This window comes from Pseudonocardia sp. DxW, from assembly GCF_058448985.1.
This window is the reverse complement of the sequence record NZ_JBZFLK010000003.1, coordinates 336,118-392,358: the sequence shown is the minus strand read 5'-3', so window position 1 is coordinate 392,358 and position 56,241 is coordinate 336,118. Positions and strand designations below refer to the sequence as shown.

Genomic DNA, 56,241 nt, shown 5'->3' with positions numbered 1-56,241 from the left:
ATCTCGCCGCGGTCGAGCCCGGTGGCGGCCAGCCCGAGCCCGCCGACGACGGCGGTGTGCACGAGCAGATCGGTGCCGGTGGGCACAGCGGGCGGCACCGTGGGGCTCACCCGGCGCTCCCGGCGGCGGCCCGCCTGCGGCCGGGGACGGCGGTGAGCAGTGCGCGGGTGTGCTCGGCGACCGGGTCGGCGAACACCTCGGCGACCGGGCCGGTCTCGACCAGCCGGCCGTGGTGCAGCACGGCGACGTCGTCGCACACCTGCTCGATCACGGCCAGGTCGTGCGAGATGAACAGCACGGTGAGGCCGCGCTCGGCGCGCAGCCGGTCCAGCAGGTCGAGCACCCCGGCCTGCACCGAGACGTCCAGCGCGGAGGTGATCTCGTCGGCCACCACCAGGTCGGGCCGGGTGACCAGGGCGCGCGCGATCGCGATCCGCTGCCGCTGGCCGCCGGAGAACTGGTGCGGGTAGCGGTCGGCGGCGTCGGCCGGCAGGGCCACCTCGGCCAGCGCCTCGACGATCGCCGCGCGATGGGCGCGGACCCGGGCGCGGGCCGGGTCGAGGGCCTCGGCGAGGGTCTGCGCGACGGTGCGCCGCGGGTTCAGCGAGGAGTAGGGGTCCTGCGGGACGAGCTGCATCCGCCGCCGTTCCCGGCGGCCCAGGCCCGCGGTGTCCCGGCCGTCGAGCAGTACCCGGCCCGCGGCCGGGCGGATCGCGCCGAGGATCGTGCGGGCCAGCGTCGACTTGCCGGAGCCGGACTCGCCGACCAGGCCGACCGTGCGTCCGGTCCGCACCCGCAGGTCGATCCCGTGCAGCACCGGCACCGCCCGGGCGCCGCGGCCGAACCGGACGGACAGGTCCTCGACACGGAGCAGGTCCGGGCCGCTCACCGCTGCACCTGCCCGGCCGAGAGCCGGGGCACCGCGTCGAGCAGCATCCGGGTGTAGGGGTGCCGTGCCTCGCCGGCGCGCAGGGTGTCCCGGTCGAGCTCCTCCACGATCCTTCCCTCCTTCATCACCAGCACCCGGTCGCACAGCTCCTCGACGACGCCGAGATCGTGCGAGATGAACAGCACGGCGGCGCCGGTCTCGTCGCGGACCCGTTCGATCTCGCGCAGGATCCCGGCGGCGACGGTGGTGTCCAGCGCGGTGGTCGGTTCGTCGGCGATCAGCAGCGCCGGCCGGGCGGACAGCGCCGCGGCGATCATCGAGCGCTGCCGCATCCCGCCGGACAGCTCGTAGGGCCGGGCCCGCAGCAGCCGCTGCGGATCGACGATGTGCACCCGTTCCAGCAGCTCCGACATCTCCGCGGTGGCCCGGTCGCGGTCGTGGCCGCGGTGCACCCGCAGCACCGAGGTCAGCTGACCCGCCATCCGGCGGGTGGGCGAGAAGGTGGTGCCCGGATCCTGGTAGACGACGGCCGCGGCGTCGACCAGCTCGCGGGCGGACGGGGCGCCGAGCAGGTCGGTCCGGTCGATCCGCAGCTCCGCGGCCTCGGCGGTGAGCCCGTCGGGCAGCAGCCGGGCCAGCGACAGCGCGATGAGCGACTTCCCGCTGCCGGACTCGCCGACCAGCCCGAGCACCTCGCCGCGGCCGATGCCGAACGACACGCCGTCGACCAGCGCGGTGCCGTCCGGCCGCCGGACCCGCAGGTCCCGCACCGAGACCACGTGCGGATCGGCCGGATCGGCCGGGGCCGGGTCGGTCGGGGTGGCCGGGGTGCTCGCCGCCTGGTCGGCCGGGGCGGGGTCGGCCGGGGTGCCGGCACCGGCCGCCGCGGGGGGACCGGCGACCGCCCGCTGCGCACCCCCGCGCGGGGCCGCGGCACGCGGGTCGGCGGCGGCGGCCAGCCCGTCGCCGACGAGCATCGCGCCGACCGAGATCAGCACGATCATCAGGGTGGGCCCGACGACCTCGATCGGCCGGGTGTAGATCGCCGGCAGCCCGTCGGCGAGCAGCCGGCCCAGGTCGTAGTCGGGGGTCTGCACGCCGAGCCCCACGAACGACAGCGCGGACATCGCGACCAGCGCGGTGGAGAAGGTCGCGGCCAGCTGGATGAGCAGCGGCTCGGCGGTGTTCGGCAGCAGGTGCCGGGTGATCAGCGCCCGCCGGCCGACCCCGGCCATCCGGGCGGTGGTCACGTAGTCGCGCTGGTACACCGAGGCGGCGAGGTTGGCGGCGAGCCGGGCGATGGCCGGGATGTTCGCCAGCGCCACTGCGGTGACCAGCTGCCAGCGCCCGGCGCCGAGGATCGCCGCGATGACGATGGCGATGAGCAGCTCCGGATAGGACACGGTGATCTCGATGCCGCGCCGGACGAGCTCGCGGGCCCGCCGCGGCAGCGTCCACACGCCGATGCCGATCAGCACGCCCGCGGTGGTCGACACCGCGGTGGCGACCAGCGCCATGAGCAGGCTGGCCTCCGCCCCGATCAGCGCGCGGGCCAGCAGGTCGTGGCCGAAGTCGTCGGTGCCGAGCCAGTGCGCGGCCGAGGACGGCGCGGCGACGTCGGACCCGAGCCGTTCGGCGGCCGGGCGCAGGGTCAGCGACGCGACGGCGACGACCGCGACCGTCACCCCGAGGATCGCGGTGCCCGCGACCAGGGTGGGGGTCCAGCGCAGCCGCCGCGGCGCGACCGGCGCCGCAGGTGCGGCCGGGGTGGTCGTCGGGTCAGCCATGGTCGTCTCCTCGCACCCGCGGGTCGACGGTGCCCAGCACGACGTCGACCGCGGTCGTCATCAGGGCGGACAGCACGGCGAGCACCAGCACGATGCCCTGGATGAGCGGGTAGTCCTTGGTGGCGACGGCGTTGACCACGCCGAGGCCGAGCCCCGGCCAGCCGAACACGGTCTCCACGCTGATCGCGCCGCCGAGCATGCCGACCAGCACGATCCCGCTGAGCGTCAGCGTGCTGGTGAGCAGGTTCGGCAGCACGTAGCCGAGTGCGGTGCGGCCGGTGCCCAGCCGCCAGCCGCGTGCGGTCCGGACGAAGTCCCGTTCCAGCACCACCGCGGTCTCCCGGCGCACCACCCGGGAGATCAGGCAGATCGAGGGCAGGCTCAGCGCGAGTGCGGGCAGCAGGATCGACGCACCTGGGTTCGACCGGGTGTAGGCGGGTGGCAGCAGTTGCAGTGACACCGCGAAGACCAGCACCAGCAGGGTGGCCATCACGTACGGCGGGATCGCGGCGACGAACGCGGTGCCGTGCGAGAACGCGGTGTCCAGCCGGCGGCGCCGTCCGCCGCGGGTGAGTGCCCCGACGGCCATCCCGAGCGGGACGGCGACCAGGAGCACCACGATGAGCGCGAGCACCGACAGCGCCGCGGTGAAGGGCAGCCGCCGCAGCACCACCTCGGCGACCGGCGCGTTCAGCGAGAACGAGTGCCCGAGATCGCCGCGCAGCAGCCCGCCGAGGTAGGCGAGGAACTGCTCGGTCAGCGGGCGGTCCAGCCCGAGCTGGGCCCGGATCCGTTCGATCTGCTCGGTGGTGGCGTCCGGGCCCGCCGCGCTGACCGCCGGATCGCCGGGGATCAGCGGCACGATCACGAAGGTCAGCACGACCGCGATCACGACGGTCCCGGCGAGCCCGCCGAGCCTGCGCAGCGCGAACGGGCCCCAGGAGGCGCCGTCCCGGCGGCGGGTGGGCGTCGCGGCGGTCACGGCGCACCCACCCGCAGCGTGGCCAGGTCGACGTAGTCGTCGAACACCGACACGGTGACGTCCGGGCCGGTCACGAAGGTGTTCGGGTTGCCGGCCAGCGGCACCACGTCGGTGCGCTCGAACAGGGTCTCCTGGGCCCGCTGGAACGCGGCGCAGCGACCGGCGTCGTCGGCGGCGGCGAGGCCGGCGGCCAGCGCCGCCTCGCCCTCAGGATTGACCGAGGCGCTGTAGTTGCGCCCGCCGTCCTCGACGCCGGTGCCGATCACCCGGTCCAGCGAGGCGCTGATCGCGCCGACCGCGTTGAGGTCGCCGAGGAACACCATGTCCCAGTCGGCGCCCCCCTCGGCGATCGTGGACCAGAACGTGGCGTTGTCGACCTTGTCCATCCGTACCTCCGCACCGGCGTCCCGGACCGCCTGGAACAGGTAGTCGGCGCCGCCGCTGAACTGTCGGTTCGCCGTGTTTCCGATGATCGTGATCGGGCCCGCACCGGTGAGCGCGGCGGCCGCGGCCGCCGGGTCGTGCGGTTGCAGCAGCGACCGGTCGGTGCTGGTGCAGGCGAAGCTGGCCGGGGTGACCGAGGTCAGCAGCTCCGCGGTGCCCTTGCTGAACACCTGGTTGAACGCCCGCTGGTCGATCGCCGCGGCGACCCCGCGGCGCAGGTCCGGCCGGTCGGCGAACACCCGCCCGGGGCGCTGGTTGAACACCACGTACGCGGTCGACGAGGTCACCCGGTACTGGTGCAGGTCGGGCTGCGCGGCGAACCGAGCGACGGCGGCCGGATCGGCGAACTGGCCGAGATCGAGGTCGCCGGCCAGGATCTGGTTGGCGACCGTGGACTGGTCGGTGGTGATGCCGGCCTCGATCCGGCGCGGCGGGGTGCCGCGCAGCGGTTCGGCGAACTCCGGCCAGGCGTCGTAGCCGGGCCGCAGGTCGAAGGCGTAGGAGAGCCCCTGCTGGGCCTGCGCGAGCACGTACGGCCCGGAGTAGGCGCCGGGCACGGTGCCGGCGTCGAGCCCCTCGGGATCGGCGATCCCGGCCGGGCAGACGATCCCGGCCTGGGCGATCGCCAGGCCCTGCGGGAGCGTGGTGAACGGCTCGGAGAGGGTGACCTGCACCCGTCCGGCGGCGTCGTCGGCGGTGACCTGCACGTCGCCCGGCCCGAACACCAGGTTCTTCCAGGTGGATCCCAGCTGCGGATCGGCCAGCCGGGCGAGCGACCCGGCGACCACCGACGCGGTGATCGGGGTGCCGTCCGCGCAGTCGGCGCCGGACCGGATGTCGAAGGTGTACGACGCGGCCGACTCGCTGCTCCAGCCGGTGGCGAGCCCGCCGACCAGCTGCCCGCCGTCGTCGCGGCGGAGCAGGGTGTCGTAGAGCAGTCCGGCGACCTGGAAGGTCTGCTGGCCCTGCGCCTGGGCGGGATCGAAGCCGGACGGGTCGCTGTTGAGGACGGTGCGGACGGTGCCGGTCTCGGCGGGTCCCGCGGCCGGGCCGGCGCAGCCGGCGAGCAGCGTGGCGCCGAGCGCGAGCGCCCCGGCGAGCCGGGCCGGGCGCCTCACGGCAGGACCTTCCCGTCCGGCCCGAGCCGCAGCCAGGCCCGTTTCAGGGTGTGCGCCTGCAGCGTCATGTCCGCGGAGTGCACGCCGGGCAGCGCGCCGACCACCCGGGTCAGGTACTCGTAGAGGTCGCCGTAGCCGGGCAGCGAGCCGTGCAGGCAGAGATTGAACCGGCCGGTCGTCGCGCTGACGTAGCGGGTGGACGGCTCCTTCGCGAGCCGCCTGCCGACCTCCTCCAGCTCGGCCGGCTCGACGGCCAGCCACTGCAGGAAGTTCACGTCGAAGCCGAGCACCGGCGGCTCGAACATGGTGCGGAAGCGCAGGCAGCCGCGGGCGACCAGGGACTCGACCCGGCGGGCGGCGGTGGACTCGCCGATCCCGGTGTGCGCGGCGATCCGGGAGTAGGTGGCGCGGCCGTCCCTGGCGAGCAGCCGGGCGATCGCGAACTCCTGCTCGGTGAGCTGCTCGGTCTGCTGCCAGCGGGTGTGCTCGGGGATCGCGGCGGCCGGGCGCAGCGCGGCGACCGCGGCCGCGTCGAGCAGCCCGGTGTCCCACTCCTCGAAGGCGAGGAACTTCCGGACGACGACCATCGACTCGGTCTCGGCGATGTCGTCCGGCCGGGGCAGCTCGTCGACCAGCACGGTCGCGACGTCCTCGTGCCGGCGGACGACGATCTCGGCCGCGACGTCCGCGCTGCCGGACAGCACGGTGGCGAACCGGGTGACCGGCAGGTCGGCGAGCGCGGCGGCGACCGCGTTCGCCCGGCCCGGCCGGCAGCGCACCCGCAGCAGCAGCGAGATGCCGAGCCCGCAGCGCAGGTCGTCGAGCAGGCCGGTCACCTTGACGGTGCGGGACTCCAGCAGCTGCTGGCCGCGCCGGGCCACGGTCGTCTCGGGCGCGCCGATGGCCTCGGCGACCGCGGTCCACGACGCGCGGCCGTTGGCCTGCAAGGCGGCGACGATCCGGCGGTCCAGCTCGTCGAGCTTGGCGAAATCACCCACGAGCTTACTCTGTGGTGGGGGATATCTCCAAGTCAACCGTCAGCGATGGTGGAAACCACCGCTTAACCCGGGGTCATCTGCACGCTACGCCGGGACGGACACGCCGATCCCGCCCGGGGTGTCCGCGCCGTAGCGGGCGATCTCGGCGGGCAGGTCGAGCCGGTCGGTGCGCATGTCGGTGTCGTCGCCGAGCAGTGCGGCGGGCACCAGCCAGCACACCTCGAACTCCAGCCCGTCCGGGTCGTGCGCGTAGAGCGCCTTGGTGGAGCCGTGATCGGAGGTGCCGACCAGGGCGCCGGCCCCGCGCAGCCGCTGCTCGACGGCGGCCAGTTCGCCGAGGGTGTCGACCTCCCAGGCCAGGTGGTACAGCCCGACGGTGGACCGGCCGGCCTGCGAGGCCCCGGCCCGGTCGCCGATCGCGAACACGGCGAGATCGTGGTCGTTGGTCGAGCCGGCCGCCTGCAGGAAGGCGCCGCGCCCGCCGGGGAGCTCGACGACCGTGCGGAAGCCGAGCACGTCGCGGTAGAAGGCGACGCTGCGGGCGGCGTCGCGGACGTAGAGCACGGCGTGGTTGAGACGCTGGACGGGCATGGTCGCTCCCAAGAAGTTGAACTCTCAACTTGAACGGTACGCCCGGGGGTCCGGAAGTTCAACGGGTGTGGCTCAGCGTGACACCAGCCAGGTGAGCACCACCGCCGACCGGGTGTGGTCGACGTTCGGCGCCATCCGCAGCCGCTCCAGCGCGTCCTCCAGCGAGCGGACGTCGCGGGAGCGGAGCAGCACCAGCGCGTCCGCCTCGCCGGTGATCGTCCCGGCGGTGACCACCTCGGGCACCGCCGACAGCATCCGCTGCAGCTCGCCGGGGGCGACCGTGCCCCGGCAGAACAGCTCGACGTAGGCGGCGACGCCGGGGTCGCCGTCGGCGTCCGGTGCCACCTCGACGGTGAAGCCGCGGATGATCCCGCGCTCGGTGAGCCGGTCCACCCGGCGGCGCACCGCCGACGCCGACAGCCCGATCCGCGCGCCGAGCTCGGCCCAGCCGGCCCGGCCGTCCACCCGCAACAGGTCCAGCAGCCGCCGGTCGGTCTCGTCCACGGCGTCAGACGCTAGCCCCGTGCGCGAGATCGGTACAGAACGCTCCGATCGTGCGCGGTATGGTGGGAAACGCACGGTGTCGGCGCGACACGATGTGCGCATGACCGTCTCGGTGCTGATGTGCCCGCCCACCCACTTCACGGTGAGCTACCGGATCAACCCGTGGATGCGCCCGGACCAGCCGACCGACGCCGCCCTGGCGCTGGCGCAGTGGCGCAACCTGCGCGCCGCCTACTGCGATCTCGGGTTCGACGTGGCGCTGATCGATCCGCTGCCCGGCCTGCCGGACATGGTCTACGCCGCCAACGGCGGCACGGTGATCGACGGGATCGCGCTCACCGCCCGGTTCCGGCACGCCGAGCGGGCCGCCGAGGGCCCCGCCTACGGCGCCTGGTTCGGCTCGGCCGGCCTCGACGTCCGCGAGGCCGTGCACGTCAACGAGGGCGAGGGCGACCTGCTGGCGGTCGGCGACACGATCTACGCCGGCACCGGGTTCCGGACCGATCCGCGGGCGCACGACGAGGCCGCCCGCGTGTTCGGCCGCGAGGTCGTCGGGCTGCGGCTGATCGACCCGCGCTACTACCACCTGGACACCGCGTTCGCCGTGCTCGACCCGACGGGCGGGCCCGGCTCGGTGGCCTACCTGCCGTCCGCGTTCGACGACGCCGCCCAGGAGGTCCTGCGGTTCCGCTTCCCGGACGCGGTGATCGTCTCCGAGCCGGACGCCGCGGTGCTCGGGCTCAACTGCTTCTCCGACGGCCGCACCGTGGTGCACGCCCCGCAGGCCGAGAAGTTCGCCGCCGAGCTCGCCGAGCGCGGCTTCGGCACGGTCGGCATCGACACCTCCGAGCTGCGCCGCGGCGGCGGCGGGATCAAGTGCGCCACCCTGGAGATCCGGCGATGACCGCCCTCGCGGGCCGGACCGACGAGCAGATCGCGCTGGCCGACCGGTACGGCGTCGCCACCTACGCGCCGCTGCCCGTCGTGCTGTCCGAGGGGCACGGCGCCTGGGTCACCGACGTCGACGGCAACCGCTACCTCGACGCGCTCGCCGGCTACTCGGCGCTGAACTTCGGGCACCGGCACCCGGCGCTGCTCGCCGCCGCGCACCGCCAGCTCGACACCCTCACCCTCACCGCGCGGGCGTTCCACAACGACCGGCTGCCGGCCTTCCAGCGCGATCTCGCCGAGCTCACCGGCACCGGCGCCGTGCTCCCGATGAACACCGGCGCCGAGGCCGTCGAGTCCGCGATCAAGGTCGCCAGGGCCTGGGGGTACCGGGTCCGCGGGGTGCCCGACGGGCGGGCCCGGATCGTCGTCGCCGGCGGCAACTTCCACGGCCGGACGACGACCATCGTCGGCTTCTCCGACGACGCCGCCGCCCGCGACGGCTTCGGCCCGTTCGCACCCGGGTTCGATCGCGTCCCCTACGGCGACGCCACCGCGCTGGCCGCCGCGCTCACCGACGACACGGTCGCCGTGCTGGTCGAGCCGGTGCAGGGCGAGGCCGGGGTGGTCCTGCCGCCGACCGGCTACCTGGCCGAGGTGCGCAGGCTCACCGAGCAGCGCGACGTGCTGCTGATCTGCGACGAGATCCAGTCCGGGCTCGGCCGGGCCGGCGCCACCCTGTGCACCGGCCTGTTCGGCGTCGAGGCCGACCTCTACACCCTCGGCAAGGCGCTCGGCGGCGGGATCCTGCCGGTCAGTGCCGTCGTCGGGCGGCGCGACGTGCTCGGCGTGCTGCGCCCCGGTGAGCACGGCTCCACCTTCGGCGGGAACCCGCTCGCCGCCGCGGTCGGCTCCGCGGTGTGCGGGCTGCTCGCCGACGGCTCGTTCCAGGGCGTCGCCCGCGCGCACGGCGCCCGCCTGGGGGAGCGGTTGCGCGCCCTGCCCGGGCTCACCGCGGTGCGCGGGATCGGGCTCTGGTTCGGCTGCGACGTCGATCCCGCGATCGGCACCGGCCGCGAGGTGTGCGTGGAGCTGGCCCGCCGTGGGGTGCTGGCGAAGGAGACCCACGGCGCCACCGTCCGGCTGTCGCCGCCGCTGGTGGTGACCCACGAGGAGATCGACCTGCTCGCCGACACCCTGGGCGCCGTGCTCCGGGACCTGGCCGGCTGACCGCCCGGCCGGACGGTGGCGGGGCGGTGGCTCAGACCGGCCAGGCCCAGGTCACCAGCACCGCCTGGGGCGCGGCGCCCACCACGAGCGCGAGCAGGGCCGTCCACCAGCACCCCGGCCACCAGGACCGGGCCGACGACGGCCCGGTCGGACCACCAGGGGGCCGGCACCAGCGTCTGCTCCAGCATCGCGCGGTCACCGCGCAGCAGGTGCACCTCGCCACCGTCGGCGCGGACCCCGGCGATGCAGCCGGCCGGATCGCACCACCGGTTCCCCGGGGCCGGGGCGTAGCGCCGGTCCCCGATGACCAGATCGTCGCCGTCGCGGCCGACCACGACCCGCGACGACAGCGTCCGCAGCGCCCGTTCCGGGCCCCGGTCGGCGAACAGCCGCTCCTGGAACACCCCCAACCGGGTCCACCACCCGGGGCTGCTCCGGCCAGGGCCCCGGCAGCGCCTCGTACCCGTGCGGCGGGCGGACCGCGGTGGCCAGCGCCTCGGACACGACCGGAACCGGGATCCGGCCGTCGTCGGCGACCAGGGCGTGCAGCAGCGCCGCGGCGTCGGCGGCCGACCAGGTCAGCCCGGCCGCCGGCCGTTCGTGCACGGCGGGCCACGGCGCGGCGGACCAGCCGTCGCCGTCCGCGACCACCGGCACGACCGCCGCCGACGCGGGATCGGCCGGGAAGTCCGCGGTCGTCGCACCGGCCGGACCGAGGACCAGGGCCCGGGCCGCCTCGGCGAACGGCAGCCCGGTCGCCCGTTCGATCGCCGCGCCGAGCAGCGCGTGGCCCGCGAGCGGCGAGTAGTGCAGGCCGGCCCCGGCCGGGCGGTCGAGCACGGGTGGCTGCTCCCGGAGCCACGGCCCGAGCAGCGGGGCCACGCCGCCGGGGCCGCCCGGTGGATCGGGATGCATCAGGAGGGGCTCGGTCAACCCGGAGTGGTGGGTCAGCAGGTGACGCCGTCGTGGGGCAGCCGCAACGCCGTCAGCGCGGTCACGACCTCGGACAGCGATGCGACCGGCAGCGGCGAACCGGTGGTCAGCGGAGCAGGGCCGCCGGTGTCCCCCCACGCCCGGAGGAGCAGCGGACCGTCGGCGTCGACGACGGCCACCACCGCACCCGGTGTGCTGCGCCCGACGTGGGCCGCGGCGAGCCGCTCGACGCGCCCGGCCAGATCGCCGGCGTCCACGGCTGCCGACGGCCCGCCGGGCGCGCCTGCCGGTCGGGGAACGCGACGGTCACGACAGCGCGGTCCGGGCGAAACGGTCGGAACGGTCGGTGGCGTCCGGGACGGTACCGGGGGAACGTGCGGGTGGACACGTTCGGTGCGCGGCGGGAGGACCTCACCGCGCGCGGGTGGCAGGCTGGGCCCATGCCGACCCTCGTACTGTTGCGCCACGGCCAGAGCGACTGGAACGCGAAGAACCTGTTCACCGGGTGGGTGGACGTGCCGCTCTCCCCGCAGGGCGAGGCGGAGGCCCGCCGCGGCGGCGAGCTCCTGAAGGAGGCCGGCGTCGCCCCCGACGTCGTGCACACCTCGCTGCTGCGCCGCGCGATCTCCACCGCCAATCTCGCGCTGGACGCCGCCGACCGGCACTGGATCCCGGTCCGCCGCGACTGGCGGCTCAACGAGCGCCACTACGGCGCCCTGCAGGGCAAGGACAAGAAGCAGACCCTGGAGGAGTACGGCGAGGAGCAGTTCATGCTCTGGCGCCGCTCGTACGACACCCCGCCGCCGCCGATCGAGAAGGGCTCCGAGTTCTCCCAGGACGCCGACCCGCGCTACGCCGGCGTCGACGCGCCGCTCACCGAGTGCCTCGCCGACGTCGTCGACCGGTTCCTGCCGTACTGGACCGAGGCCGTAGTGCCCGACCTTCGGGACGGCAAGGTCGTGCTGCTCGCCGCGCACGGCAACTCGCTGCGGGCGCTCGTCAAGTACCTGGACGGCATCTCCGACGCCGACATCGCCGGCCTCAACATCCCCACCGGCATCCCGCTGGTCTACGACCTCGACGACGACCTGTCGCCGACCGTCCCGGGCGGGCGTTACCTCGATCCGGCGGCGGCGCAGGAGGCGATCGCCGGGGTGGCGAACCAGGGCCGCTGAGGCCGCGGGCGGGGGCGCCCGTGAACCCGCGGTGAACGCGGGCCGAACACTGTCGCCCGGCCGGGTCGCGGGCGTCACCTTCGCGGGTCGGCGCTGGCCAGAGGGCACCCCCGCTTGCCTACCATGCAGCCGTGACCACGCTCGCGTGGCTGATCGCGGCCGCCGCGCTCGGCCTGGGCCTGCTGGCCGGGTTCGCGCTCGCGCGACGGTCCTCGCACGGCCGCCCCGACCACGATCCCGATCCGGAGCTCCGCCCGCGGGGCGCGGAGCCGGGCGGCCCGACGCTCGGCGAGCTGCTGCACCGCACCTTCCGCGCGTCATCGTCGGGGCTGGCCGTGGTCGGCGCCGGCGGCGAGGTGCTGCTGCACAATCCGCGGGCCGGCACGCTCGGCGCGGTCACCGGCGACCGGCTCGACCCGCGGGCCTGGGCGGCCTGCCAGCGGGTGCTGGCCGGTGACCGGCTGGTCGAGGTCGACCTCTCGCCGCTGGACCGCACGCCGCGCGGGCCGGTCGAGGTGCAGGCCCGGATCCGCCCGCTGGGCGACGGCTTCGCGCTGGTCGAGTCGGTCGACACCTCCGAGATCGCCCGGCTGGAGGCGACCCGCCGGGACTTCGTCGCGAACGTCAGCCACGAGCTCAAGACCCCGGTCGGCGCCGTCGCGCTGCTGGCCGAGGCACTGCTCGACTCGCTGGACGGCCTGGAGCCCGCGGCCGGCTCCGGTGAGGACGCCGCCGAGGTCCGCCGGTTCGGCGAGAAGCTGCTCCTCGAGGCGACCCGGATGGGCAACCTGGTGTCCGAGCTGATCGCACTGTCCCGGCTGACCGGCGCCGAGCGGCTGCCCGAGCTGGCCGCGGTCGAGGTCGACGACGTCGTCGGCGAGGCGCTCGCCCGCAGCCGCAACTCGGCCGAGGCGCACGGCGTCGAGATCATCGCCGACGCGCCGTCCGGGCTGGTCGTCGACGGCGACCGGACGCTGCTCGTCACCGCACTGACCAATCTGGTCGAGAACGCGATCGCCTACTCGCCCGCCGACTCGTCGGTGTCGGTGAGCCGGCGCGCGGTCGACGGCTCGGTCGAGATCGCCGTCACCGATCGCGGGATCGGCATCGCCCCCGAGCACCAGCAGCGGGTGTTCGAACGGTTCTTCCGGGTCGACCCGGCCCGCTCCCGGGCCACCGGCGGGACCGGTCTCGGCCTGGCGATCGTCAAGCACGTCTGCGCCAACCACGGCGGCGAGGTGCGGCTGTGGAGCCGCCCGGGCACCGGATCGACCTTCACCGTGCGGCTGCCCGCGCGGCTCGGGATCCCCGGCGCCGAGCTCGCCCCCCAGACCGCGACAACCGGAGGATGAGATGACCAGGGTGCTGATCGTGGAGGACGAGGAGTCCTTCGCCGACCCGCTCGCGTTCATGCTGCGCAAGGAGGGCTTCACCACGGCGGTCGCGGTGAACGGCAACGACGCGCTGTCCGAGTTCGACCGCAACGGCGCCGACATCGTGCTGCTCGACCTCATGCTCCCCGGCATGAGCGGCACCGACGTGTGCAAGGCGCTGCGCTCCCGCTCCGCCGTCCCGGTGATCATGGTGACCGCCCGGGACAGCGAGATCGACAAGGTGGTCGGGCTGGAGCTGGGCGCCGACGACTACGTCACCAAGCCCTACTCGGCGCGCGAGCTGATCGCCCGGGTGCGCGCCGTGCTGCGGCGCGGCGGCGAGGGCGCCGGCGAGGCCGAGGGCGGCAGCGGCGTGCTCGAGTCCGGTCCGGTCCGGATGGACGTCGAGCGGCACGTCGTGTCGGTGAACGGCGACGAGGTGGCGCTCCCGCTCAAGGAGTTCGACCTGCTCGAGTACCTGCTCCGCAACGTCGGCCGGGTGCTCACCAGGGCCCAGCTGATCGACCGGGTGTGGGGCGCCGACTACGTCGGCGACACCAAGACCCTCGACGTCCACGTGAAGCGGTTGCGCTCCAAGGTGGAGGACGACCCGTCCAACCCGAAGCACCTGGTGACGGTGCGCGGGCTCGGTTACAAGTTCGACGTGTAACGATAGCGAGCCATGGGGTTGCCCGGCCGTCGATAACGGCTCGGTAACCTGTGCGCGTGCGACTGGCCGTCCTCGACGTGGGTTCCAACACCGTTCACCTGCTGGTGGTGGACGCCCACCGTGGTGCCCATCCCAAGCCGATGTCCTCCGACAAGGACCAGCTCCGGCTGGCCGAGCACCTCGACCGCCGGGGCGCGTTGAGCAAGGAGGGGGTCAAGGCGCTGCTGGAGAGCGTGCACCGGGCCCGGGACACCGCGCGCGAGGCGGGCTGCGACGACCTGATGGCCTTCGCCACCTCCGCGCTGCGCGACGCCACCAACTCGGCCGAGGTGCTGGCGAAGGTGCAGCGGGAGACCGGCGTGGTGCTGGAGGTGCTGCCCGGCGAGGACGAGGCCCGCTGGACCTTCCTCGCCGTCCGCCGCTGGTGCGGCTGGTCCGCCGGGCGGCTGCTGGTGCTCGACATCGGCGGCGGCTCGCTGGAGCTGGCCGTCGGCCGCGACGAGACCCCGGACGTCGCCGCCTCGGTGCCGCTCGGAGCCGGCCGGCTGACCCGGGAGGCGTTCACCTCCGATCCGCCGTCGCGGGCCGAGGTGGCCGCGCTGACCGAGCGGGTCCGCGACGAGATCGCCCCGGTCGCCGGGCGGCTGCGCGAGGCGGGCCGGCCGGACCGGGCCGTCGGGACGTCGAAGACCTTCCGGACGCTCGCCCGGCTCGCCGGCGCGGCGCCGTCCAGCGCCGGGCCGCGCGCGCACCGCACCCTCACCGCGCTCGGGCTGCGCCAGCTCTCCGCGTTCATCACCCGGATGTCCGGGCCGGACCTCGCCGAGCTGGACGGCGTGAGCGCCAGCCGGGCGCACCAGCTGGTCGCCGGCGCGATCGTCGCCCAGGCCGCGATGGACGCGCTGGGTGTCACCGAGCTCGACATCTGCCCCTGGGCGTTGCGCGAGGGCGTGATCCTGCGCCGCTTCGACATGCTCGACGGAACGAACGGGGACGACCGCTCGGCGCAGACTTCCGCGGACGGACTTGGACCCTTGACAACACACAGGGCACGGTGGTCGTGATGAGTGTGGACAGCGCGGGATTCGGAGAGCCTCGCCAGCGGACGGTCGCCGAGCTGCTGGCGGCGAACGGCGGCTCCCAGACCGGGCGCCGCCGCCGTCGCCGTGCCTCGGAGGACGACGAGCCGGGCGGCGCCCCGGCGCCGGGGCCGGCAGTCGGCGCGCCGCCGGCACCCCCCGAGCAGGGGCCGCCGCGCGGGGCCGCGGGCGGGGACCGGATGCGTCCGCCCGCACCGCTCGCCGAGCACCCGTCGTTCCCGCCGGCCCGCCGGCCGGACCCGGTGGAGGGCGGCCGGCCCGGCGCCCCCGGCGGACGGCGGCCCGATCCGTTCGTGCCGAACGGGAACGCACCCAACGGCAGCGGCGGACCGAACGGGCACCCGCCGCAGGGCTTCGTCCCGGGCGGTCCCGGCCACCGGCCGAACGGGCACACCCCCGAGCCGCACCCCGGGAACCGGCCGAACGGCCATGTTCCGAACGGGCACGCCCCGAACGGGCACGCCCCCGATCTGCACCGTGGCGGCCCGCCGCCCGGGTACGCCGGCCCGAACGGCGCAGGCCGCCCGGAGGAGGTGTACGGCAGGCCCGGCCGCACCGACGACGGCCCGCCGCCGCACGGCCGCCCGCAGGGCTTCGCCGGGCGCCCCGACGAGGACCGGGGCGGCCCGCCGCCGAACGGCTACCCGGACACCCAGGGCCACCCGGACACCGACTCCTTCGGCGGCTACCCGGACGAGATCCCGACCAGCAGGCTGGGCGCCCGCCGCCCGGTCGTCGACCCGGACGACGACGGCGGCCCGCCCACCCAGTTCGGCGCACCGCCGCTGGACGACGACGAGTCGCCGACCGGTCGCGCCCGGGCCCGCCAGGCCCCGGTCGGCGGCCCGGTGGATGACGGCCCGCCGACCGGTGCCTACGACCCGTTCGCCGACGACCGGGAGGCCGGCTTCGACGGCGGCCGCACCGGCGTGCTCGCCCCGGAACGCCCGGACGACCCGCAACCGTGGGACGACTGCCCCGAGGAGCACGACCGGTTCGCCCCCGGACACGAGGACCGGACCGGCGCCGACGCCCCGGGCGGCCGGCGCGGCAGGCGTCGCGGCCCGGCCGACGACGACGATGCCGGCGATCCCGACGGCGCCGAGCCGCCGGCCGGTCTGGACGACGCGGCCGCCGCCGGCGCCGCGGGCACCGGCCAGGCGTGGGCGGTGGTGATCGCGCAGTGGATCGGCGGCGCCGTCGCCGGTGCCGCGATCTGGGTGCTGTTCCGGTTCCTCTGGTTCTCGTTCCCGATCGTCGCGCTGGCCTCGGCGGTGGTGCTCACCGTCGGCCTGGTGCTCGGCGTGCGGGCCCTGCTGCGCAACGACGACCTGAAGACCACCCTGTTCGCGGTCCTCGTCGGCCTGCTGCTGACGGTGTCCCCGGCGCTCCTGGTGCTCCTGGACCGGTAACGATGAGCGACGGAGATGCGACTCCACGAATTGTGGCACCCTATTTCCGTCCGCGCGCACACACTTATCCCGGAACCCCTCCGATCCTGTTGTCCACCGCGTCGGTCTACCCGGAGGGCGTCGCCGCGGCCTTCGAGATCGCCGCCGATCTCAGCTACGACGGGGTCGAGCTGATGATCTGGACCGATCCGGTCAGCCAGGACCCGCGGGCGGTCGAACGCCTCGCGGAGCGGCACGGCGTCCCGGTCACCGCGGTGCACGCGCCGTGCCTGGCCGTCACCCAGCGAGTCTGGGGCGCGGACCCGGTGCAGCGGCTGCGGCGCACCGTCGAGGTCGCCGCCCGGTTCGGCGCCGGCACCGTCGTGGTGCACCCGCCGTTCCGCTGGCAGCGCCGCTACGCGTCGGTGTTCGCCGACGAGGTCGCCAGGGCGAAGGAGTACCGCGGGATCACGCTGCCGGTGGAGAACATGTTCCCGGTGACCCGCGGATCGATCAGCACGGTCCCGTACGCGCTCGGCCACGACCCGACCGAGGTCGGCTTCGGCGCCTACACCCTCGACCTGTCGCACACCGCCGCCGCCCGGGTCGACACGCTCGGCCTGATGGACCGGATGGGCGAGCGCCTCACCCACCTGCACCTGACCGACGGCTCGGGCGCCGCGAAGGACGAGCACCTGGTCCCGGGCCGGGGCGAGCAGCCCTGCGCCGAGGTCTGCCAGCGGCTCGCCGACGACGGGTTCGCCGGGCGCGGCGGCACGGTCGCGCTCGAGGTGTCGACCCGGCGCTGCCGGACCCGCCAGGAGCGGGTCGGCCTGCTCGCCGAGTCGCTGCTGTTCGCCCGGCTGCACCTGGCGCCGACCCGGCATCCCGCGCCGATCCCGTCCGCCCGTCGCTGAGATCTCCTTACCCGTCGGTAACCGGCGGGTTAGCCTGATCGGCATGAGCAGTTCCGCGCTCCGCACCGGACGCCCGTTCGCCGACGCCAGGGGGCTCGAGGATCTCGGCGACGGCCGGTTCCGGGCCCGTCTCGACGACGTCTGGGCGGTCGGCCCGAAGGCCTTCGGCGGCCTGCTGATGGTGCTGATGGCGCAGGCGGCGCTCGCCCGGCTCCGGGCCGATCTGCCGGCCGGCGCCCCGGCCCCCGATCCGCTCGCCGTGTCGGTGGACTTCCTGCGGGCGCCGGACCTGCGGCCGGTCGAGCTGACGGCGACCCCGCTGAAGATCGGGCGCACCATCTCCTCGGTCCTGGTCCGGCTGGAGCAGGACGACCGGCTGATGCTGCACGCCACGGTCACCGCGGGCGCCCTGCCCGACGGCGAGCCGCGCTGGGAGACCGTCGCCGAGCTCGCGCCCGAGCCGGACGCCGACGCGCTGGACCCGGCACGGGCCGAGGGCGGTGCGCGCGGCCTGGCCGCCGCCTGCGACCTGCGGTACCCGGCGACCGCGCTGCCGTTCCTGCGGGGCGAGACCGGCCCGCCGGAGATGACCGGCTGGGTGCGGCCGCGCGGCGAGGAACCGGACGTGCTGTTCGCGCTGCTGGCCGGCGACATCCTGCCGCCGACCGTGTTCAACCTGGGCGGGCGGCCCGGCTGGGCCCCGACCGTGCAGCTCACCGCGCTGCTGCGGGCCCGCCCCGCGCCGGGCTGGCTGCGGGTCGTCTCGCGGTCCCGGACCGTCTCGGGCACCCAGTTCGACGAGGACGTCACCGTCGTCGACGCCGCCGGGCGGACCGTCTGCCAGGCCCGTCAGCTCGCACTGGCACCGCTGGAGCGCTGAGCACGCCGCCTAGGGTTGCGCCCATGGGTTCGAGGATCGCGGTACTGGGTGGCGGGCGGATCGGCGAGGCGCTGCTCGGCGGGTTGCTGGCGGCCGGGCGGGAACCGGGCGAGCTGGTGGTCGCGGAGAAGTCGGCGGCCCGCGCGCAGGAGCTGTCCGCCGCGCTCGGGATCACCGCCGCCCCGGTGGCCGACGCCGTCCGTGGGGCCGGGACGGTCGTCGTCGCCGTCAAGCCGCAGGACGTCGTCGGGCTGCTCGGCGAGGTCGCGCCCGCCCTCGAGCCGGGCGCGCTGGTGGTCTCCCTGTGCGCCGGGCTGCCGACCTCGCTGTTCGAGGGGGCGCTGCCCGGCGGCACCCCGGTGGTGCGGGTCATGCCGAACACCCCGATGCTGCTCGGCGCGGCGATGTGCGCGATCTCCGCCGGCAGCCACGCCGGCGACGAGCATCTCGCCGAGACCGAGAGCCTGCTCGGCACGGTCGGCGCGGTGCTGCGGATCGACGAGTCGAAACAGGACGCCGCCACCGCCGTCTCCGGCTCCGGCCCGGCCTACTTCTTCCTGGTCGCCGAGGCGATGATCGAGGCCGGGGTGGCGCTCGGCCTGACCCGGCCCGCGGCGACCGAGCTCACCGTGCAGACCGCGCTCGGCGCGGCCCGGATGCTGCGCGAGACCGGCGAGCACCCGGCGGTGCTGCGGGAGAACGTCACCTCCCCGGCCGGTACGACGGCCGCCGCGCTGCGCGAGCTGGAGCGGCACGGCGTGCGGTCCGCCCTCGCGGACGCGGTCACCGCCGCGCACGACAGGTCGGTGGAGCTCGGCCGCTGACCGGCACGGCCCGTCGCACCGGCCCCGATGGGCCGATCGCCCTCCGTATTCTCCCGATCAGCGCATCGGATGACGCAATGACACCCTGACGCGCCGAGATGTGCCACGATCGGGGCACCCTCTGGCGGACCGATCGTCACAGCCGTCCCGGTAGACTGCACGCGCATCCCCCACCACCGGGCGTCCGGGGGCCCGTACCGGGGGAGGAAGGCGGTGCCCGATGGTGGCGGAACGATCCGAGCCTCTGCGTCCGGCCCAGGTCCAGTTCCTGACCGTGGCCGAGGTCGCCTCGATGATGCGGGTCTCGAAGATGACCGTGTACCGGCTGGTGCACTCGGGTGAGCTGCCCGCCGCCCGGGTCGGCCGGTCGTTCCGGGTACCGCAGCGGGCCGTGGAGGACTACCTCCGCAACGCCTACTTCGACGCGGGCTGAGTCCCCCGTCCGGGCGCCCGCACCGGCCCCGGTAGACTGACGAACCGGCTGCCGACTCCCACCGGTCGCCCGTCCCGCGTATCCGTACGCGGGCGGCCCGCCTCGAGGCCACCCGGTGGTGCGGTTGCGGGCGATCTGCGTCGATACAGGAGGAGCACCCATGGGCTCGGTCATCAAGAAGCGCCGCAAGCGGATGTCGAAGAAGAAGCACCGCAAGCTGCTGCGCAAGACCCGGGTGCAGCGCCGCAAGCTTGGCAAGTGACTCGCGCGCCGGCCGCGCATCCGCCACGGCGGGTGCGCGGCCGGTGTCGTTCGGCGGCGTAATTCACCCACACGTCACGCGTTTCACGTGCGCGGGCGAGTGCCGCGGGTGACGAGTCGGACTACCATCGGCCACCGGCCCGGCGATCGGCCGGAGCAGCGACGACGCTCTCCCGGCCGCGGGGTCCGTGCCCGCGCCGCCCGGCCCAGCCCGGCCCGCCCGCCTGCCCGCGTCGTCCGTCCGCCGCCGCCGTCGTCCCGTGCAGCAGGCACCGATCGTGTCTGCACGCCCACCGCCCAGCCGGCCCCGCCGGTCAGGTCCAGGGAGGTCGCCCATGTCCCAGCCGACACCGAACGTCGTGCTGGTCACGGGCGTGAGCGGGTTCCTCGGCGGTCATCTCGCGGCCCGGCTGGCCGCGAACCCGGACATCGACCGGGTGCTCGGCGTCGACACCGTCCCGCCGCCGCGCGACCTGCTGCGCCGGATGGGCCGGGCCGAGTTCGTCCGCGCGGACATCCGCAACCCGCTCATCGCGAAGGTCATCTCCACCGCAGGCGTCGACACCGTCGTGCACGCCTCGCTGTCGGCCAGCCCGGCGTCGTCCGGCGGCCGGGCGACGATGAAGGAGATGAACGTCATCGGCACGATGCAGCTGCTCGCCGCCTGCCAGAAGGCGTCGACGGTGCGCCGCGTCGTGCTGAAGTCGACCACCGCGGTGTACGGGTCCAGCCCGCGCGATCCGGCCGTCTTCGACGAGGCGACCGGGCCGAAGGACCTGCCGTCCGGCGGCTACGCGAAGGACGCCGCCGAGATCGAGGGCTACCTGCGCGGGTTCAGCAGGCGTCGGCCGGACGTGACGACCACGGTGCTGCGGTTCGCGAACTTCATCGGGCCCCGGATCGACACCGTCCTGAGCCGCTACTTCGCGCTCCCCGTGGTGCCGACCGTGCTCGGCTACGACGCCCGGATGCAGCTGCTGCACGAGGAGGACGGCCTGGCCGTGCTGGAGCGGGCGGCGACCCACGAGCTGCCCGGCGTCTACAACGTCGCCGCGCACGGCGTGCTCATGCTGTCGCAGGCGATCCGGCGGGCCGGCAAGATCGCCGTCCCGGTGCCGAGCAGCGCGGTCAGCCCGGTCAGCCGGGTGTTGCGCGGCGCCCGGGTGGTCGACTTCTCGCCCGAGCAGATGCGCTTCCTCAACTTCGGCCGGGTCGTCGACCTGCACCGGCTGATCGACGACTTCGGGTTCGAACCGCGCTGGACCACCACCCAGGCGTTCGACGACTTCGTCCGCGGCAAGGCCCTGCGGCCGGTGCTCGGGCAGGAACGGATCGCCTCGGTCGAGCGCGGGCTGCTCGGCCTGGCCAGGGCGCTGCGCTGATCGTGTGGGCGGAGCGGACGACGCGCCCGGGCGGCGTGACACGACAGGGGGGAACGGCATGACCGAGGCACGGGTGATCCCGATCCGGGGCGAGCGCGGTCCCGCCCGGCCGGTCCGCGGCGAGGAGCAGGTGCGGCCGGCCGCGGTCCCCCCGGCCCCGGAGACCGACGACGCCGAGGAGCAGCCGGCCTGGGAGGCGGCCCTGGAGCAGGCGCTGGACTTCCTGCGTCGCCGCCTCGCCGGGGACTACCAGGTCGACGAGTTCGGGTTCGACGCCGAGCTGACCGACGCGATGGTGCTGCCCGCGCTGCGGCCGCTCTACCAGCGCTGGTTCCGGGTGGAGACGATCGGCACCCACCACATCCCGGACACCGGCGGCGCGCTGCTGGTCGCCAACCACTCCGGCACCCTGCCGCTGGACGCGGTGATGACCACCGTGGCGGTGCACGACGACCACCCCGCGCACCGGCACCTGCGCCTGCTGGGCGCCGACCTGATGTTCCGGCTGCCGGTCTCCGGCTCACTGGCCCGCAAGTCCGGGGCCACCCTGGCCTGCAACCCGGACGCCGAACGCCTGATGCGCTCCGGCGAGGTCGTCGCCGTGTTCCCGGAGGGCTTCAAGGGCATCGGCAAGCCGTTCCGGGACCGCTACAAGCTGCAGCGGTTCGGGCGCGGCGGCTTCGTCTCGGCCGCGCTGCGCACCGGGGTGCCGATCATCCCGTGCTCGATCGTCGGCGCCGAGGAGATCTACCCCAAGATCGGCGACCTGGCCCCGATCGCCCGGCTGTTCGGCGCCCCGTACTTCCCGATCACGCCGACCTTCCCGCTGCTCGGCCCGGCCGGGCTGATCCCGCTGCCGTCCAAGTGGTACATCGAGTTCGGCGAGCCGATCCCGACCGACCGGCACTCCCCGTCCGACGCCGACGACCCGATGCTGGTCTTCAACCTGACCGACCAGGTCCGGGAGACCATCCAGCACACCCTGTACCGGCTGCTGTCCCAGCGCCGGAACGTCTTCCTGGGCTGACCGGGTGACCGAGCGGCTCCGCCCCGGCCCGCTGCGCTGGCTGCGCTACGCCGCGGGCGGGTCGCTCCCGGCCCGCTACCGGACCTGGGTGCTGCACGACACCACCTGCCGCACCTGGCACCTGCGCCACTTCGCGCGCACCGCGGTGATGCTGACGCTGCTGTCGGTGCCGCTGATGCTGCTGGTCCCCGGGCCGCTGTGGCTGCGGCTGACCGCCGTCCTGCTCGGCTGGCTGGTGTCACTGCAGTACGCGCTGTTCGTGATGGAGGAGTCGGTGGAGAACCGGGTGGTGAAGGCCGGCTACCCGGCCGGGACGGCGCGGGCCACCCGGGCACGGGCGACCGCCGGGGAGCGCGCCGAGGCGGCCCGGCGCTACGCACAGCGCTACCGCGGCGGCAGCTGAGCGCGCGCCCGGCCTCAGCGCCTGCGGTAGGCCATCCCGGCGGCGACCGCACCGGCCAGCGCACCGGCACCCAGCACCGACGGCACCCCGATCCGGGCGGCCTTGCGCCCGGTGCGGAAGTCGCGGATCTGCCAGCTCCGGGCCTTCGCGACGTCGCGCAGCTCCGAGTCCGGGTTCACCGCGACCGCAGTGCCGACGGCCGAGAGCATCGGGACGTCGTTCACCGAGTCCGAGTACGCGGTGCACCGGCGCAGGTCCAGTCCCTCGGACGCGGCCAGCGCGCGGACCGCATGCGCCTTCGCCGGGCCGTGCAGGATCTCGCCGACCAGGCGTCCGGTGTAGAGCCCGTCCACGGACTCCGCGACGGTGCCCAGCGCGCCGGTCAGGCCGAGCCTGCGGGCGATGATCCGGGCCAGCTCGACCGGGGTGGCGGTGACCAGCCAGACCCGCTGGCCGGCGTCGAGGTGCATCTGGGCCAGCGCCCGGGTGCCCGCCCAGATCCGGTCGGCCATCAGCTCGTCGTAGATCTCCTCGCCGAGCGCGACCACCTCGGCGACCGGCCGGCCCGCGACGAACGACAGCGCGGTGTCCCGGTGCCCGGCGATGCCGCCCTTGTCCTCCCGGCCGCCGACCCGGAACTTGAGCTGCTGCCAGGCGAACCCGGCCAGGTCGGAGGTGGTGAAGAACTTCCGCGCGGCCAGCCCGCGGGCGAAGTGGAAGATCGACGCGCCGACCATCATCGTGTTGTCGACGTCGAAGAACGCGGCCGCGGTCAGGTCCGGCGGCGGCGCGTCGGCGTCCGGCGGCTGCTGGTCGGCGCTCTCCGCGGCGACCGCCGCCGCGGCGGACGCCTGGCCGGCCCGCTGGGCCGGATCGAGCGCGGTGGCGCGTTCCAGGACGCCGGGCTCCTCGGCCAGGCCGGTCTCGCCACCGGCACCGGTGTGCTCGACCCGAACCTCGTCGGGAACGGACCCGGGATCACTCACCACGGCGGCCTTCCTGGTACGACGGCGTCACGCGCCCCGCGGTACCCGGGCGCGGCCCCAGCCTACTGGTGCCGGGGAACTCAGCCGATCGTCACCGGGCCGAGGCCGGGCAGCAGCGGCGGGATCGTGATCGGCGGCAGCAGCCGGTCGTCGGACGGGGTCGACGACGAGCTCTCCGACGGCGAGGAGCTCGGCGAGCTGCTCGTCGACGGGCCGGACCCGCCGAGCAGCGGGAGCCCGCTGTCCGGCGCGCCGGTGCTGGTCGGTGCCTCGGAGGTGCCGGGGCTCGAGGTCTCCGGGCCCGCCGTCTCCGAGGTCGGGTCCGGGTTCGCCGACGAGCTGCCGCCGTCCGGGGTGGCGGTCGCCGACTGGCGGGACGCGTCCGGCGCGCCGCCGCTGCCGGGCCGGCACTCGCCGGGGACCGGGCCCAGATCGTCGACCGTGCCGCCGCTGTCGGCGATGCAGCCGCTGTTCGCGCGCAGCGCCTCGGCCCGGGCGAGCACCCGGTCGAGCAGCTGGATCGCCTCGGCCGTCTCCGGCCTGCTCTCCGCGGGCAGCTGCTCCTGCAGGCCGGTGATCCGGCCGGACTGGGCGGCCGCCCAGGTGCGCAGCTCGGCCAGCCGGGCCGCGTCGGAACCCTCGGCGCCGGCCCCGGTCAGCATCAGCCTGCTGCCGGTGCTGGTGGCCCGGTCGAAGTCCTTCATGGCGGCGGCGACCGCGGTCGGCGAGGGCGGCGTCGCCCGGGCGATCAGGTTCTCCAGCTCGTCCACCCGGGAACGGGCCAGATCGAGCTGCCGGTCGGCCTCGGCCTGCTCGCCGACGGTGAAGACCCCGCCGACGCTCTCGCTGGCCCGCTTCACGCCGTACATGGCGTCGCCGGGCAGCGCGTCCCGGCTGACCGTGGAGGTGACCCCGGCGATCACGGCGAGCGCGGCGAAACCGCCGACCACGACGCCGAACCGCTTCCGGATGCTCGGCCGGCGGCGGTCCAGCATCCGCGGCGGCCGGGCCGACTCGTCCCGGCCGGGACCGGCCTCGGCCTCCCGGGCCGGCCCGGGCGCTGCGCCCACGACCTGCTCGGGGTGGTCGGGATGGTGGGTCGGGAGCACGTGCCGGCCGCGGCGCGGCCGCGACTGGCGGGCACCCGGGTCGTCGGACTCCGGGTGGTGCTCGCCCGCCGAGCGGCGGGTGGAGACGGCCTCGTGGTCCAGGTCGTCGGCGATCGGCGGTCCGATCGGGGCGGTCAGGTCCGCGCGGTCCAGCTGGTCCGCGGGGCGGCCGCCGAACGGGGACCCCGGGCCGGACTGGTCCGGCCGGCCGATACCCTCCTGCGCCAGCACGTCGAACAGCCGCTGCCGCATCCGGGCCGAGGCGTGCGGATCCGGCGAGAGGTCACGACGCGAGCGGTCCAGCGCGGCGGAGAGCGCGATCTCGTGCGCCAGCTCCTCCGACGCGGGTGCGCCCGCCGGGGCCCGGTCGAAGTCGTCCCCGCCCCGGTGCCTGTCGTCCCATGCCCTGGGCATGCCGTCCGTCCTCACTGCAGTCTCGCGCTGCTCGTCGGCGCGTTCACGGCGCGCTCGTCTGCACAACGACCGACCGGCGCAGAGGTTACGGACCCCGGACCGTTCACCGCATCGAGTAGTGCGTTCACCGCAGTGATCAGCATCTGCTCTCCCGTTGCGGCTGTTCGGGCCGCATGGCCGCTCATCGCAGGCCGTCCGGGAGCAGCTGGGCCAGGCGGCGCACCGCCCGGTGCTGCAGCGCCTTCACGGCGCCCTCGTTGCGGTCCATGAGCTCGGCGGTCTCGGCGACCGAGAGCCCGCGCAGGAAGCGGTACTGGATGCACTCGCGCTGGTCCGGGTTGAGCTTCGCGATCGAGGCCAGCAGCTCGTCGTTGGTCGCCATGTCGAGGACCTGCTGCTCGGGGCCGCTGGTCGCCGGCGAGTGGTCGACGATCTCCGACGTGGTCTGCTCCAGCCGGTACCGGCTGGACTTCACGTAGTCGAAGATCAGGTTCCGGGCGATGGTGACGAACCAGGCGCCAATGTCGCGGCCCTGGTAGCTGACCGAGGAGATCCGGCGCAGCGCGCGGACGAAGGTCTCCTGGGTGACGTCCTCGGCGAAGGCACGGTCGCCCATCCGGAACAGCACGTAGCGGAAGACGACGTCGTGGTAGCGCTCGTACAGCTCGCCGAACGCGGCGGCGTCGCCGGCCTGGCAGGCCTCGACCAGCGCCCAGGAGCTGTTGGCGTCCTCGACGGCGCGGGCGGCCTCGTCGGCCGGGTCCTGCTCGGGGCGGGGCAGTCCCTGCGAGATCTGCGGCGCCCGGCGCGGCGACGGCATCTCCTGCTCGGTCCGGCCCGGGTGCCCCGGACGGGTGGGGGCGCCGCCCGCGCGGTTGGCGGCCGGCCGTGCCGGGTAGTCGGCGGACCGGGAGTCGTGCGGGGGAGCGTCGAGGGGAGCGGACGCGATCGGCCCCGTCGGTGCGGACGGTGCAGAGGTCGCTGAAGTCACGGACACCTCCCCGTCCGGCTGGGGGCGGACGGCGTCGGGTCGGTCTCGAACGGGATCGGGGGCCCGGTCGGGACGGACGGCTGGGTCGGCTGAATGGACGTGATCGACAGAACGTGGGGGATCGTTCTCGGGGCGTTCTCGGGGGCGGAACAGCCGCTGCGGTCGCATCGGCCGGGTCATGGATCCCGGTGGTCCGGCCGCGGGACCGCCCGGCGGGCGGTGCGGGGCGGGGTGCCCCGGGCCGCACGGCGCGGCAGGCGCAGCGGTGCGCTGGCGACGAGCTGCATGCCACTCCCTCGGGTGAGTCGCGCGACGAACCGGCGGTTCGCGCGTTGAACCTCGTGTAGCGGCGGAGCATAAACGTTGAGGCGGTGGCGCAATGCACTCGCCGCCTTTCACCGCGCCCCGTTCCGTCGAGCGGCCTGTTGGGCGCGGTCAGTGAACTGTTAGCGCAGCGTGTCCGAATCGACACGGTCCGTGTGCGCGACGAGCGGTGCCGTTGCCGGGCGGTGCCCGGTGACGGGGTTTTGCCAGACTGGTGATGTCGCGCACCGAGGAGGAAGACGTCCCGTGTCGAGTACCCGCCCCGCCCCCGTCCATATCGCGGACCTGGTCTCCCGCAACGCCACCGAGCGGCCCGGGCACGACGCCGTCCGCGACATCTCCGGCAGCTCCCCGCTGACCCTGAGCTGGGCCGCGCTGGACGCGGCGGTCAGCGCGGAGGCGGCCCGGCTGCGGGCGACCGGGGTACGGCCGGGGGACCGGGTGGCCGTCGGCCTGCCGGACGGTGCGGCCTACTGCGTCGCGGTGTTCGGCGCACTGCGCGCGGACGCGGTCGTGGTGCCGTTCGGCACCGGTTCGGTGACCCGCGAGCTGGAGGTCGTGTTCGCCCAGGCGGCCCCGGTGGTGGTCGTCGCGGCGCCCGGGGACCGGGTCGCGCAGGGCTGCGCGGAGGGCTGCGGGGCCCGGCTGCTGCCGCCGCCGGACCCCTCCGCGCCGGCGCCGGACGTCCCGGCCACCGGCGGCGCAGCGGCCGATCCGGAGCGGACCGCGGTGATCGTCTTCACCTCGGGGACCACCGGGCGGCCGCGCGGCGTGCAGCTGACCCACCGCGCGCTGCTCGCGAACCGGGCCCAGGCCGCCGAGCTGCGCCCGGCCCCGGTGAACGGGGTCGACCGGGTGCTGCTGGCGCTGCCGCTCTACCACGTCTACGGGTTCGCCGCGGGCCTGCTGCAGGTCTGCTGGGCGGGCTCCACGGTCGTCCTGCCCGGCCGGTTCGACCCGGAGCGGCTGCTGTCGGCCGTCGTCGGGGAACGGGTGAGCGTGATCGCCGGCGTGCCCTCGCTGTTCCGCTCGCTGCTGGATCTGCCGGCCGACCGGCTGCGCGCGGCGATGGGCGGGGTCCGGCTCTGCACCTCCGGCGGGGCGCCGCTGCCGTCGTCCTGGCTGGCCGACTTCCGGGCCGCCACCGGCCTGGACCTGCACGAGGGGTACGGCCTGTCCGAGGGCGGCCCGGTGATCACGACCAACGAGCTCGGCCGCCCGGCGAAGCCCGGCTCGGTCGGCCGTCCGCTGCCCGGCGTCGAGCTGCGGCTGGTCGACGCCGCCGGCCGCCCGCTCAACGAGCCGGAGCCGGAGCCGGACGACGACGAGATCGATCTCGAGGTCGGCTCCGAGCCCGGCGACGACACCGGGCTGATCTCGCTGCGCGGCCCCAACCTCTTCTCCGGCTACTGGCCGGAGGGGGACGGCGGGCCGGACGCCGACGGCTGGTTCACCACCGCCGACGTCGGCTACCTCGACGCCGACGGCGACCTGTTCCTGGTGGACCGCTCGTCGGACCTGGTGATCGTGAACGGGTTCAACGTCTACCCGCGCGAGGTGGAGCAGGTCGTCGCCGAGCTGGACACGGTCGCCGAGGTCGCCGTCGTCGGGGTGCCGGACGACCGCACCGGCGAGGCGGTGAAGGCGGTGGTGGTCGCGGTGCCCGGCGCCGGCCTGACCGTCGAGCAGGTGCACGAGCACTGCGCCACCCGGCTGGCCCGGTTCAAGCGGCCCGCGGTCGTCGCGTTCGCCGACGAGCTGCCCCGCACGCCGACCGGCAAGATCGCCCGCCGCACCCTGGCCCGGATGTGAGCGCCCGGGTACGGCTGCTCACCCGGGCCGGCTGCCACCTCTGCGAGGACGCCGCCGAGGTGCTGCGCCGGGTGTGCGCCGAGACCGGCACCGGATGGGACACGGTGGACGTCGACGGCGATCCCGAGCTGCGGGCCGAGTACGGCGACCAGGTCCCGGTGGTCCTGCTCGACGGGCGGGAGCACGACTCCTTCCGGGTCGACGAGGCGCGACTGCGGGCCGACCTGGCGGCCGGACGATCCGCCGGATGAGCCGGGGATGACGGCGGCGGGTCCGGCGGCGCGTCCCGGCCGGCTGCGCGGTGCGGCCGGCGCGCTCGCCGCGGCCGCGCTCGGCGTCGGCGCCGGGCAGCTCGCCGCGCTGGTGACCGGGCCGGGGACCGGGCCGGTGGACGCGGTCGCCGGCCGGGTCGTCGCGCTCACCCCGCCCGCGGTCGCCGAGATCGCGACGGTCGGGATCGGCCTGGGCAGCCGGGCCACCGTCGTCACCGGGGTGCTGGTCGTGGCCGCGGCCGCGGTCGCCGCGGCCGGCGCGCTGTCCGGGCGCTCGGACCGGCCCGGGACCGCCGGCCTGGCCGCGCTCGGCCTGCTCGGCGTGCTGGCCGGTGGCACGGCCGCCGGCGGCGGGCCGCTGGACGTGCTGCCCGCCGTCGTCGCACTGGTCGTCGCGGTCACCGCCTTCCGCAGGCTGCACCGGCTCGCCGCCCGGATCCCGGCCGGGCCGGTGCTGCCGGACGGCCGCCCGCTGCGCGACTCGCTCACCCGGCGCCGGTTCCTGCGGGCCGCCGGGCTGGCCGGGGCCGGCGGGATCGCCGCCGCGGCGGGCGCCGGTGTGCTCGCGCCCCGGCTGCCGTCCGGCCGGATCGGGCCGGCCCGGGAGGCGCTCACCGCGCGGCTGCGGGCACTCGCCGCCGCGGGCCGGATCCCGCCCGCCCCGCCGGTGCCCGCCGGGGCCGCGTTCCCCGGCGGGACCGCGTTCGCGACGCCGGTCGCCGACTTCTACCGGATCGACACCGCCCTGCGGGTGCCCGCGGTCGATCCGGCCTGCTGGACGCTGCGGGTGCACGGGATGGTCGGCCGCGAGCTGCTGCTGGACCTCGACGACCTGCTGGCCCGCCCGCTCGTCGAACGCTGGGTGACGCTGTCCTGCGTCTCCAACGAGGTCGGCGGTGACCTGGTGTCGACCACCCGGTTCACCGGCGTCGAGCTGGCCCCGCTGCTCGCCGCCGCCGTCCCGGACCCGGCCGCCGACCAGGTGTTCTCGACCTCGGTCGACGGCTGGACGGCGGGCAGCCCGTCGTCGCTGGTGCTGGACCCGGCGGCGGGCGCGCTGCTCGCGGTGGCGATGGACGGCGAGGCGCTGCCGGTCGAGCACGGCTTCCCGGTGCGGATCGTGGTGCCCGGGCTCTACGGCTACGTCTCGGCGACCAAGTGGGTCACCGACATCGAGCTCACCACGTTCGCCGCGCGCGCCGACTACTGGCGGGTGCGCGGCTGGGCGCCGCCCGGGCCGACCGAGACGGCCTCCCGGATCGACTCGCCGACGCCCTACGCGCGCGTCCCGGCCGGCCGGGTGGTCGTCACCGGTGCCGCCTGGGCGGTGCCGCGCGGGATCTCCCGGGTCGAGGTCGGCGTCGGGGACCCGGCGGCGGGCGGCTGGGTGGACGCCGAGCTCGGCCCGGTCCCCGCCGAGGGCGCGACCTGGCGGATGTGGCGGGCCGAGCTGGACCTGCCGGCCGGCGGGCACACGGTCCGGTGCCGGGCGACCGACGGCGCCGGGGCCGTGCAGACCGGGCAGCGGCGGTCACCGCTGCCGGGCGCCGCGACCGGCTGGCCGGAGCGCCCGGTCACCGCGGTCTGAGGTCTGCCGAGAGCTGTGTCACGCGGTCGCCCGGCCGCCCGGGTCCGGGGTGGCACGCGCCTCGACGTGCCCAATCTCGCACGGTGAGCGGTTCGTGCCGGTCGATCACCGGTAGCTCCAGGTCAGCGGTCGCATCGAGCACGATCCGGACCAAGATCGCAACTTTGTGCGGGCCTTCACAAGCGGCTACCGTGGATTTCCGTCGCCCGGCCCGGTGACCTCGCGCCATCGGGCCCGCCCGAGCGCGCACCTTCCGGCCGTCATGCTGGCGGGGCCGTGGTCCGGGCATGGCGATCGTGCTCCTGGGCCGCAGGGGTGCGGCCAGCACATTCCCGACCGGAGCACGATCAGTTTCGATGACCGACCGTCCGCGGACAACCCCCCGTGCACCGGACGAGCGCCGGAACGCGACCGTGTCCCGCCCGCCCGAGACCGACGCCGGAGGAGGAAGGCCCGTGAGCCTGCCGCCCGATCCCGGCGTCCCGTCCGTCCCCGAGACCGACGGTGAGCGGCCGGTGCGCCCGGTCCCCGAGGCCACCGTGTCCCGGCTCGCCGTCTACCTGCGGGTGCTCGGCGAGCTGCGCGAGCAGGGCGTCGAGACGGTCTCGTCGGAGGAGCTGGCCGGGGCGTCCGGGGTGAACTCGGCGAAGCTCCGCAAGGACCTGTCCTACCTGGGCTCCTACGGCGTCCGCGGGGTCGGCTACGACGTCGCGTCGCTGCAGGGCCGGCTGCAGGGCGAGCTCGGCATGGACCACCGGCAGTCGGTGGCGCTGGTCGGGGTGGGCAACCTCGGGCACGCGCTCGCCGGGTACGCCGGGTTCGCCGGCCGCGGGTTCCCGGTCAGCGCCCTGTTCGACGTCGAGCCCGACCTGGTGGGCATCGACATCAACGGCATCCGGGTCCGGCACGTCCGCGAGATCCCCGACGTGTGCGCCGCGCACGGCGTGACCATCGGGATGATCGCGACGCCGGGTCCGGCCGCGCAGAACGTCTGCGACCTGCTCGTCGAGGGCGGGGTGCAGTCCATTCTCAACTTCGCTCCGGTACTGCTTCAGGTGCCGGACGACGTCGAGGTCCGCAAGGTCGACCTGTCGGTCGAGCTGCAGGTCCTCGCGTTCCACGTGGCCCGGCGGCACATCGCCGGAGACGTGACGGTCCCGGCGGATCCCCCGGACGGGGCCGTCGGCGCAACGGGCGAGACGAACGGATCGGTGGTGTCCCCGCGATGAGCGTCCTCGTGGTCGGCCTGTCGCACCGCAGCGCGCCGGTCGAGGTGCTGGAGCGCCTCGCGGTGGCGCCGGGCGACGTGCCCAAACTGCTCGAGGAGATGCTCGACCGAACGCACGTCGAGGAGGCAGTTCTCCTCTCGACCTGCAACCGGATCGAGGTCTGTGCGGTCGTGGACGCGTTCCACGGCGGCCTCGGCGACGTCACCGACGTGCTCGGCTCCTATGCCGGGTTCCCGATCGGCGAGCTCTCCGACCATCTCTTCGTGCACTACGCCGGATCGGCCGTCCAGCACCTGTTCCAGCTGGCCGCCGGCCTGGACTCGATGGTGGTCGGGGAGTCGCAGATCCTCGGCCAGCTGCGCGGCGCCTACGCCACCGCGGACGAGTCGGGCTCGGTCGGCAAGGTGCTGCACGAGCTGGTGCAGCAGGCGTTGCGGGTCGGGAAGCGGGTGCACGCCGGCACCGGGATCGACGAGGCGGGCGCCTCGATCGTCTCCGAGGCACTGCGGGACGCCGATCGCGAGCTCGGCGGCGCCGGCCTGGACGGGGCGCGCGCCGTCGTCGTCGGGGCGGGCGCGATGGGCGCGCTGGCCGCGGCGCACCTGCGGCGCGCCGGGGCGTCCGAGATCGTCGTGCTGAACCGCTCGGTCGAGCGCGGCGAGCGGCTCGCGGAGAAGGTCCGGGAGCAGGGCACCGCCGCGCGCACCGGCCCGCTGGACTCGATGGCCGCCGAGCTGCGCGACGCGGACCTGCTGCTGGCCTGTACCGGGGCGATCGGGCACGTGGTGCACACCGCCCCGGTCGCCGACGCGCTGTCCGCCGGCCGGGGGCGCCCGCTGGTCGTGTGCGACCTGGGCCTCCCGCGCGACGTCGATCCGGCGGTGGGCGAGCTGCCCGGCGTCCGGATGGTCGACCTGACCACCCTGCAGCGGCGGCTGCTCGACGTCGCCGACGACGCCGCGGGCGGCTCGATCGCGCTGGCCCACCGGATGGTCGAGGAGGAGGCCCAGCAGTACCTGGCCGGGCAGCGCTCGGCCGAGGTGACCCCGACCGTCACCGCCCTGCGCCGGCGCGCCTCCGAGGTCGTCGACGCCGAGCTGCTGCGCCTGGACTCCCGGCTGCCCGATCTCGACGGCCGGGTCCGCGAGGAGCTCTCGAGGACCGTCCGGCGGGTCGTGGACAAGCTGCTGCACACGCCGACGGTGCAGGTCAAGCGGCTGGCCGAGGGGCCGGACGGGGACAGCTACGCGGCCGCGCTGCGCACCCTGTTCGAGCTCGACCCGCAGGCCGCCGCCGCCGTCGCGGCGCCGGTCCGCGGCACCGACGCGACCGTCGACGGCACCGACGTGACGGCCGCGCTGAACGCCCCGCTCGACCGCACGCCGTCGATCGGGTCCCGTCCCCCGGAGCAGATCTCGTGAGCGTTCTGAAGATCGGGACGCGCCCGTCGAAGCTGGCGGTGGCGCAGTCCACCACGATCGCCGACCGGCTGATCGCGGCCGGTCAGCCCTGCGAGCTGGTCACCATCTCCACCAGCGGTGACCGCTCGATGGCGCCGGTGACCCAGCTCGGGGTCGGGGTGTTCGTGTCGGCGCTGCGGGACGCGCTGACCGCCGGCGAGATCGACGTCGCCGTGCACTCGTTCAAGGACCTTCCCACCGCGCAGCCGGCGGGTCTGCGGATCGCCGCCGTCCCGCAGCGCGAGGACGTGCGGGACGCGCTGGTCACCAACGGGCGGGTGCTCGGCGAGCTGGGCCGTGGCGCCCGGATCGGCACCGGCTCCCCGCGCCGGGGCGTGCAGCTGTACGCGCTGGGGCAGGGCCTGGAGGTGCTGCCGATCCGGGGCAACGTCGACACCCGGATCGGGAAGGTCCGTTCCGGCGAGCTGGACGCGGTGGTCGTGGCCGCCGCCGGGCTGCGCCGGCTGGGCCGCATCGGCGAGGCGGACGAGCTGATCGACCCGCTGCAGATGCTGCCCGCCCCCGCCCAGGGCGCGCTCGCGGTCGAGTGCCGGGAGGGCGACACCGAGCTGGTGGCGACGCTGCAGGCCGTGCTCGACGACCCGGGCGTGCGGGTCGCCGTCGCCGCCGAGCGCGCCGTCCTGGCCACCCTGGAGGCCGGCTGCCACGTGCCGGTCGGTGCGCTCGCCGACGTCGTCTCCGACCTGGACGACGACGGGCGCGCGGTGGACCGGCTGTCGCTGCGCTGCGTGCTGGGCCTGGGGGACATCGCGGAGGGCGCTGTGGTGCGCGCCTCCGCCACCGGAGAGATGGACGACGCCGAGAAGCTCGGGGCCGCGGTCGCGCACGAGCTTCTCGACCTGGGAGCCGAGGACCTGCCCCCCGCGGGCCTCGAGGGCCCCGCCAACCGCTGGATCGGGAGTACGGAATGACAGGACAGGCCAACACCTCGGGGCGGATCGCCTTCGTGGGCAGCGGACCGGGAGACCCGGCACTGCTCACCGTGCGCGCCAGGGACGTGCTCGCCGGCTCGCCGCTGGTGATCACCGATCCGGACGTGCCGGAGGGCATCCTCGCGCTGGCCGCCGACGGCGCCGAGGTACGCCCGGCGGTCGGCCAGCCCGCCGACATCGCGAGTGACCTGCTGGCCGAGGCCGGTCAGGGCCGCTCGGTGGCCCGCCTGGTCTCCGGCGATCCGCTCACCAACGACGCGGTCGTCGCCGAGGCGCTCGCCGTGTCGGCCTCCGGGACGGCGTTCGACGTCGTGCCGGGCGTGCCTGCCTCCACCGCGGTGCCGGCCTACGCCGGGGTCGCGCTGGGCTCGGCGCACGTCGAGGCCGACGTGCGGGCGGGCGTCGACTGGGCCGCGCTGGCCGCCAGCCCGGGCCCGGTGGTGCTGCACGCCACCGGCGCGCTGCTGGCCGACGTCGCCGCCGGGCTGTCCGCGCAGGGCGTCCCGGGCGACACCGCGGTCGCGATCACCTCCGGCGGCACCACCTCCACCCAGAAGACGATCTCGTCGTCGGTCGGCAAGCTGGCCGTCGACGGCAGCGACCTGGAGGGCGCGCTGGTGCTGACCGTCGGCGACGCCGCCGGTCGCCGCGGCGAGCTGTCCTGGTGGGAGTCGCGCGCGCTGTACGGCTGGCGGGTGCTGGTGCCGCGGACCAAGGACCAGGCCGGCGTGATGAGCGAGCGGCTGCGGATGCACGGCGCGATCCCGGAGGAGGTGCCGACGATCGCCGTCGAGCCGCCCCGGTCGCCCGCGCAGATGGAGCGCTCGGTCAAGGGCCTGGTCGACGGCCGCTACCAGTGGGTCGTGTTCACCTCCACCAACGCGGTGAAGGCGGTGTGGGAGAAGTTCGCCGAGTTCGGCCTGGACGCCCGCGCGTTCTCCGGTGTCAAGATCGCCTGCGTCGGCCGCTCCACCGCGGAGAAGGTCCGCGAGTTCGGCATCGAGCCGGAGCTGGTCCCGGACATCGACGAGGCCCAGTCGTCCACCTCCGAGGGGCTGCTGGAGATCTTCCCGCCGCACGACGACGTGCTCGACCCGGTCGACCGGGTGCTGCTGCCGCGCGCCGACATCGCCACCGAGACGCTGTCCGCCGGGCTGCAGGAGCGCGGCTGGGAGGTCGACGACGTGACGGCCTACCGGACCGTCCGTGCGGCCCCGCCGCCCGCGCCGATCCGGGAGGCGATCAAGACCGGCGGGTTCGACGCCGTCTGCTTCACCTCGTCGTCGACGGTGCGGAACCTGGTCGGCATCGCCGGCAAGCCGCACGCCAGGACGCTGGTCGCCTGCATCGGCCCGGCCACCGCGGAGACGGCCCGCGAGTTCGGCCTGCGGGTGGACGTGCAGCCGGAGGAGGCCCGGGTGCCGACCCTGGTCGACGCGCTGGCGAGCCACACCGCGAAGCTACGCGCGGAGGGGAACCTGCCGCCGCCGAAGAAGGTCAAGGCGCGCCGCCGCTGAGCGGCGCGATCGATACAGCCGCTGAGCGGCGCGATCGATACAGCCGCTGAGCGGCGCGATCGATACAGCCGCTGAGCGCGTGACTCCACGGCCCCGTCTCCCACCTGCGGGTGGGTGGCGGGGCGTCGGCGTCAGGCGGCGGCCGTCTTCACCAGGGTCCGCAGGCACATCTCGCGGGTCTCGCGCGGGCTGCGCCCGGCGGGTTCGGGCAGGTGGAACGCGGCGAACAGCCCGCACCAGATGTGGCCGACGAGCCAGTCGGCGTCGAGCTCGCGGTCGATGCTGCCGTCGGCGTGGCCGCGGTGGACGATCCCGGCGACCAGCCGGTCGTCGTCGGTCTCGGCGGCCGTCTCCTCCTCGGTCTCGCCGCGCAGCCACCAGGCGAAGATCTCGCGGCCGTCGATCAGCTCGGCGCAGAGCCGGGTGTAGGCGGCGAGCCCGGTGCCGTCGTCGGGCCGGGCGCGGCGGATCGCGTCGGAGTACTCGGCGGTGACGAACGCCTCGACGCCTGCGGAGAGCGCGGCCCGGTCCGGGTAGTAGCGGTGCAGCGTGCTGCGGGCGACGCCGGCGGTCTCGGCGATCTCGCCGAGTGCGGCGCCGGGATTGCAGGAGAGGGCCCCGATGGCGGCGCGGAGGATCGCCCGCCGGGTCCGCTCCCTGGTGGGGCTCTCCTGGTCCTCGACCGTCACGTCGCGACCCTAACAAATAATCCATGTGCGAAAATCGGACAGTTCTGTCTTACTTGAGGGCATGACCGTCGTGACCGGGTCGCCGTCCCGGATCGGGATCCTGTGGGACCACGCCCGCCCCCACCTGCCGACGCTGGTGTTCGGCCTCGTCCTCGCACTCGCCGGTTCGGCGATGGAGCTGGCGAGCCCGCTGGTGACCAAGTGGGTGCTCGACACCGTCGCCGAGGGCGGATCGCTGTCCGGGCCGGTGCTGCTGCTGCTCGCGCTGCTCGTGGTCGGCGCCGGCGTCACCTGGTGGCAGTGGGTCGTGCTCGGGACACTCGCCGAGCGGATCGTCTACGACGCCCGGGAGAACATGATCGTCCGATACCTGCGGGCCAAGGTCCTGCCGTTGCTGGCCCGCCCGGCGGGCGAGATGGTCACCCGGGTCACCTCGGACACAGTGCTGCTGCGCGAGGCGGCGTCGTCCAGCCTGGTCGGCCTGCTCAACGGTGCGGTGATGCTGGTCGGGTCGCTGGTGCTGATGACCGTCCTGGACCCGATGCTGGCGCTGGTGACGTTCAGCGCGACGGCGCTGGTGGTCGTCCTGTTCTCGGTGCTGCTGCCCGCGATCGCGACCGCGCAGCAGCGGGCCCAGGGTGCGCTCGGCGATCTCGGCGGCTCGCTGGACGGGACGCTGCGCGCGGTCCGGACGGTCAAGGCCGCCGGCGTCGAGGACGCCGCGCGGCACCGGCTGCTCACCCACGCCGCGGACGCGCGCCGGTTCGGCGTGCGCGCGGTGCGCCGCGAGGCACTGGTCTGGACCGTCGCCTGGTCCGGGCTGCAGGCCGCGATCGTGCTGATCCTCGGCGTCGGGGCGTGGCGGGTCGCGGGCGGCGAGATGACCGTGTCGACACTGGTCGCGTTCCTGCTCTACGCCTTCGGGCTGATGGGGCCGATCATGGAGCTCAGTCAGAACCTCAGCACGCTGCAGTCCGGGATCGCGGCGGCCGGCCGGATCCGGGAGGTCCGGGAGCTCGAGTCCGAGCCGGTCGCGGCCGGCGCCCGTCCTGCTCCGGAGCCCGGCCGCCCCGGTCCGGCTGCCGCCGGTGCGGTCGAGCTGCGCAGTGTCGACGCCCGCTATCCCGGCTCGGCGGAGCCCGCGGTGCGCGGGCTGGACCTGGTCGTCCCGGAACGCGGACACGTGGCGGTGGTCGGCCCCTCCGGTGCGGGCAAGACGACCCTGCTGTCGCTGCTGCTGCGCTTCGTCGATCCCGAGCGCGGCGAGCTGCTGCTCGGCGGGGTGCCCTACACCGAGCTCGACGTGCACCAGGTGCGCAGCCGCTTCGCCTACGTCGAGCAGGAGACCCCGGTGGTCCCCGGCACCATCCGGGACAACCTGATCCTGGCCGCACCGGACGTCTCCGACGAGCGCATCGCCGAGGTGCTGCGCAGCATCCACCTCGACGGCGTCGTCGCGGACCTGGAGCTCGGCCTGGACACGCCGCTGTCGGACAGCTCGGTCTCCGGCGGCCAGCGGCAGCGCATCGCACTGGCCAGGGCTCTGCTCGCCGAACCGCCGGTGCTGCTGCTCGACGAGGCGACCGCGCAGGTCGACGGGATCACCGAGGCGGCGATCCAGACGGTGCTGCGGGCGCAGGCCCGCCGTGGTGCGGTGGTGACCGTGGCGCACCGGCTGTCCACGGTGCTCGACGCCGACGAGATCGTCGTGATGGACTCGTCCCGGGTCGTCGCCCGGGGGACGCACGCCGAGCTGCTCGGGTCCAGTGCCCTCTACCGGGACCTGGTCGAGGCGCTGCGGATCCGCACCGACGTCGCACCGGTGGGATGAGCGGCCCCGCCCCGCCCCGTCCCACCCCAGCGCCGCACCCCGTCGCTCACCGAGATGCATCTGAGAGGGCTCGGAAGATCGACAATTCCCGCTCATCCGCATCTCGGTGAGTGACGGGGTGCGGGGCGGGGTCGCGCGGCGCAGGGAGTGCCGCGGATCGGCCGCCGCACGGCGCGACGGGGTGCGACGGCGCGCAGCGGGGTGTGGCGGGACACGACGGGGTGCGGGGGCGGCGCGGGAAGGGGCGCGGCCCCGGCGGTCCGGCGGCGCTCTACCCTGGGGCAATGGCTTTCCCGGTGCAGCGTCCCCGCCGCCTGCGGACCACCCCCGCGATGCGGCGGCTGGTCTCCGAGACCGAGGTGCGGCCCCGCCAGCTGGTGCTGCCGATGTTCGTGCGCGAGGGCGCCGCGGATCCGGTGCCGATCTCGTCGATGCCGGGCGTCGTCCAGCACACCCGGGAGAGCCTCCGCAAGGCGGTGGCGCAGGCGGCGTCGGCCGGCGTCGGCGGCGTGATGCTGTTCGGTGTCCCGGAGGTGCACGACGCGACCGGCTCCGGTGCCGTCGATCCGGAGGGGATCCTGAACGTCGCGCTGCGCGACGTCCGCGACGAGGTCGGCGACGATCTCGTCGTGATGTCGGACCTGTGCCTGGACGAGTTCACCGACCACGGGCACTGCGGCGTGCTGGACGCGCACGGCCGGGTCGACAACGACGCCACCCTGGACGTGTACGCGCGGATGGGCGTCGAGCAGGCCCGCGCGGGCGCCCACCTGGTCGGCCCGAGCGGGATGATGGACGGGCAGGTCGGCGTCATCCGGGCGGCGCTGGACGAGGCCGGGTTCACCGACACCGGGATCCTCGCCTACACCGCGAAGTACGCCTCGGCGTTCTACGGGCCGTTCCGGGAGGCGGTGAACTCGCAGCTGCGCGGTGACCGCAAGACCTACCAGCAGGACGGCGGCAACGCCCGGGAGGCGCTGCGCGAGCTGGCGCTGGACCTCGACGAGGGCGCCGACATGGTGATGGTCAAGCCCGCGCTGGCCTATCTGGACGTGCTGGCCCGGGTGGCCGACGTCGCGGACGTGCCGGTCGCCGCATACCAGATCTCCGGCGAGTACGCGATGATCGAGGCCGCCGTGCAGCAGGGCTGGCTGGAGCGGGAGCGCACCATCCTGGAGACGGTCACATCGATCCGCCGGGCCGGTGCCGACGTGATCCTCACCTACTGGGCGACCGAGGTCGCGGGCTGGCTGGACCGGTAGCCGGAGCGACACCACCTGCCCGCGGTACCGCCGAACGTGGCAAACCGGACACCCGTCCGGCTACCGTGGCGGGTGTGAGCAACAACCCCGGCGAGCAGGGCGCGCCTCAGTACTACCGGCCCGGACCGTCGACCGGGTACTACCCGCAGTATCCGCAGAACCCGTACCCGAACGGCTGGACGCCGGCCGCCCCGGCGCCGCCGCAACAGCAACAGCAGCAACAGCCGCCGCAAGAGCAGTACCAGCAGCAGTACCAGCAGCCGCCCGGCCCGCAGTGGAACACCGGCGGTGCACCGCAGGGCTGGGGCCAGCCACCGGCCGGCCTGGCCCCGGGCGGGACGACGCCGCTCGCCCGGCCCCGGCAGGTGGTCACCGCGCTGATCCTGCTGATCGCCGCGGCGCTGCCGTTCGTGCTGATGGGCGGCGCCGCGATGTTCGCCCAGATCGACCAGGCCACGCTCGACCAGGCCGGGATCCCGCGCGCCGAGCTCGACAGCGTGATGGCGCAGACCGGGGTGACGCTGGACCAGCTGACCCAGCTGGTCCGGGTGATGGGCGGGGTCTTCCTGGTGCTGGCGCTGGTCTACGCGGCGCTCGCGATGGTCGCGTTCCTCGGCCGGGCGGGTGCGCGGCTGGCGCTGGCGGTGCTGACCGCGGTCTACGGGCTGCCGCTGTTGCTGTTGATGGCACCGACGATCCCGGTGTTCGCGGTGGTGATCCTGGCGATCTCCTCGACCGGTGTGGTGTTGCTCTACGGGCAGGCCGCCCGCGAGTGGTATGCGTCGCGCAAGGTCGGGGCCGCACGGCGCGCCGGGTGACGGCTGGGAGACTGGCCGGGTGAGCAGCGCGCAGAACCCCGACCCGAAGGAGTCCGCCCGCCTCTTCGAGCGGGCGGCCGAACTGATCCCGGGCGGGGTGAACTCCCCGGTCAGGGCGTTCAACTCGGTCGGCGGCACGCCGCGGTTCATGGTCTCGGCGCAGGGCTACGAGCTGACCGACGCCGACGGCGCGAACTACGTCGATCTCGTCTCCTCGTGGGGCCCGATGATCCTCGGGCACGCGCATCCGGCCGTCGTCGAGGCGGTGCGGGCGGCGGCGTCGAACGGACTGTCGTTCGGCACCCCGACCCCCGGTGAGATCGACCTGGCCGCCGAGATCGTCGACCGCACCCCGGTCGAGCAGGTCCGGCTGGTCAACTCCGGCACCGAGGCGACGATGAGCGCGATCCGGCTGGCCCGCGGCATCACCGGGCGCCCGGTGATCGTGAAGTTCGCCGGCTGCTACCACGGCCACGTCGACGCGCTGCTCGCCGAGGCCGGCTCCGGCGTCGCGACGCTCGGCCTGCCGACCAGCCCGGGCGTCACCGGCGCGCAGGCCGCGGACACCGTGGTCGTGCCCTACAACGACCTGGACGCGGTGCGCGCGGTGTTCGCCGAGCGCGGCGCCGACATCGCCTGCGTGATCACCGAAGGGGCGCCCGGGAACATGGGCGTCGTCCCGCCGGTCGAGGGCTTCAACGCCGCGCTGCGCGACCTCTGCCACGCGCACGGCGCGCTGCTGGTGATCGACGAGGTGATGACCGGCTTCCGGGCGTCGCGCCAGGGCTGGTACGGCTGCGACGGCGTCGCCGGCGATCTCTACACCTTCGGCAAGGTGATGTCCGGCGGGCTGCCGGCCGCCGCGTTCGGCGGCTCGGTCGAGCACATGTCGTTCCTGGCGCCGGCCGGGCCGGTCTACCAGGCGGGCACCCTGGCCGGGAACCCGGTCGCGGTCGCCGCCGGTCTCACCACGCTGCGCCACGCCGACGAGGCCGCCTACGCCACCCTCCAGGCGAACGCCGACCGGCTCGGCTCGCTGATCACCGCCGCACTGGACCGGGAGGGCGTCGGGCACACCGTGCAGTACGCGGGCACCATGCTCTCGCCGTTCTTCACCGACGCCCCGGTCACCGGCTACGCCGACGCGAGGTCGGCCGAGACCTGGCGCTACCCGGCGTTCTTCCACGCGCTGCTCGACCACGGGGTCTACCCGCCGCCGTCGGCGTTCGAGGCGTGGTTCGTCAGTACCGCGCTGGACGACGACGCGTTCGCCCGGATCGAGGTCGGGCTCGCCGCCGGGGCGCGGGCGGCGGCCGCGGCCACCCGTCCGGACGGGGTCTGAGCCGTGGGCGACCGGACCACCCCCGCGCCGACCGGCCCGGTGACCGTCGTGCACCTGCTCCGGCACGGCGAGGTGCACAACCCGGAGCGGGTGCTCTACGGCCGCCGGCCCGGCTACCGGCTCTCCGACCACGGCGAGGCCCAGGCCAAGACGGTCGCGCAGTACCTCGGGAGCAACGACGTCGCCGCCGTCGTCGCGTCCCCGCTGCAGCGCGCCCAGCAGACCGCCGGGCCGATCGCCGAGGCGCACGACCTGCCGATCGGCACCGACGAGAACCTGATCGAGGCCGGGAACCTGTTCGAGGGCAAGCGGTTCGCCGTCGGCGACGGCGCGCTGCGCCGGCCGCAGGCGTGGCGGCTGCTGCGCGACCCGTTCACCCCGTCCTGGGGCGAGCCCTATCTCGACATCGCGCACCGGATGCTCGGCGCGCTGCACGCGGCGCGACTGCTCGCGCCCGGCCGGGAGGTCGTCTGCGTGTCCCATCAGCTGCCGATCTGGACGCTGCGCCGGTACCTGCTCGGGCAGCGGCTCTGGCACGATCCGCGCCGCCGCCAGTGCGCGCTGGCGTCGCTGACCAGCGTCGAGTTCACCGGCGCCCGGATGACCGGACTGCGCTACGCCGAGCCGGCCGGCTCCAGCGGGGCGATGGTGACCGGCGCATGAGGCGGCTGGCGCTCCCGCTGCTCGCCGCGCTGGCCCTGCTCGCGGGCTGCGGCGTCGGGACCGACGCCGTCGCCGGGTCCGGCGAGTTCCAGTTCGTCGCCCCCGGCGGCGAGACCCGGATCGTCTACGACCCGCCGGAGAGTCGCGGGCCGATCACCGACCTGCGCGGCGAGAGCCTGATGAACCCGGGTGCCGAGGTCGGCATCTCCGACTTCCCGGACACCGTCCGGGTGATCAACATCTGGGGCTCGTGGTGCGGGCCGTGCCGGACCGAGGCACCGGAGCTGCAGGCGGTCGCGGACGCGGCGCAGGGCGACGCCGTGGTGCTCGGCATCGACGTCCGGGACGACCGGCAGGCCGCGCTGGACTTCAAGACCGACCGCGGGCTGAGCTACGACTCGATCTACGACCCGGCCGGGCGGACCCTGGCCCGGCTCGACGGCTACCCGCGCAACGTCGTCCCGTCGACGATCGTGCTGGACCGCGAGCAGCGGGTCGCCGCGGTCTTCCTGACCCCGGTCGGCAGCTCCGACCTGATGCCGCTGATCGCCCGGCTCGCCGAGGAGGACCCGGCGGCGGAGCCGCCGGGCGCTGGCTGACGGAGCGCGACCGGACCGTTGCACTACACGTTGTAGAACCCGCTGTCGGGCCTGTTCGGGGGCCCTTCTACCCTGGGATGCGATGGACCCGACGACCGCCCTCGCGATATCGGGGCCGCTGCTGCTGGCGGCCCTGGTATCGGTGCTCGCCGGGCTGGTCAGCTTCGCCTCGCCGTGCGTCGTCCCGCTGGTCCCCGGCTACCTCGCGTACCTGGCCGGCCTGGTCGGGGCGCAGCCGCCGCCGGTGACCGAGGCCGAGGCCCGGCAGCGCGAGACCGCCCGCCGCAGCGGGACCGCCGTCGTCGAGCAGCGGACCCGCCCGGACGGCCGCTGGCGGGTCGCCGGTGCGGCGCTGCTGTTCGTGTCCGGGTTCACCGTCGTCTTCGGCGCGATCATGGTCGGCGTCGTGTGGCTGTCCGACGTGCTGATCGAGAACGAGGCGTTGCTGCAGCGGATCGGCGGCGTCGTGATGATCGTGATGGGGCTGGCGTTCGCCGGCCTGATCCCGGCCCTGCAGCGCGAGTACCGCTCGCACTGGACGCCGCGCGCCGGCCTGGCCGGCGCCCCGCTGCTGGGCGCGGTGTTCGGGCTCGGCTGGGTCCCCTGCATCGGCCCGACGCTGGCCGGCGTGGTCGCCGTCGCGGCCGGCACCGGCGGCGGCTCGTTCCGCGGCGTCGTGCTGATCCTGGCCTACTGCGCCGGGCTCGGGATCCCGTTCGTGCTGATCGCGCTGGGCGCGTCCCGCGCGGTCGGGATGCTCGGCCGCCTGCGCCGGCACACCCGCGCGATCCAGATCGCCGGCGGGGCGATGCTCGTGCTGGTCGGCGTGCTCCTGGTCTCCGGGCTGTGGGCGCGCTGGCTGATCCAGCTCCAGGTGTCGATCGCCGGGTTCACCCCGCCCATCTGACATGACCTCCGACATGACCTCCGGGGTGGCACGGCCGCCCACCGCCCCGCCGCAGCCGCCGGGCAGCACAACGGGCAGCGAGCCCCCGGCACGCCGCGACCGGTTCGGCGGCGTGGCCGCGTTCCTGCGCAACACCTGGCGCGGGCTGACCAGCATGCGCACCGCGCTGGTGCTGCTGTTCCTGCTGGCGCTGGCCGCGATGCCGGGCGCGCTGATCCCGCAGCGCTCGCTGAACGAGTTCCTGGTCGACGACTTCTACGCCGACTACCCGACCGCCGCGCCGATCATCGAGTCGCTCGGCGGCTTCGAGGTGTTCGCCAGCCCGTGGTTCGCGGCGATCTACCTGCTGCTGATGATCTCGCTCGTCGGCTGCGTGCTGCCCCGCTCGGTGGAGTACTGGCACAGCATGCGGGCCGCGCCGGTCGCGACCCCGCGCAACCTGACCCGGCTCCCGCACCACGCCGAGGCCGACTCCGCCGAGTCGCCGGACGCGGTGCTGGAGCGCACCCGGCGGCTGCTGCGCGGCTGGCGCAGGGTCGAGCGCTCCGAGCCCGGCGGGGTGACGGCGGTGTCCGCCGAGCGCGGCTACCTGCGCGAGACCGGCAACCTGGTCTTCCACCTCAGCCTGATCGGGCTGCTGCTCGGCTTCGCAGGCGGCAAGCTCTACGGCTACGAGGGCGACGTGATCGTCCGCGCCGACGGCGCCGAGTTCTGCAACAGCTCGATCCTCGGCTACGACACGTTCCGGGCCGGCCTGCGGGTCGACGGCACCGACCTCAACGAGTTCTGCGTGCGCGTCGACCGGTTCGACGGGACCTGGCTGCCGAACGGGCAGCCCTCGACGTTCGGCGCGCAGATCGGCTACCAGACCGGCGAGGACCTGGCCGACGGCGTCACCGACTGGCGGCCCGGCGAGATCACCGTCAACTACCCGCTGCGCACCGACGGCGACCGGGCCTACCTGACCGGCTACGGCTACGCGCCCGAGTTCACCGTGACCTGGCCGGACGGGCAGAGCCGCACCGGCGGGATCCAGTGGCGGCCGGTCGACCAGAGCGGCAGCCAGCTCTCCGAGGGCGCGACGAAGTTCGAGCAGCCCGGTATCACCGACGCCGAGCTGCGCCGCACCACCCAGCTCGCAGTGACCGGCACGTTCGCGCCGACCGGCGCGGTCGACGCCGAGGGCAACCTCGCGTCGGTGCACCCGGACCTGCGCGCGCCGACCGCCGACGTGAACATCATGCGCGGCGATCTCGGCATCGACGACGGCCGCGGCCAGTCGATCTTCACGGTGGACCAGCAGAAGATCGACGACGGCGAGCTGGTGACGGTCGCCGAGGAGCGGCTCGGCGTCGGTGACAGCGTGACCCTGGACGACGGCACCGTCGTCCGGTTCGACGGCGTCACCCCGTGGGTGAACCTGCAGGTGGGCCACGACCCGGGGCAGATCTGGGTGCTGGTCTTCTCGATCGTGATGGTGGCGGGGCTGGCCCTGTCGCTGTCGGTCAAGCGGCGGCGCCTGTGGGTGCGGATCCGCCCGGTCGACGGCGGCAGCCGGATCCAGCTCGGCGGCCTGGCCCGGACCGACCGGGCGGGCTACGGCGAGGAGTTCGACCGGCTCGGCTCGGAACTGCTCGACCCGATGGACAAGAAGGACGGTTGACACCGATGCTCGTCGATCCGATCACCTCGATGTGGAGCGACCGGCTGTTCCAGGCCACGCTCGTCGTACTGCTGCTCGCGATGATCTTCACGTCGCTGGAGTACGCGGCGACCCGGGTGGCCAGGGCGCCGCGCAGGCGGGCGGCCGTCGGGGCCGGCGACGGCGGTGCCGACACTGAGATCTCCGACACCCCGGACGGGCCCGACGGGGCCGAGGGGGCGCCGGGAGACGGCTCCCGGACCGGCCGGACCCGGGCCGACCGGTACGGCCGGATCGGGATCTCGCTGATGATCCTCGCCGTCGTCCTGCACGCCGGGTCGATCGTGCTGCGCGGGCTGGCGACCTACCGGTGGCCGCTGGGCAACATGTACGAGTTCACCTCGGCGCTGTGCCTGATGGCGGTCGGCGCCTGGCTGGTGCTGGTCCGCAAGCACCCGCCGCTGCGTCCGGCCGGGGTGTTCGTGCTGACGCCGATCCTGCTCCTGATGTTCATCACCGGCACCGTGCTCTACGCCGAGGCCGCGCCCGTCGTCCCGGCCCTGCAGTCGTACTGGATCATCATCCACGTCACGACGATCACGCTGGCCTCGGGGATGCTGCTGGTCCCGGGCGTCGCGAGCCTGCTGTTCCTGATGAAGCGCAACGAGCGCCCGGCCGCGCTGGCCGCGAAGCTCCCGGGCGCCGAGGCGCTCGATCGGCTGGCCTACCGGGTGACGGTGCTCGCCTTCCCGCTGTACACGTTCGGGATCATCACCGGCGCGGTCTGGGCCGAGGCGGCCTGGGGCCGGTTCTGGGGCTGGGACCCGAAGGAGACGGTCGCGTTCGTCGCGTGGGTGCTCTACGCCGCCTACCTGCACGCCCGAGCCACGGCCGGCTGGCGGACGTCGCGGGCGGCCTGGATCAACTCGGCCGGCTTCGCCACGATCGTGTTCAACCTGTTCTTCATCAACATGGTGGTCGCCGGACTGCACTCGTACGCGGGGGTGTGAGGCGCCTCGACCACCGGGTTCCGCACGGCTACCGTCGGTTCCCGTGAGTGAGAACGGTTCCGGCGAGCAGCCCGACGGGTCGGTGGGCCGCTACGTGCGGGAGCGCTGGGGCGCGGCGGAGTCGTCCGGACGGTCCTTCGGACGGCGTCGTCGCACGTCCGGTGATGACGCAGCGCAGCCGGAGGGCGGTGCTGCGCAGCCGGCCGCGTCGCAGCCGCGCCCGCCGTCGGCGGCCGAGCGGGCGGCGTCCGCACCCGCCCCGGGCCGTGCCGCGGTCGGCACCCAGACCCCACCGGCCGGTTCGGCGTGGGGCAGCGAGCTACCGGAGATCGACGACGACCTGGTCGACGAGATCGACCCCTCCACGCCGCCGCACGGGCTGGACCTGTCGGCGCTGCACGAGCGGTCCGACGCGGAGCGGGAGCGGCCCGCCGGGCCCGCCCCGGCCGCCGAGGCCCGCGCCGACGACGGCAGGCACCGGGCACCCGAGGACCTGTACCCGACCGGTCAGGACGTCGGCCCCGACGACACCGGTCTGTACCGCTCCGGTGGCGCGGCCGATCCGGAGCCGTGGTGGACGGTGCCGGGCCGCGGCGGGCACGACGACGAGCCGGGCGGCGAGCTGATCTGGCGTCGCCCGGACCCGCCGTCCGATGAGGAGCAGACCCACGCCGACGACGCCGACGTGACCGCCACCGACGCGCACGCGGTCGTGTCGCCGTCGTGGGGCGGGCCCGGCGCCGGGACCGCCGGGGCGCAGGACCGGGACGTGCCCGACCGGCCGGACGGTTCCGGCGACGCCGCCGGTCCGGCGCACGGTGCCGTTCCGGTCGGGGGTGCCCCGCGCGGTGGCGTCCGGGACGACGGCGCCGGGGACGGAGGTCCGCCGGGGGCCGGTGGCCCGGGTGCCGGCGCGGCGTCCGGTGGTGCGGCCGGCCCCGGTGGCGCTGCTGCTGGCGCGGCCGTCGCCGGTGACGGGACGGCCGGCGGTGGCGCGGGGTCCGGTGGTTCGGCGGCTCCCGCCGGTGGTGCGACCGCTCCCGGTGGCCCGACCGCCGCCGGTGACGCGACCGCCGGGGCCGCGGCCGCACGCGGATCGGGCCAGGCCACCGGCCGTCCGGCGGCGGACCGGCCGTGGCGGAGTTCGTGGGACCGCGATGCGGCCGAGCGCGAGGCGTCCGACCGGGCGCGCCGGGACAACGGCTCCCGCACCGGCGGGGCCCGGCCGGCGCCGGAGTCCGGGGCACGCCGGCCGCGCTGGACCGCGCCCGAGGCGGTCGAGGCCCGCCACGGGCAGCACCGCCGGAGCGACGGCGCGCACGGCGGGCTCGACCTGACACCACACCGGTCCGGCAGCCCGCGGCGACCGCCGGAGAGCGGCTGGCGCCGGTTCGTCTACCTGCTCACCGGTGGACTGGTGAACCCGGGGGAGAGCCCCGCCGAGCTGCACCGCCGGGATCTGGTGTCCCGGCTGAACCGGCCGCTGCTCAACGCCCACAAGATCGCGATGCTGAGCCTCAAGGGTGGCGTCGGGAAGACGACGGTCACCGCGACGCTGGGTGCGACGTTCGCCTCGCACCGCGGTGACCGGGTCGTCGCGGTGGACGCGAACCCGGACCGGGGGACGCTCAGCCAGAAGATCCCGCTGGAGACGACCGCGACCGTCCGGCACCTGCTCCGCGACTCCGACCGGGTGCGGCGCTACACCGACGTCCGCTCGTACACCTCGCAGGGGCAGTCGCGGCTGGAGGTACTGGCCAGCGAGCAGGACCCGGCCGTGTCGGAGGCGTTCAGCGAGGACGACTACCGGCGTGCGGTCGACCTGCTGGAGCACTTCTACAACCTGGTGCTGACCGACTGCGGGACCGGCCTGATGCACTCCGCGATGTACGGGGTGCTGGGGATGGCCGATCAGCTCGTGATCGTGTCGTCCGGGTCGATCGACGGTGCCCGCAGCGCGTCGGCGACGCTGGACTGGCTGGACGCGCACGGCTACGGCAATCTCGTCCGGAACGCCGTCGTCGTGATCAACTCGGTGTACCGGCGGGCGGGCGGCGGGGTCGACCTCGACCGGGTCGCGGAGCACTTCGCCGGCCGGTGCCGGGCGGTCGTGCGGGTGCCGTTCGATCCGCACCTGGAGGAGGGCGCGGAGATCGACCTCGACCGCCTGGAGGAACCGACCCGGACCGCGCTGCTGGAGCTCGCCGCCGCCGTCGCGGACGGGTTCCCGGTCTGAGCGTCACCGCCGGATGTGACCGGAAACACTGAAGGGCGGTCCACCGGAGCCGGTGGACCGCCCTTCGGTCAAGACTTCTTGGGACTCTGGTCGGGCAGATCGGAGGGGCTGGGACGGGCTCGGTCCGGTCAGGCCCGCTCCGGCGGGTCCTCCTGGTTGCGGACCTTCTCGTCGAGTTCACGTAGGAAGTCCGGGTCGTCATCGGGACCGGTCGCGCGCGGCTTCTGCGCCTTCTGACCGGTCATCCAGGGGAGCTCGGGCTGCGGGAGCCTGTCGGCGACCACCTGCTCGGACCGGAGGGTCCGGACGAGCAGCACCGCGACGACGGCCGCGCCGAGCAGAAGGATCAGGAACAACATCAGGCCACCTCCGCTGTCCAGCGTAGCGAAGGTGGCCTGACGTGCGAGTGAAGTCGCGGGTTCAGCGGAGCCCGGGGCTCGCCTCGCTGGTGAGGTCCGCCAGCAGTCCGCGGACCTCGGACTCGCGGAAGCGGCGGTGGCCACCGGGGGTGCGGATCGAACCGATCCGCCCGGCGGACGCCCAGCGCGTCACGGTCTTGGGGTCGACGCGGAAGAGGGTGGCGACCTCGCCCGGGGTCAGCAGTCGCTCGGGGGCCTGCGTCGGAGCTGCCATGGAATCCTCCCGGAAATGCAGCGTGGTGCCGAGTCGCGGTGCTGGGAGGGATCTCCCGAAGCTCCTCGGAGCGGTCACCGCTCGTTGTTTCCGGGCCATCGTGACACCTCAGACCTCAGGTACTCGAACGGTTGTCCGGAGGTAAAGGGTTCTTAAAGGGCAAAGCCGATGAAGTTCCTGAAGCGGACATCACGGGTGGTTCCCGTCTCCGAGCGCGCGGCTCCGGGCTCCGGCCGCAGGACCGTACCCTGGACGGCATGACGTCCCCGACGACACCGCCGCCGCAGGCCGCGGCGCGGGCTCGCGCCGGCGAGCCCGGGCTGGCCGCCACGGTGGCGCTCTACGCTCTCGCCCGGCTCGGTCTGCTGGCCGTCATCGCCCTGCTGCTCGGCCTCGCCGGGGTGCCGCTGCTGGTCGCGTTGCTGGTGGCGCTGATCGTGGCGCTCCCGCTGTCGATGCTGCTGTTCCGCGGTCTGAGGTCCCGGCTGGACCGGGCGCTGGCCGTCGCCAACGCCCGCCGCTCGGCCGAGCGGGAGTCGCTCCGGGCCAAGCTGCGCGGCGACGACCGCGACTGACCTGCCGGCCCCTGTCCACGCGCTGTTCTCGCCGCGGCGCGTTCCGCGGAACGGGATCACGGTGGCTGCGCGCCGTCGGTGAGGAGCACGGCGCGCGTGTCCGGCGTTCCGCGGAACCGCCGTGCCGGGCGTCCGGCGTTCCGCGGAACGCGGTTGCCGGCGTTCCGCGGAACGCGGTGCCGGAGCGCGGCGCAGTGGCCGGGTATCCCGGCCGCCGTGATGTCCGGCACCCGGTGGCGCGGCCGTCGAGCGGGAACCTCGGCCTGTCCCACCGGACCGACCTCGGTGCGCCGGCCCCCGATCCCGACCCCGGCCCCCTGTGCCCGGCCGACCGATCCCGCCCGCGTTCCGCGGAACGCGGCTGCCGGTTCTCGTTCCGGTACCTCGCACAGCCCGTGACAGATCCTGTGCAGCGGATGGTGGGCGCGGCGGACCCACCGGCCCGGCGGGCGTTCCGCGGAACGCGGCCGGCACTGCGCCGGGGCCCGGAACGGTTCTCGGGCCCGGACCCGACTCCCGGCGGCTGCCCGGCGCTCAGCCGCCCGCGATGCCGCCGCCGAAACCGACCGCGAGACCGACCCCGACGGCCAGCGCCCAGGCGAGCAGCAGCAGACCGGTGTCGCGGAGCACCGGGATCAGCTCCGGACCGTCGGCGCCGCCGAGCACCGCGCGCACCGGACGCACCGCCGCGGGCAGCGCCACCAGCACGACCAGCAGGCCCGGCCGGTCGAACGCGGCGGCGACGGCGATCACGAACGGCACCAGGACGAGCGTCACGTACAGCGTGCGGGTGGCGGGTCCGCCCAGCCGCACCGCGAGCGTCGTCTTGCCGGCGATCCGGTCGCCGGGGATGTCGCGCAGGTTGTTCGCGACCAGCACGGCGCAGGTCAGCAGGCCGGCGCCGATCGACACACCGACGGTCGCCGGGTCCACCACCCCGGCCTGGGTGAGCGCGGTGCCGAGCACCGCGACCGGGCCGAAGAACACGAACACGGCGACCTCGCCGAGGCCCGCGTAGCCGTACGGGCGGCTCCCGCCGGTGTAGAACCACGCCCCGACGATGCACAGCGCCCCGACGGCGATCAGCCACCACTGGCCGGACACGGCGGTCAGCGCGATCCCGGCGAGTGCGGCGACGCCGAAGCAGCCGAACGCGGCCGCCTTCACCGTCGCGGGCCGGGCGGCCCGGGAGCCGACCAGCCGCTGCGGTCCGACGCGCTCGTCGTCGGTGCCGCGGATGCCGTCGGAGTAGTCGTTGGCGAAGTTCACCCCGATCACCAGCGCGACCGCGACCAGCAGCGCGAGCAGCGCGGAGCCGGGGGCCACGACGCCGGCGCCCAGCGCCGAACCGGTTCCGACGAGGACGGGGGAGATCGCGGTGGGCAGGGTGCGCGGGCGCGCTCCCTCGATCCACTCTGCCGTGCTGGCCACGACGACGAACCTATCCCGCGCGGGAGGCCCGGGCCCGCCGGACGTGCCGCCCGGGCAACGACGGCGCAACGACGACGGCGCAACGACGACGGCGCAACGACGACGGCGCAACGACGACGGCCCCGCCCGGATCGTCGTCCGGGCGGACCGTCGTGCGGCGGGTCGGTCAGCGTCCGCCGGAGGGCGCGCGCTGGGCGGAGCCGGGGACGGGGGCGCCGGCCTGCGGCGAACCGTCCGGGACGGACGCGGGGTCGCCTCCCGTGCCGGCCGGGTCCGCCGGGTTCGCCGGGGGAGCCCCGGATCCACCGGCCGGGCCGGCCGCCGGGTCCCCGGGCCCCGCGGCGCCGTCGGCCGGGGCAGCGGGCCCCCCGGCGGTGCCGGCCGGACCCGCCGGCGCGGCCGGGTCGGCAGCATCGGCCGGGGAAGCCGGGGAAGCCGGGGAAGCCGGGTCGGCAGGCGAGCCCGGGGAGCCCGGGTCGGCAGGATCGGCGGGGGAGGCCGGGTCGGCCGGTTCGGCAGGCGAGGCCGGGGCGTCACCCGCGTCGCACCCCGGGAGATCGGCCGGCAGCTCACCGAGCACCGACGCCGGCAGGTACTGGCCGTCGCCGATCCGGACGAACCCGCCGTCACCCTCGCCGTGCGTGCACTGCACCGGAACCTCGGTGGTGTTCACCGCGATCCCGACCGACTCCGCGCCGGCCTCGGGACGGGCGAGGATGTCGGTGTCCGGCTCGTCGCCGGCCCGGACGGCGGACAGCTTCTGCGAGCCCGTCCACAGGTAGTCGACCTGCACCTGGGAGTTGTCCTTGAGCCCCAGGACGTCCCAGAAGATGCCGTCGCCGAGGTCGATCCCGGCCGGGTTCGCGACCCGCCGGCCGAACTGGTCCTTGCCGCCGTTGTGCCCGTTGCGTGCGGCCGCGGCCTGCGGGACGCCCTGCGGCAGGTCCTTCCACATCTCCCGCTGCGACGACGGGTTCCAGTAGTCGTCCTTGGTGTTCCACGGGCCGATGTCCCAGACCGGCGCGATCGCGCAGCGGCCGTTGGGCGCGCAGACCTTCACCGAGTAGTCGGTCTTGCCCTTCCCGGACAGTGCGCGCCGGGACGGCAGCGCGACGAACCGGTCCCGCGGGACGATCTTGTGCCCGTTCGCGGTGGTGCCACCGACCAGACCCTCCCGGGTGGCGAACACCGAGTAGCTGCGCGGGGCGGCCTCGGTCAGCGGCCCGGCCTCGGCCTCGGTGGTCGGGGTGGCGGTCAGGGTCACCTCGCGCACGGCAGGCCGCGCGTCACCGGTGCCGGTGAGCACCAGCCTGCCCTGCACCTCGCGGGCCGCCTCTGGCAGCTCGGTCCGGTCGTCCTCGGCGGGGATCCACTCGGTCCAGCCGCCGCCGGCGGTGCGTCCGCGGACGTCGATCGTCGCGCTCGACCCGGGCGGGATCTCGGCGACCAGCGTCGAGTGCACCTCGCGGGTCGGCGCCTCCAGGGTGTGCGGTTCCAGGGTGAGCAGCCCGGTCGGGACGACGTCGACCGGATCGGCCGACGCCTCGGTGGCCCCGTCCTCGACCGGCGCCCCGACGGCGGTCGCCGGGTCGAACCGGGCCCCGCCGTCGTCGACGACGATCCCCGGCCCGCTGCCCTCGGCCAGCTCCGGCTGCCAGCTGGTTCCCGGCTCGGCCGCCGCGGCCGGCACCACGGCGACGGCGCAGAACGCCCCCGCCGCGGCCAGCAGGCCGACGCTTCGCAGCCCGGCCCGCGTGATCCTGCGCATCTGGACAAACCCCCGCTGCATCGCAGTTTCTGCTGTGACTCATGTGCTTCGTGTGACGACAGTGGCCCGGGTGCTCTGTGTGGACCCTGTGTCGCCAGTGGCTGAAGCACACTCGATGTGCGAGCGGGGCGCAACGCACGCTGCGTGAAGCGACCCCATGGTGTGTACGTCCGTATCACCGTTCCGGGTGGCGCCCCGGCAGCCGGATCTCACGGTCGGCGACCGGCGGCGGCACCGCCGGTGCGGTCAGCCGGAACGCAGCAGTGCGGCGACCGCGGCCCGGTCCGGCTTGCCGATGCCCCGCCCGGGCACCGCGGCCGCGCGGCGCAGCACCCGCGGCACCGCGGCCCGGCCGCAGGCCGCACGGACGGCGTCGCGCAGCACCGCGTCGCCGGGGCCGCCGCCCGCCCCGTCGTCCGGCACGACCAGCGCACCGACGACCTGCCCCCACTCGTCGTCCGGCAGCCCGACCACGCAGGCCCCGCGGACCCCGGCGACCCCGAGCAGGGCCTGTTCGACGGCGGCCGGCGCCACCTTCTCGCCGCCGGTGTTGACGACGTCGTCGGCCCGGCCCAGCACCGTCAGGGTCCCGTCCGGGGCGATCGAGCCGAGATCGGTGGTGCGGAAACCGGCCGGGCCGAACGCCGCCGCGGTGCCGTCCGGGTCGCCCAGGTAACCGGCGGCGAGCACCGGGCCGTCGAGCAGCACCCGTCCGGAACCGGGCTCGATCGTGACGCGCACGCCGTCCAGCGGGACGCCGTCGTAGACGCACCCGCCGCAGGTCTCGCTCATCCCGTAGGTGGTGACGACCCGGATCCCGGCGTCGGTGGCCCTGGCCCGCAGACCGGCGTCCAGCGCCGCCCCGCCGACCAGCACCGCGTCGTACCCGGCGAGCGCGAACAGCGGCGCCGAGCCATGATCGAGGATCCGGGCGAGCTGGGTCGGGACGAGGCTGGTGTAGCGGCGCGCACCGTGCCCGATCCGGGCGGTGGCCCGGGCGAACCCGTCGGGGCGGAAGCCGTCCCGAACGTCCTGCACCACGGGCTGCGAGCCGGACAGCAGCGCCCGCAGCACCACCTGGACCCCGGCGACGTGCTCGGCGGGCAGGGTGAGCAGCCAGCGTCCGGGGCCGCCGAGCCGGGCGGCGGTCGCGGCCGCGGAGGCGCGCAGCGCGGCCGCGGTCAGCGCGACCTGCCGGGGCTCACCGGTCGAACCCGAGGTGGCGACGACGACGGCCAGCCCGTCCGGCAGTGCGCCCTCGGCCGCCGCCCGGGCCACCGGGGCGGGCAACACCGGGACCGCCGGGTCCGCACCCGGCGCGACCCGGACCGGCACGACGGCCGGGCCGTCGCCGTCGAGCGCGGACCGCAGCGCGGCGGCCAGCCTGGCCACCGATCCCGGCGAGCCGTCCACCCCGATCGCCCGCACTCCCATGTCGATCAGCCTGCCACCCCGCGGCCGCGGTGACCGAGGGTGGCCGTCGGGCGGGGGCGTCATCAGATTCGGGGAACGTGCCCGCGGACCCGCAACGACCGGCGGCCGGCACGCGACAGGCCGGGTGAGAGCGCAGGGGCACCCGGCCCCGCTCCCCGGAGTCGAAGGAGCTCCCCATGCCGCACCCCGCACCCACCGACGCGTCCCCGACCGGCGCCCCGCGCTCGCTGCGCTGCCGCCGCCCCGCGGCAAGCGGCCACCGCGCCGTCGCCGGTGAGCTGGCGGCGCTGGCGTTCCTGGTGCCGGCCGGCGCGGCGCAGCCGGCACCGGCGCTGCCCCGGCCGCGCCCGGCCGCGGAGTGAGCGACCGCTAGTAGTACCAGGGGAACGGCGACCAGTCCGGCTCCCGCTTCTGCAGGAACGAGTCGCGCCCCTCGACCGCCTCGTCGGTCATGTAGGCCAGCCGGGTCGCCTCCCCGGCGAACAGCTGCTGGCCGACCAGCCCGTCGTCGGCCAGGTTGAACGCGTACTTCAGCATCCGCTGCGCGGTCGGAGACTTGCCGTTGATCTCGGTCGCCCACTGCAGCGCGGTGGCCTCCAGCTCGGCGTGCGGCACCACCTCGTTCACCGCGCCCATGTGGTGCATCTGTTCGGCGGAGTAGGTCCGGCCGAGGAAGAAGATCTCCCGCGCGAACTTCTGCCCCACCTGCTTGGCCAGGTAGGCCGAGCCGTAGCCGCCGTCGAACGAGCCGACGTCGGCGTCGGTCTGCTTGAACCGGGCGTGCTCGGCGCTGGCCAGGGTCAGGTCGGCGACGGCGTGCAGCGAGTGCCCGCCGCCGGCGGCCCACCCGTTGACGACCGCGATGACGACCTTCGGCATGAACCGGATCAGCCGCTGGCACTCCAGGATGTGCAGCCGTCCGGCGCGGCCCTGCTCGACGGTGTCCGCGGTGTCCCCGGACGCGTACTGGTAGCCGGTGCGGCCCCGGATCCGCTGGTCACCGCCGGAGCAGAAGGCCCGCTTGCCGTCCTTGGGCGACGGCCCGTTGCCGGTCAGCAGGACGCAGCCGACGTCGGCGCTGGTGCGGGCGTGCTCGAGTGCGGTGAACAGCTCGTCGACGGTGCCGGGCCGGAAGGCGTTGAGCACCTCCGGGCGGTCGAACGCGATCCGCACCGCACCGGTGGACACCGCGCGGTGGTAGGTGATGTCGCGGAAGGCGAACCCCTCCACCGGCTTCCAGGCGTCGGGATCGAAGGTCTCGGAGACGGGCATGGCTCCGAGCCTAGGTGCCGCCCGGACCGCCGCCGGATGCCACATCCCGAGCGGCGGGGCAGACTCGGGGGCTCCGGTGCCCGATGCCGCGCGACCCAGGAGGAGTCCATGACGAGCCCGTCCGTCGACCTGACCGAGGAGACGATCTTCACTTGGGGTGCGCCGCCCCTGAAGTTCGGTGCCGGAGCGATCGACGAGATCGGCTTCGAGATGACCGGGTACGACGCGGGCCGGGTGCTGATCGTGACCGACCCCGGCGTGCGCACGCTGGGGATCCCGGACCGGATCGCCGAGTCGCTGCAGCGCTACCGGATCTCCAGCGAGATCTTCGACGGCGTGCACGTCGAGCCGACCGACGACTCGATGACCAAGGCCACCGAGTACGCCAGGGCGCAGGGCCCGTGGGACGGCTTCGTCGCCGTCGGCGGCGGCTCCGCGATCGACACCGCGAAGGCGATCAACCTGCTGACCAGCGGCCCCGGCGAGCTGATGGACTACATCAACAAGCCGATCGGCAACGCGAAGGCGCCGGAGGGGCCGCTCAAACCGCTGATCGCCGTCCCGACCACGGCCGGCACCGGCTCGGAGTCCACCGCGATGTGCGTGCTGGACGTGCTGTCGATGAAGGTCAAGACCGGGATCAGCCACTGGCGGCTGCGCCCGACGCTGGCGGTGATCGATCCGCTGCTCACCATGTCGCTGCCGCCGGAGGTGACCGCGGCGTCCGGGATGGACATCGTGTGCCACGCAGTGGAGTCCTACACCGCCCGCTGGTACACCACGTTCGACCGGAAGAAGCCCGAGGAGCGGGTCACCTACTGCGGCTCGAACCCGGTGTCGGACCTGTGGTGCGAGAAGGCGATGACGCTGCTGGCGCGCTCGTTCCGGACGGCCGTGCAGCACGGTGCGCAGGACGTCGAGGCGCGCTCGGACATGATGATGGCGGCGACCTTCGCCGGGATGGGCTTCGGCAACTCCGGGGTGCACATCCCGCACGCCAACGCCTACCCGATCGCCGGGATGGTCCGCGACTTCCGGCCGTCCGGCTTCCCGCAGGACGAGCCGATGGTGCCGCACGGCATGTCGGTCTCGCTGACCGCGCCGGAGGCGTTCCGGTTCTCCTTCTCCTCGGCCCCGCAGCGGCACCTGAAGGCCGCCGAGCTGATGGACCCGCGGGCGGAGCGGCGCAACGACGAGCGCGAGCAGCTGCCCGGGGTGCTGATCGACCTGATGCGCGACATCGGCATCCCGAACGGGATCGGCGGGGTCGGCTA

55 protein-coding genes and 1 pseudogene (2 of these 56 cut by a window edge) are annotated in these 56,241 nt (G+C 75.0%); 35 read left to right on the top strand and 21 right to left on the bottom strand.

Annotated elements, in window-relative coordinates; translation table 11 throughout:
* The 8 genes from ACVJO7_RS07055 to ACVJO7_RS07020 all read right to left on the bottom strand — a co-directional run.
* Positions 1 to 110: the 5' portion of a zinc-dependent metalloprotease gene (locus ACVJO7_RS07055; RefSeq protein ID WP_491672181.1), read on the bottom strand. It extends 2,062 nt beyond the left edge of the window; only the first 110 of its 2,172 coding nucleotides appear in the window; its start codon is at positions 108 to 110; its stop codon lies off the left edge, out of view.
* Entirely contained in the window at positions 107 to 889 is a 783-nt protein-coding gene (locus ACVJO7_RS07050) for an ABC transporter ATP-binding protein (RefSeq protein WP_491672180.1), read from the bottom strand. The genes ACVJO7_RS07055 and ACVJO7_RS07050 overlap by 4 nt, the downstream gene beginning before the upstream one ends.
* On the bottom strand, positions 886 to 2,676 hold the full coding sequence (locus ACVJO7_RS07045; protein ID WP_491672179.1) for a dipeptide/oligopeptide/nickel ABC transporter permease/ATP-binding protein: 1,791 nt from the start codon (positions 2,674 to 2,676) through the stop codon (positions 886 to 888). The genes ACVJO7_RS07050 and ACVJO7_RS07045 overlap by 4 nt, the downstream gene beginning before the upstream one ends.
* Positions 2,669 to 3,658, bottom strand: a complete 990-nt coding sequence (locus ACVJO7_RS07040; RefSeq protein ID WP_491672178.1) for an ABC transporter permease — start codon at positions 3,656 to 3,658, stop codon at positions 2,669 to 2,671. Before ACVJO7_RS07040 ends, ACVJO7_RS07045 begins: the two co-directional genes overlap by 8 nt.
* Entirely contained in the window at positions 3,655 to 5,220 is a 1,566-nt protein-coding gene (locus ACVJO7_RS07035; protein WP_491672177.1) for an ABC transporter substrate-binding protein, read from the bottom strand. The genes ACVJO7_RS07040 and ACVJO7_RS07035 overlap by 4 nt, the downstream gene beginning before the upstream one ends.
* Entirely contained in the window at positions 5,217 to 6,218 is a 1,002-nt protein-coding gene (locus ACVJO7_RS07030) for an Lrp/AsnC family transcriptional regulator (RefSeq protein ID WP_491672176.1), read from the bottom strand. Before ACVJO7_RS07030 ends, ACVJO7_RS07035 begins: the two co-directional genes overlap by 4 nt.
* Positions 6,219 to 6,302: 84 nt before the next feature.
* Entirely contained in the window at positions 6,303 to 6,809 is a 507-nt protein-coding gene (locus ACVJO7_RS07025; RefSeq protein ID WP_491672175.1) for a VOC family protein, read from the bottom strand.
* 72 nt (positions 6,810 to 6,881) lie between these two features.
* Positions 6,882 to 7,313 (bottom strand): Lrp/AsnC family transcriptional regulator, encoded by a 432-nt coding sequence (locus ACVJO7_RS07020; RefSeq protein ID WP_491672174.1) that lies wholly within the window; start codon positions 7,311 to 7,313, stop codon positions 6,882 to 6,884.
* Positions 7,314 to 7,413: 100 nt separating this feature from the next.
* Between ACVJO7_RS07020 and ddaH the strand changes: the two genes are divergently transcribed.
* The gene (ddaH, locus tag ACVJO7_RS07015; protein WP_491672173.1) at positions 7,414 to 8,217 is read left to right on the top strand and encodes a dimethylargininase; all 804 of its coding nucleotides are present in this window, start codon (positions 7,414 to 7,416) and stop codon (positions 8,215 to 8,217) included.
* Positions 8,214 to 9,431: an ornithine--oxo-acid transaminase gene (rocD, locus tag ACVJO7_RS07010; protein WP_491672172.1), complete on the top strand. Its 1,218-nt coding sequence runs from the start codon at positions 8,214 to 8,216 to the stop codon at positions 9,429 to 9,431. Before ddaH ends, rocD begins: the two co-directional genes overlap by 4 nt.
* A 31-nt stretch (positions 9,432 to 9,462) precedes the next feature.
* Here rocD and ACVJO7_RS07005 read toward each other — a convergent pair whose 3' ends face one another.
* From ACVJO7_RS07005 to ACVJO7_RS06995, 3 genes are read right to left on the bottom strand one after another with little or no spacing between them, the layout of a single operon-like run.
* On the bottom strand, positions 9,463 to 9,630 hold the full coding sequence (locus tag ACVJO7_RS07005) for a hypothetical protein (protein WP_491672171.1): 168 nt from the start codon (positions 9,628 to 9,630) through the stop codon (positions 9,463 to 9,465).
* On the bottom strand, positions 9,627 to 10,364 hold the full coding sequence (locus ACVJO7_RS07000) for a serine hydrolase (protein ID WP_491672170.1): 738 nt from the start codon (positions 10,362 to 10,364) through the stop codon (positions 9,627 to 9,629). The genes ACVJO7_RS07005 and ACVJO7_RS07000 overlap by 4 nt, the downstream gene beginning before the upstream one ends.
* 14 nt (positions 10,365 to 10,378) lie before the next feature.
* A complete protein-coding gene (locus ACVJO7_RS06995; protein WP_491672169.1) occupies positions 10,379 to 10,621 on the bottom strand; it encodes a serine hydrolase in 243 nt (80 codons plus the stop codon).
* Between the two features lie 183 nt (positions 10,622 to 10,804).
* Between ACVJO7_RS06995 and ACVJO7_RS06990 the strand changes: the two genes are divergently transcribed.
* From ACVJO7_RS06990 to ACVJO7_RS06930, 13 genes are all read left to right on the top strand, one after another.
* Positions 10,805 to 11,539: a phosphoglyceromutase gene (locus ACVJO7_RS06990; RefSeq protein ID WP_344026999.1), complete on the top strand. Its 735-nt coding sequence runs from the start codon at positions 10,805 to 10,807 to the stop codon at positions 11,537 to 11,539.
* A gap of 131 nt (positions 11,540 to 11,670) precedes the next feature.
* Entirely contained in the window at positions 11,671 to 12,891 is a 1,221-nt protein-coding gene (locus ACVJO7_RS06985) for a sensor histidine kinase (protein WP_491672168.1), read from the top strand.
* Position 12,892: 1 nt separating this feature from the next.
* Positions 12,893 to 13,582, top strand: coding sequence for a winged helix-turn-helix domain-containing protein (locus tag ACVJO7_RS06980; RefSeq protein WP_344027003.1), 690 nt, complete (start codon positions 12,893 to 12,895; stop codon positions 13,580 to 13,582).
* Between the two features lie 56 nt (positions 13,583 to 13,638).
* Complete coding sequence (locus tag ACVJO7_RS06975; protein ID WP_491672167.1) at positions 13,639 to 14,646, top strand: Ppx/GppA phosphatase family protein; 1,008 nt, start codon at positions 13,639 to 13,641, stop codon at positions 14,644 to 14,646.
* On the top strand, positions 14,646 to 16,094 hold the full coding sequence (locus ACVJO7_RS06970) for a Yip1 family protein (RefSeq protein ID WP_491672166.1): 1,449 nt from the start codon (positions 14,646 to 14,648) through the stop codon (positions 16,092 to 16,094). The genes ACVJO7_RS06975 and ACVJO7_RS06970 overlap by 1 nt, the downstream gene beginning before the upstream one ends.
* An 89-nt stretch (positions 16,095 to 16,183) precedes the next feature.
* Positions 16,184 to 16,990, top strand: coding sequence for a sugar phosphate isomerase/epimerase family protein (locus ACVJO7_RS06965; protein WP_344027009.1), 807 nt, complete (start codon positions 16,184 to 16,186; stop codon positions 16,988 to 16,990).
* Positions 16,991 to 17,033: 43 nt separating this feature from the next.
* Positions 17,034 to 17,870 carry a thioesterase family protein gene (locus ACVJO7_RS06960; protein ID WP_491672165.1) on the top strand — a complete coding sequence of 279 codons (837 nt, stop codon included), beginning with the start codon at positions 17,034 to 17,036 and terminating at the stop codon, positions 17,868 to 17,870.
* 23 nt (positions 17,871 to 17,893) lie between these two features.
* Complete coding sequence (proC, locus tag ACVJO7_RS06955; RefSeq protein ID WP_491672164.1) at positions 17,894 to 18,694, top strand: pyrroline-5-carboxylate reductase; 801 nt, start codon at positions 17,894 to 17,896, stop codon at positions 18,692 to 18,694.
* A gap of 220 nt (positions 18,695 to 18,914) precedes the next feature.
* Positions 18,915 to 19,127 carry a helix-turn-helix domain-containing protein gene (locus ACVJO7_RS06950; protein ID WP_085910614.1) on the top strand — a complete coding sequence of 71 codons (213 nt, stop codon included), beginning with the start codon at positions 18,915 to 18,917 and terminating at the stop codon, positions 19,125 to 19,127.
* A gap of 160 nt (positions 19,128 to 19,287) precedes the next feature.
* Positions 19,288 to 19,389, top strand: coding sequence for a 30S ribosomal protein bS22 (locus ACVJO7_RS06945; RefSeq protein WP_010241351.1), 102 nt, complete (start codon positions 19,288 to 19,290; stop codon positions 19,387 to 19,389).
* Positions 19,390 to 19,723: 334 nt separating this feature from the next.
* Positions 19,724 to 20,770, top strand: a complete 1,047-nt coding sequence (locus ACVJO7_RS06940; RefSeq protein WP_344027018.1) for an NAD-dependent epimerase/dehydratase family protein — start codon at positions 19,724 to 19,726, stop codon at positions 20,768 to 20,770.
* A 58-nt stretch (positions 20,771 to 20,828) separates the two neighbouring features.
* On the top strand, positions 20,829 to 21,797 hold the full coding sequence (locus ACVJO7_RS06935) for a lysophospholipid acyltransferase family protein (protein WP_344027020.1): 969 nt from the start codon (positions 20,829 to 20,831) through the stop codon (positions 21,795 to 21,797).
* Positions 21,798 to 21,801: 4 nt separating this feature from the next.
* Positions 21,802 to 22,200: a DUF5313 family protein gene (locus tag ACVJO7_RS06930; RefSeq protein ID WP_344027022.1), complete on the top strand. Its 399-nt coding sequence runs from the start codon at positions 21,802 to 21,804 to the stop codon at positions 22,198 to 22,200.
* Positions 22,201 to 22,214: 14 nt separating this feature from the next.
* On the opposite strand, the gene ACVJO7_RS06925 is transcribed toward ACVJO7_RS06930, so the two are convergent.
* The 3 genes from ACVJO7_RS06925 to ACVJO7_RS06915 all read right to left on the bottom strand — a co-directional run bounded on the left by ACVJO7_RS06925 (position 22,215) and on the right by ACVJO7_RS06915 (position 25,529).
* Positions 22,215 to 23,117: an HAD family hydrolase gene (locus tag ACVJO7_RS06925; protein ID WP_425563665.1), complete on the bottom strand. Its 903-nt coding sequence runs from the start codon at positions 23,115 to 23,117 to the stop codon at positions 22,215 to 22,217.
* A 149-nt stretch (positions 23,118 to 23,266) separates the two neighbouring features.
* Positions 23,267 to 24,709 carry a DUF5667 domain-containing protein gene (locus tag ACVJO7_RS06920; RefSeq protein ID WP_491672163.1) on the bottom strand — a complete coding sequence of 481 codons (1,443 nt, stop codon included), beginning with the start codon at positions 24,707 to 24,709 and terminating at the stop codon, positions 23,267 to 23,269.
* Between the two features lie 181 nt (positions 24,710 to 24,890).
* Positions 24,891 to 25,529, bottom strand: a complete 639-nt coding sequence (locus ACVJO7_RS06915) for a sigma-70 family RNA polymerase sigma factor (RefSeq protein ID WP_491672162.1) — start codon at positions 25,527 to 25,529, stop codon at positions 24,891 to 24,893.
* A gap of 741 nt (positions 25,530 to 26,270) precedes the next feature.
* On the opposite strand from ACVJO7_RS06915, the gene ACVJO7_RS06910 reads away from it, so the two are divergent.
* The 7 genes from ACVJO7_RS06910 (at position 26,271) to ACVJO7_RS06880 (ending at position 34,855) form a co-directional block, all read left to right on the top strand.
* On the top strand, positions 26,271 to 27,836 hold the full coding sequence (locus ACVJO7_RS06910) for an AMP-binding protein (RefSeq protein WP_491672161.1): 1,566 nt from the start codon (positions 26,271 to 26,273) through the stop codon (positions 27,834 to 27,836).
* A complete protein-coding gene (locus ACVJO7_RS06905) occupies positions 27,833 to 28,087 on the top strand; it encodes a glutaredoxin family protein (RefSeq protein WP_344027030.1) in 255 nt (84 codons plus the stop codon). Before ACVJO7_RS06910 ends, ACVJO7_RS06905 begins: the two co-directional genes overlap by 4 nt.
* Positions 28,088 to 28,094: 7 nt before the next feature.
* Positions 28,095 to 29,696 (top strand): molybdopterin-dependent oxidoreductase, encoded by a 1,602-nt coding sequence (locus ACVJO7_RS06900; protein WP_491672160.1) that lies wholly within the window; start codon positions 28,095 to 28,097, stop codon positions 29,694 to 29,696.
* Between the two features lie 455 nt (positions 29,697 to 30,151).
* Positions 30,152 to 30,925, top strand: a complete 774-nt coding sequence (locus ACVJO7_RS06895; RefSeq protein WP_425563662.1) for a redox-sensing transcriptional repressor Rex — start codon at positions 30,152 to 30,154, stop codon at positions 30,923 to 30,925.
* Complete coding sequence (locus ACVJO7_RS06890; protein ID WP_344027034.1) at positions 30,922 to 32,346, top strand: glutamyl-tRNA reductase; 1,425 nt, start codon at positions 30,922 to 30,924, stop codon at positions 32,344 to 32,346. The genes ACVJO7_RS06895 and ACVJO7_RS06890 overlap by 4 nt, the downstream gene beginning before the upstream one ends.
* Entirely contained in the window at positions 32,343 to 33,317 is a 975-nt protein-coding gene (gene hemC / locus ACVJO7_RS06885) for a hydroxymethylbilane synthase (protein ID WP_491672159.1), read from the top strand. Before ACVJO7_RS06890 ends, hemC begins: the two co-directional genes overlap by 4 nt.
* Entirely contained in the window at positions 33,314 to 34,855 is a 1,542-nt protein-coding gene (locus ACVJO7_RS06880) for a bifunctional uroporphyrinogen-III C-methyltransferase/uroporphyrinogen-III synthase (protein ID WP_344027038.1), read from the top strand. Before hemC ends, ACVJO7_RS06880 begins: the two co-directional genes overlap by 4 nt.
* A gap of 131 nt (positions 34,856 to 34,986) precedes the next feature.
* Here the strand turns inward: ACVJO7_RS06880 and ACVJO7_RS06875 are convergent, their stop codons facing one another.
* Complete coding sequence (locus tag ACVJO7_RS06875; RefSeq protein ID WP_491672158.1) at positions 34,987 to 35,544, bottom strand: TetR/AcrR family transcriptional regulator; 558 nt, start codon at positions 35,542 to 35,544, stop codon at positions 34,987 to 34,989.
* Positions 35,545 to 35,605: 61 nt separating this feature from the next.
* Between ACVJO7_RS06875 and ACVJO7_RS06870 the strand changes: the two genes are divergently transcribed.
* The 10 genes and pseudogenes from ACVJO7_RS06870 to ACVJO7_RS06825 all read left to right on the top strand — a co-directional run.
* Positions 35,606 to 37,375 (top strand): ABC transporter ATP-binding protein, encoded by a 1,770-nt coding sequence (locus ACVJO7_RS06870; protein WP_491672157.1) that lies wholly within the window; start codon positions 35,606 to 35,608, stop codon positions 37,373 to 37,375.
* 284 nt (positions 37,376 to 37,659) lie between these two features.
* Positions 37,660 to 38,637 (top strand): porphobilinogen synthase, encoded by a 978-nt coding sequence (gene hemB, locus ACVJO7_RS06865; protein ID WP_344027044.1) that lies wholly within the window; start codon positions 37,660 to 37,662, stop codon positions 38,635 to 38,637.
* 74 nt (positions 38,638 to 38,711) lie between these two features.
* On the top strand, positions 38,712 to 39,455 hold the full coding sequence (locus tag ACVJO7_RS06860) for a hypothetical protein (protein ID WP_491672156.1): 744 nt from the start codon (positions 38,712 to 38,714) through the stop codon (positions 39,453 to 39,455).
* 19 nt (positions 39,456 to 39,474) lie between these two features.
* A complete protein-coding gene (hemL, locus tag ACVJO7_RS06855; protein WP_491672155.1) occupies positions 39,475 to 40,797 on the top strand; it encodes a glutamate-1-semialdehyde 2,1-aminomutase in 1,323 nt (440 codons plus the stop codon).
* Positions 40,798 to 40,800: 3 nt separating this feature from the next.
* Entirely contained in the window at positions 40,801 to 41,460 is a 660-nt protein-coding gene (locus tag ACVJO7_RS06850) for a histidine phosphatase family protein (protein WP_491672154.1), read from the top strand.
* The gene (locus ACVJO7_RS06845; RefSeq protein WP_344027052.1) at positions 41,457 to 42,059 is read left to right on the top strand and encodes a TlpA family protein disulfide reductase; all 603 of its coding nucleotides are present in this window, start codon (positions 41,457 to 41,459) and stop codon (positions 42,057 to 42,059) included. Before ACVJO7_RS06850 ends, ACVJO7_RS06845 begins: the two co-directional genes overlap by 4 nt.
* An 82-nt stretch (positions 42,060 to 42,141) precedes the next feature.
* Positions 42,142 to 42,966, top strand: coding sequence for a cytochrome c biogenesis CcdA family protein (locus tag ACVJO7_RS06840; RefSeq protein ID WP_344027054.1), 825 nt, complete (start codon positions 42,142 to 42,144; stop codon positions 42,964 to 42,966).
* A 1-nt stretch (position 42,967) separates the two neighbouring features.
* On the top strand, positions 42,968 to 44,629 hold the full coding sequence (resB, locus tag ACVJO7_RS06835; protein WP_491672153.1) for a cytochrome c biogenesis protein ResB: 1,662 nt from the start codon (positions 42,968 to 42,970) through the stop codon (positions 44,627 to 44,629).
* A gap of 5 nt (positions 44,630 to 44,634) precedes the next feature.
* Complete coding sequence (gene ccsB, locus ACVJO7_RS06830) at positions 44,635 to 45,618, top strand: c-type cytochrome biogenesis protein CcsB (RefSeq protein ID WP_491672152.1); 984 nt, start codon at positions 44,635 to 44,637, stop codon at positions 45,616 to 45,618.
* A gap of 1,357 nt (positions 45,619 to 46,975) precedes the next feature.
* A pseudogene (locus tag ACVJO7_RS06825) lies at positions 46,976 to 47,854 on the top strand (MinD/ParA family ATP-binding protein); the annotation flags it as partial.
* 128 nt (positions 47,855 to 47,982) lie between these two features.
* Here the strand turns inward: ACVJO7_RS06825 and ACVJO7_RS06820 are convergent.
* Positions 47,983 to 48,213 carry a hypothetical protein gene (locus ACVJO7_RS06820; RefSeq protein WP_491672151.1) on the bottom strand — a complete coding sequence of 77 codons (231 nt, stop codon included), beginning with the start codon at positions 48,211 to 48,213 and terminating at the stop codon, positions 47,983 to 47,985.
* 61 nt (positions 48,214 to 48,274) lie between these two features.
* Positions 48,275 to 48,487 carry a BldC family transcriptional regulator gene (locus ACVJO7_RS06815; protein ID WP_010224110.1) on the bottom strand — a complete coding sequence of 71 codons (213 nt, stop codon included), beginning with the start codon at positions 48,485 to 48,487 and terminating at the stop codon, positions 48,275 to 48,277.
* 257 nt (positions 48,488 to 48,744) lie between these two features.
* On the opposite strand from ACVJO7_RS06815, the gene ACVJO7_RS06810 reads away from it, so the two are divergent.
* Positions 48,745 to 49,062, top strand: coding sequence for a DUF4229 domain-containing protein (locus ACVJO7_RS06810; protein ID WP_491672150.1), 318 nt, complete (start codon positions 48,745 to 48,747; stop codon positions 49,060 to 49,062).
* Positions 49,063 to 49,596: 534 nt separating this feature from the next.
* Here the strand turns inward: ACVJO7_RS06810 and ACVJO7_RS06805 are convergent.
* The 3 genes from ACVJO7_RS06805 to menE all read right to left on the bottom strand — a co-directional run bounded on the left by ACVJO7_RS06805 (position 49,597) and on the right by menE (position 53,695).
* Complete coding sequence (locus ACVJO7_RS06805; protein ID WP_491672149.1) at positions 49,597 to 50,493, bottom strand: 1,4-dihydroxy-2-naphthoate polyprenyltransferase; 897 nt, start codon at positions 50,491 to 50,493, stop codon at positions 49,597 to 49,599.
* Positions 50,494 to 50,659: 166 nt separating this feature from the next.
* Entirely contained in the window at positions 50,660 to 52,261 is a 1,602-nt protein-coding gene (locus tag ACVJO7_RS06800) for a DUF8814 domain-containing protein (RefSeq protein WP_491672148.1), read from the bottom strand.
* Between the two features lie 246 nt (positions 52,262 to 52,507).
* Complete coding sequence (menE, locus tag ACVJO7_RS06795) at positions 52,508 to 53,695, bottom strand: o-succinylbenzoate--CoA ligase (protein ID WP_491672147.1); 1,188 nt, start codon at positions 53,693 to 53,695, stop codon at positions 52,508 to 52,510.
* Between the two features lie 176 nt (positions 53,696 to 53,871).
* Here menE and ACVJO7_RS06790 point away from each other — a divergent pair, with 176 nt between their 5' ends.
* Positions 53,872 to 54,057, top strand: a complete 186-nt coding sequence (locus tag ACVJO7_RS06790) for a hypothetical protein (RefSeq protein WP_491672146.1) — start codon at positions 53,872 to 53,874, stop codon at positions 54,055 to 54,057.
* A gap of 7 nt (positions 54,058 to 54,064) precedes the next feature.
* Here ACVJO7_RS06790 and ACVJO7_RS06785 read toward each other — a convergent pair whose 3' ends face one another.
* Entirely contained in the window at positions 54,065 to 54,967 is a 903-nt protein-coding gene (locus ACVJO7_RS06785; protein ID WP_344027081.1) for a 1,4-dihydroxy-2-naphthoyl-CoA synthase, read from the bottom strand.
* 108 nt (positions 54,968 to 55,075) lie between these two features.
* Here ACVJO7_RS06785 and ACVJO7_RS06780 point away from each other — a divergent pair, with 108 nt between their 5' ends.
* Positions 55,076 to 56,241, top strand: the 5' portion of a protein-coding gene (locus ACVJO7_RS06780) for a hydroxyacid-oxoacid transhydrogenase (RefSeq protein WP_491672145.1). Its footprint extends 130 nt past the window's final position; only the first 1,166 of its 1,296 coding nucleotides appear in the window; its start codon is at positions 55,076 to 55,078; the stop codon falls past the right edge of the window.

Bases quoted from the DNA above. Each gene is read 5' to 3' on its own strand.
- ACVJO7_RS06970 (WP_491672166.1), top strand. From the start codon at position 14,646: ATGAGTGTGGACAGCGCGGGATTCGGAGAGCCTCGCCAGCGGACGGTC.
- ccsB (WP_491672152.1), top strand. From the start codon at position 44,635: ATGCTCGTCGATCCGATCACCTCGATGTGGAGCGACCGGCTGTTCCAG.
- ACVJO7_RS06840 (WP_344027054.1), top strand. From the start codon at position 42,142: ATGGACCCGACGACCGCCCTCGCGATATCGGGGCCGCTGCTGCTGGCG.
- ACVJO7_RS06880 (WP_344027038.1), top strand. From the start codon at position 33,314: ATGACAGGACAGGCCAACACCTCGGGGCGGATCGCCTTCGTGGGCAGC.
- ACVJO7_RS06980 (WP_344027003.1), top strand. From the start codon at position 12,893: ATGACCAGGGTGCTGATCGTGGAGGACGAGGAGTCCTTCGCCGACCCG.
- ACVJO7_RS07025 (WP_491672175.1), bottom strand. From the start codon at position 6,809: ATGCCCGTCCAGCGTCTCAACCACGCCGTGCTCTACGTCCGCGACGCC.
- ACVJO7_RS06940 (WP_344027018.1), top strand. From the start codon at position 19,724: ATGTCCCAGCCGACACCGAACGTCGTGCTGGTCACGGGCGTGAGCGGG.
- ACVJO7_RS06870 (WP_491672157.1), top strand. From the start codon at position 35,606: ATGACCGTCGTGACCGGGTCGCCGTCCCGGATCGGGATCCTGTGGGAC.
- ACVJO7_RS06945 (WP_010241351.1), top strand. From the start codon at position 19,288: ATGGGCTCGGTCATCAAGAAGCGCCGCAAGCGGATGTCGAAGAAGAAG.
- menE (WP_491672147.1), bottom strand. From the start codon at position 53,695: ATGGGAGTGCGGGCGATCGGGGTGGACGGCTCGCCGGGATCGGTGGCC.
- proC (WP_491672164.1), top strand. From the start codon at position 17,894: ATGGGTTCGAGGATCGCGGTACTGGGTGGCGGGCGGATCGGCGAGGCG.
- ddaH (WP_491672173.1), top strand. From the start codon at position 7,414: ATGACCGTCTCGGTGCTGATGTGCCCGCCCACCCACTTCACGGTGAGC.
- ACVJO7_RS06845 (WP_344027052.1), top strand. From the start codon at position 41,457: ATGAGGCGGCTGGCGCTCCCGCTGCTCGCCGCGCTGGCCCTGCTCGCG.
- ACVJO7_RS06960 (WP_491672165.1), top strand. From the start codon at position 17,034: ATGAGCAGTTCCGCGCTCCGCACCGGACGCCCGTTCGCCGACGCCAGG.
- ACVJO7_RS06815 (WP_010224110.1), bottom strand. From the start codon at position 48,487: ATGGCAGCTCCGACGCAGGCCCCCGAGCGACTGCTGACCCCGGGCGAG.
- hemB (WP_344027044.1), top strand. From the start codon at position 37,660: ATGGCTTTCCCGGTGCAGCGTCCCCGCCGCCTGCGGACCACCCCCGCG.
- ACVJO7_RS06920 (WP_491672163.1), bottom strand. From the start codon at position 24,709: ATGCCCAGGGCATGGGACGACAGGCACCGGGGCGGGGACGACTTCGAC.
- ACVJO7_RS06990 (WP_344026999.1), top strand. From the start codon at position 10,805: ATGCCGACCCTCGTACTGTTGCGCCACGGCCAGAGCGACTGGAACGCG.
- ACVJO7_RS06900 (WP_491672160.1), top strand. From the start codon at position 28,095: ATGACGGCGGCGGGTCCGGCGGCGCGTCCCGGCCGGCTGCGCGGTGCG.
- resB (WP_491672153.1), top strand. From the start codon at position 42,968: ATGACCTCCGACATGACCTCCGGGGTGGCACGGCCGCCCACCGCCCCG.
- ACVJO7_RS06890 (WP_344027034.1), top strand. From the start codon at position 30,922: ATGAGCGTCCTCGTGGTCGGCCTGTCGCACCGCAGCGCGCCGGTCGAG.
- ACVJO7_RS07045 (WP_491672179.1), bottom strand. From the start codon at position 2,676: ATGGCTGACCCGACGACCACCCCGGCCGCACCTGCGGCGCCGGTCGCG.
- ACVJO7_RS06820 (WP_491672151.1), bottom strand. From the start codon at position 48,213: ATGTTGTTCCTGATCCTTCTGCTCGGCGCGGCCGTCGTCGCGGTGCTG.
- ACVJO7_RS06915 (WP_491672162.1), bottom strand. From the start codon at position 25,529: ATGCCGTCGCCGCGCCGGGCGCCGCAGATCTCGCAGGGACTGCCCCGC.
- rocD (WP_491672172.1), top strand. From the start codon at position 8,214: ATGACCGCCCTCGCGGGCCGGACCGACGAGCAGATCGCGCTGGCCGAC.
- ACVJO7_RS06810 (WP_491672150.1), top strand. From the start codon at position 48,745: ATGACGTCCCCGACGACACCGCCGCCGCAGGCCGCGGCGCGGGCTCGC.
- ACVJO7_RS06935 (WP_344027020.1), top strand. From the start codon at position 20,829: ATGACCGAGGCACGGGTGATCCCGATCCGGGGCGAGCGCGGTCCCGCC.
- ACVJO7_RS06950 (WP_085910614.1), top strand. From the start codon at position 18,915: ATGGTGGCGGAACGATCCGAGCCTCTGCGTCCGGCCCAGGTCCAGTTC.
- ACVJO7_RS06785 (WP_344027081.1), bottom strand. From the start codon at position 54,967: ATGCCCGTCTCCGAGACCTTCGATCCCGACGCCTGGAAGCCGGTGGAG.
- ACVJO7_RS06790 (WP_491672146.1), top strand. From the start codon at position 53,872: ATGCCGCACCCCGCACCCACCGACGCGTCCCCGACCGGCGCCCCGCGC.
- ACVJO7_RS06800 (WP_491672148.1), bottom strand. From the start codon at position 52,261: ATGCGCAGGATCACGCGGGCCGGGCTGCGAAGCGTCGGCCTGCTGGCC.